The following is a 57,671-nucleotide window of genomic DNA, read 5'->3' on the forward strand; positions in this document are numbered from 1 at the left end:
ATCCGTATCTTCGAGTGCCCACACAGATTGTCTGATAAATTGTTAAAGAGCAGTTGCGACGCGCTTTAGCGCTCTGTCGCGAGGTGGCGCATATTACGCTTTCCTCTTTCAGAGTCAACCCTGAATTTCAGGATTTTTCTCTTCAACCGAACCGGCTAGTTGGTATGAAGTGATTCACATCTGCCGTGTCGATGGAGGCGCATTATAGGGAGTCGATTCAGGAAGACAAGCGGAAAAATGCATTTTTGTTTCAACCGCTCACCTTTTAATCATTACGCCGGTTTTTGCTGCTTTTTTATCGCTTGCGGCAGGTCTGCCAGGCTATTTAGTACCCAATCCGCTGCGTTTTCTGCTTCAGGCGTAATAGATTTACCCGTACGTACCAATACTTTTGTTCCCACGTTCGCCGCAGCAGCTGCCTGCATATCTTCTAATTTATCGCCCACCATATAAGAAGCAGCCATATCAATATGCAAATAATCGCGTGCTGACAAAAGCATCCCCGGATGTGGTTTACGGCAATCGCAAACCTGCCGAAACTCTTCAACACTGCCCTGCGGATGATGCGGACAATAATAGATGCCATCCAGATCGACATCGCGGTCCGCCAGCGACCAGTCCATCCACTCGGTCAGCGTTTCAAACTGTGCTTCAGTAAATTTACCGCGTGCAATGCCAGACTGGTTGGTCACCACCACCAGCGCAAAGCCCATTTTTTTTAGCTCTCGCATGGCGTCAATGACGCCGTCGATAAATTCAAAGTTATCGATCTCATGAACATAGCCGTGATCGACATTAATAGTGCCGTCACGATCAAGAAAAATTGCGGGTACGCTCTTCGCCACCTTTTATAGCTCCTTAATAAGGCATGTGACGTTAGTATCGCATGTTTCGACCTGCAAGAAAGTGCTCTTCGCATAAACCTGATTGATTTAGACGTCTGGATGCCTTAACATCCATTTCATTGACGGCTTTGACCGTATCAGGCAGTCGAAATGCCACGACTAACTTAATGACGATAATAAATAATCAATGATAAAACTTTCCAATATCACCAAAGTGTTCCACCAGGGCACCCGCACCATCCAGGCGTTGAACAACGTCAGCCTGCATGTGCCAGCTGGACAAATTTATGGCGTTATCGGTGCCTCAGGCGCGGGTAAGAGTACGCTTATACGTTGTGTAAACCTGCTGGAGCGCCCAACCGAGGGTAGCGTGCTGGTCGATGGCCAGGAACTGACCACGCTGTCAGAATCTGAGCTGACCAAAGCACGCCGCCAGATTGGCATGATTTTCCAGCATTTTAACTTACTCTCTTCGCGTACTGTTTTTGGCAACGTGGCGCTGCCGCTGGAACTGGACAACACACCGAAAGATGAGATCAAACGTCGCGTAACAGAATTGTTGTCATTGGTTGGCCTTGGCGATAAGCATGATAGCTATCCGTCGAACCTTTCCGGTGGACAGAAACAGCGTGTGGCGATTGCCCGTGCCTTAGCCAGCAATCCTAAAGTGTTGCTGTGCGATGAAGCCACCAGTGCACTGGACCCGGCAACTACGCGTTCTATTCTCGAACTGTTGAAAGATATTAACCGCCGTCTGGGTTTGACTATTCTGTTGATCACCCACGAGATGGACGTTGTGAAGCGTATTTGTGATTGCGTGGCGGTCATCAGTAATGGTGAACTGATCGAGCAGGACAAGGTAAGTGAAGTGTTCTCGCATCCGAAAACGCCGCTGGCGCAGAAATTTATTCAGTCGACTCTGCATCTGGATATCCCGGAAGATTATCAGGAACGTCTGCAAGAGGAGCCATTCGCAGACTGCGTGCCGATGCTGCGCCTGGAGTTTACCGGCCAGTCGGTCGATGCTCCGCTGCTTTCTGAAACCGCGCGTCGTTTCAACGTCAACAACAACATTATTAGCGCGCAGATGGATTACGCCGGTGGCGTTAAGTTCGGCATCATGCTGACCGAAATGCACGGTACACAACAAGATACGCAAGCCGCCATTACCTGGCTGCAAGAACACCATGTAAAAGTAGAGGTACTGGGTTATGTCTGAGCCGATGATGTGGCTGCTGGTTCGTGGCGTATGGGAAACGCTGGCAATGACCTTCGTATCCGGTTTTTTTGGGTTTGTGATTGGTCTGCCGGTTGGCGTCCTGCTTTATGTCACGCGTCCGGGGCAAATTATTGCTAACGCAAAGCTGTATCGTACCGTTTCTGCGATTGTGAACATTTTCCGTTCCATCCCGTTCATTATCTTGCTGGTATGGATGATTCCGTTTACTCGCGTTATTGTCGGTACATCAATTGGCTTGCAGGCAGCGATTGTTCCACTGACCGTTGGTGCAGCACCGTTTATTGCCCGTATGGTCGAGAACGCTCTGCTGGAGATCCCAACCGGGTTAATTGAAGCCTCCCGTGCAATGGGTGCCACGCCGATGCAAATCGTTCGTAAAGTGCTGTTGCCAGAAGCGCTGCCGGGTCTGGTGAATGCGGCAACAATCACCCTGATTACCCTGGTCGGTTATTCCGCGATGGGCGGCGCAGTCGGTGCCGGTGGGTTGGGTCAGATTGGCTATCAGTATGGCTACATCGGCTATAACGCGACGGTGATGAATACGGTACTGGTATTGCTGGTCATTCTGGTTTATTTAATTCAGTTCGCAGGCGACCGCATCGTCCGGGCTGTCACTCGCAAGTAACGTTCAACACAACATAAATAATTGAAGAAGGAATAAGCTATGGCGTTCAAATTCAAAACATTTGCGGCAGTGGGAGCCCTGATTGGATCACTGGCACTGGTAGGCTGCGGTCAGGATGAAAAAGATCCAAACCACATTAAAGTCGGCGTGATTGTTGGTGCCGAACAGCAGGTTGCAGAAGTCGCGCAGAAAGTTGCGAAAGACAAATATGGTCTGGACGTTGAGCTGGTTACCTTCAACGACTACGTTCTGCCGAACGAAGCATTAAGCAAAGGCGATATCGACGCCAACGCCTTCCAGCACAAACCGTATCTTGATCAGCAACTGAAAGATCGTGGCTACAAGCTGGTAGCGATAGGCAATACTTTTGTTTATCCGATTGCTGGTTACTCCAAGAAGATCAAATCTCTGGATGAACTGCAGGATGGTTCGCAGGTTGCCGTTCCAAACGATCCAACTAACCTTGGCCGTTCGCTGCTGCTGCTGCAAAAAGTGGGCTTGATCAAACTGAAAGATGGTGTTGGTCTGTTACCAACCGTACTTGATGTTGTTGAAAACCCGAAGAATCTGAAAATTGTTGAGCTGGAAGCACCGCAGCTGCCGCGTTCTCTGGACGACGCGCAAATCGCTCTGGCAGTTATCAACACCACCTATGCCAGCCAGATTGGCCTGACTCCGGCGAAAGATGGCATCTTTGTAGAAGATAAAGATTCCCCGTACGTTAACCTGATCGTAACTCGTGAAGACAACAAAGACGCAGAGAACGTGAAGAAATTCGTCCAGGCTTATCAGTCTGATGAAGTCTACGAAGCGGCAAACAAAGTGTTTAACGGTGGCGCTGTTAAAGGCTGGTAATATTTAGGCTGTTTCCACAATTTGTAATATCATTCAGGACGGGCGCTTGCCCGTCTTGTCATTTTTACAAGCGCCTGATTCAATATTGACGTTTTGATCATACATTGAGGAAATACTATGCGTGCTTTACCGATCTGTTTAGTAGCACTCATGCTAAGCGGCTGTTCCATGTTAAGCAGATCCCCTGTCGAACCCGTTCAAAGCACTGCACCCCAGCCGAAAGCGGAGCCTGCAAAACCGAAAGCGCCGCGCGCCACGCCGGTCCGTATTTATACCAATGCAGAAGAATTAGTTGGCAAACCATTCCGCGATCTCGGTGAAGTCAGTGGCGACTCTTGCCAGGCCTCTAATCAGGACTCTCCGCCAAGTATCCCAACCGCACGTAAGCGGATGCAGATCAATGCCTCTAAAATGAAAGCCAATGCGGTATTACTGCATAGCTGCGAAGTCACCAGCGGTACGCCGGGCTGCTACCGTCAGGCTGTATGCATCGGTTCTGCGCTTAACATTACGGCGAAATGAGCAGTTTCCAGTTCGAGCAAATAGGCGTTATTCGCTCGCCCTATAAAGAAAAATTCGCCGTTCCACGCCAGCCTGGTCTGGTAAAAAGTGCTAACGGCGAACTGCATCTCATTGCTCCGTACAACCAGGCCGACGCCGTTCGCGGCCTGGAAGCATTTAGCCATTTATGGATACTTTTCGTCTTTCATCAAACGATGGAAGGCGGCTGGCGCCCAACTGTGCGTCCACCTCGTCTTGGCGGTAATGCCAGAATGGGCGTTTTCGCCACACGCTCTACTTTCCGCCCTAACCCGATTGGTATGTCGCTGGTAGAGCTGAAAGAGGTTGTTTGCCATAAAGATAACGTGATTCTGAAACTTGGCAGTCTGGATCTGGTAGATGGTACGCCGGTGGTGGATATCAAACCGTATCTCCCCTTTGCCGAATCGCTCCCCGATGCCAGCGCCAGCTATGCGCAAAGTGCGCCAGCTGCAGAGATGGCGGTGAGCTTTACCGCAGACGTCGAAAAGCAACTTTTGGCGCTGGAGAAGCGTTATCCGCAGTTAACGCTGTTTATCCGCGAAGTACTGGCGCAGGACCCGCGTCCGGCCTATCGTAAAGGTGAGGAAACGGGCAAAACCTACGCCGTCTGGCTGCATGATTTTAACGTTCGCTGGCGAGTCACAGACGCTGGTTTTGAAGTCTTTGCGCTGGAACCGCGTTAAATTCACGCCCTTCTCTTTTGACATTTCTTTTGCACTGGTAAACTAAATCACTTTTTTTGTCCCAGGCTCGCCTTGAGCCTGTTCTACCTTCCAACTGGAACCGTAACAACATGCGTACTAGCCAATACCTGCTCTCCACTCTCAAGGAGACACCTGCCGACGCCGAGGTAATCAGCCATCAGCTGATGCTGCGCGCCGGGATGATCCGCAAGCTGGCCTCCGGGTTATACACCTGGCTGCCGACCGGCGTGCGCGTCCTGAAAAAAGTCGAAAACATCGTGCGTGAAGAGATGAACAACGCCGGTGCTATCGAGGTGTCGATGCCGGTGGTTCAGCCAGCCGATTTGTGGCAAGAGAGTGGTCGTTGGGAACAGTACGGTCCGGAACTGCTGCGTTTTGTTGACCGTGGCGAGCGTCCGTTCGTACTCGGCCCAACTCATGAAGAAGTGATTACCGACCTGATCCGTAACGAGCTGAGTTCTTACAAACAGCTACCGCTGAACTTCTATCAGATCCAGACCAAGTTCCGTGATGAAGTTCGTCCGCGTTTCGGCGTGATGCGTTCCCGCGAATTCCTGATGAAAGATGCTTACTCTTTCCACACTTCTCAGGAATCGCTGCAGGAAACCTACGATGCAATGTATGCGGCCTACAGCAAAATCTTCAGCCGTATGGGACTGGATTTCCGCGCCGTACAGGCCGACACCGGTTCTATCGGCGGCAGCGCCTCTCACGAATTCCAGGTGCTGGCACAGAGCGGTGAGGACGATGTGGTCTTCTCCGACACCTCAGACTACGCAGCAAACATTGAACTGGCAGAAGCTATCGCACCGAAAGAACCGCGCGCTGCTGCCACTCAGGAAATGACGCTGGTCGATACGCCGAACGCGAAAACTATCGCTGAACTGGTTGAACAGTTCAATCTGCCGATTGAGAAAACGGTTAAGACTCTGCTGGTTAAAGCCGTTGAAGGCAGCAGCTTCCCGCTGGTTGCGCTGCTGGTACGTGGCGACCACGAGCTGAACGAAGTTAAAGCAGAAAAACTGCCGCAGGTTGCCAGCCCGCTGACTTTCGCAACCGAAGAAGAAATTCGTGCCGTCGTTAAAGCAGGCCCTGGTTCACTGGGTCCGGTAAACATGCCGATTCCGGTGGTGATTGACCGTACCGTTGCGGCGATGAGTGATTTTGCTGCTGGCGCTAACATCGACGGTAAACACTACTTCGGTATCAACTGGGATCGCGATGTTGCTACCCCGGAAGTTGCTGATATTCGTAACGTGGTCGCGGGCGATCCAAGCCCGGATGGTCAGGGTACGTTGCTTATCAAACGTGGTATCGAAGTCGGTCACATCTTCCAGTTGGGTACTAAATACTCCGAAGCACTGAAAGCCTCTGTTCAGGGTGAAGATGGCCGTAACCAAATCCTGACTATGGGTTGCTACGGTATCGGGGTAACGCGCGTAGTGGCTGCAGCGATTGAGCAGAACTACGACGAACGCGGCATTGTATGGCCTGACGCTATCGCACCGTTCCAGGTAGCGATTCTGCCAATGAATATGCACAAATCCTTCCGCGTACAGGAGCTGGCCGAGAAACTGTACAGCGAACTGCGTGCGCAGGGTATCGAAGTGCTGCTGGATGACCGTAAAGAGCGTCCGGGCGTGATGTTTGCTGATATGGAACTGATCGGTATTCCGCACACTATCGTGTTGGGCGACCGTAACCTCGACAACGACGATATCGAATACAAATACCGTCGTAACGGAGAGAAGCAGTTAATCAAGGTGGGTGACATCGTCGATTATCTGGTGAAACAGATTAAAGGCTGATGCCAAAAAGGGTCCTGATTTCAGGGCCCTTTTTTACATGGATTGTATAAAATGAATAAACCAAAGGCTCACTGCCGTCTGCTTCTCCCCTGCGTTCTTTTGCTTTCGGCCTGTACCGTTGATATCAGCCAGCCGGATTCATCAGCCACAGTGGTAGATGCCGAGGCGAAAACATGGGCTGTCAAATTCCAGCATCAAAGCTCTTTTACCGAACAAGCAATAATTGAAATAACCGAGCCTGACCTCAAACCAGGCGATTTGCTGTTCTCCTCAAGCCTTGGGGTAACCTCATTTGGTATCCGCGTCTTCAGCACTTCCTCTGTGAGCCACGTTGCAATCTATTTGGGTGATAATAACGTTGCAGAAGCGACAGGAGATGGCGTCCAGATTGTTTCCCTTAAAAAAGCGATGAAGCATAGTGATAAGCTTTTCGCCTTACGAGTCCCGGACCTTACCCCTCAACAAGCCACAGATATCACCGCGTTCGCCAACAAAATCAAAGATAGCGGGTACAACTATCGCGGCATTGTCGAATTCATTCCATTTATGGTGACCCGCCAGATGTGCTCATTGAATCCGTTCTCCGCAGATTTTCGCCAACAGTGCGTCAGCGGCCTGGCGAAAGCGCAGTTAAGTAATGTTGGCGAAGGGGACAAAAAATCGTGGTTTTGTTCGGAATTTGTCACTGATGCATTTGCCAAAGCCGGGCATCCGCTTACGCTGGCGCAGTCAGGTTGGATTAGCCCTGCCGATCTGATGCATATGCGTACTGGTGATGTCTCTGCATTTAAGCCGGAAACACAGTTGCAGTATATTGGGCACCTGAAGCCAGGGATTTATATTAAAGCGAGCCGCTTAGTTGGGCTGACCCGGTGATAAAAGCCAGTCTCGAGCACAAAATGACAGATGCGGCGCGAACGCCTTATCCGACCTACAAAATCGTGCAAATTCAAAATGTTGCACTATATTCTGTAGGCCTGATAAGCGTAGCGCATCAGGAAATTTTTCGTTTATTTCTGTCTCATGACGGGTTACTGCCCCAGGCTACTGCAGTCCTGGTTCGGATAAAATTTACCCGCCGTATCGGGGACTAATACTTTGGTCGGCGCATCGGTATCCGGGTTAGCCTCCAGCGTAAAGTGACCTTCTACTGACAATAACATGGGTTTTTCACTGCTGCCGCGAGCAGCCAGATAACCACGTTCCAGCTCTGCGTTATTTGCTACCACGAACCGTTTTCCTGTCGCGCAATCAGTAAAAGTCGCCGCATCAGCCATATAGAAATACATGCCACGCAGGGTCATCGGCGTCATTGGCATACTCGATTTTGCCGCTTCCAGCGTGTAATTGAACTGCGATTCAATCGGACTGCCTTCGCGATCGAGCATCTCCAGCGCATCCCCTTTCGCCCGATAATATGACTTTTCGCCTTTACTGTCGGTTAATACCAGCTTGTCGGCGGTTCGCGCCCATGTACCGTAGGATGCAAAGGATGAAGGTTCTTCACGAGCACCAAGATAGCGTTCGTTCATCACCCAGGTTCCGTCTTTTTCAAGAAACAGAGACGTTTCGATCCCTTCGCAATCGGCACACGGCAGTACGCCGCGCCAGCTTTGCGGCATCGGCTTCAGTTCAGCGGCCTGCGCCGGAGAAAGCGTATCGACTTCGGCCCGATTGTTACATCCCATCAGAGTAAAGAGGCTGATTACAGCCATCGCTGTCACTATCGCTTTTCTCACCATCCATTCCTTCTTTTTACTCCCGACCGCTGCGCACTTTTCCGCGCATCGCCTTCACGGTTGATTTTTGTGCCTTCGATGCCAGCCTGCGCTCTTTTGATGCGCGGGTGGGCCGCGTGGGTCGTCGGGCTTTTTGTTCTGTTGTTAATTCTTTAATCACTGCCACCAACCGGGCCAGCGCCGCTTCGCGGTTGAGCTCCTGGCTGCGGTATTCCTGCGCCTTAATGACAATCACTCCATCGCTGCTAATTAAATGATGGCTGGCGGCGAGCAGGCGCTCTTTGTAATAATCTGGCAGGCTGGACGCCCGAATGTCAAAACGCAGATGGATGGCCGTTGAGGTCTTATTGACATGCTGCCCGCCCGCGCCCTGCGCACGAATGGCGGTGATCTCAAGCTCGCCATCGGGGATAGCAACATGTCGGGAAATCACAATCATGAAGGTTGTTGCCAGCCGGTTAAGTTCACTTCCAGATTATTCTTATCATCCGATAACCAGATAACGCCATCCTGAATCGTTGCCTGCAGCGTCATGGTACGATCGGCAAAGGCGCTCACTTTTGCCAGTTGCTCGTCGTCCAGATACCAGACGGAAAGATTGGCAAACTGCGCACATTTACTCTGATTTTGCTGCCACCAGATTTGCGCCGCCCGACTATTATAGGTAAACAGAGCCACTTCTGCGGCCTGAGTGCAGGCTTTCTTAATCCGTCGCTCATCCGGCAGCCCCAGTTCAATCCACAAATCAATGCCCAGGTGATCGTTACGCAGCCACGCTTCCGGCTCATCATCGGCACACAAACCACGGGTAAATTGCAGACGTTCATCGGCATATTTCATCCACGCCAGCAAGCGCAGCATCATACGCTCCTGAGTTTCTGAAGGATGGCGAGCCAGCGTCAGAGATGCATCGAGAAACTGGTTACGGTCGAGATCGGCCACATTAACCGTCGCTTTATAAATTGTCGCTTTAAGCGCCATAAGAAAACTCCTTTCGAATCAGGAGGCCATTGTAACGGAATACGTGCAGTTGCGACGCTGATATTGCAGAAATGAGTGTGGTATAGTCACCTTGCGAAACAGGGTTTATCTTCGTAGGCTTAGACTTGCATCCACGGTTAAGTCAGAGTACTGACAGGAGGGCATGTGGAAAAATATTGTGAGTTAATACGCAAGCGGTACGCGGAAATCGCCAGCGGAGACTTAGGATACGTTCCGGACGCGCTGGGCTGCGTTTTGAAAGTGCTGAATGAAATGGCTGCCGACGACGCCCTTTCAGAAGCTGTCAGGGAAAAAGCGGCATACGCTGCTGCAAACTTACTGGTGAGCGATTATGTCAATGAATGAGACGTATCAACCAATCAATTGTGATGATTACGATAATCTTGAGCTCGCCTGCCAGCATCATTTATTGCTGACTCTTGAGCTGAAAGATGGCGAAAAATTGCAGGCGAAAGCCAGTGATTTAGTCTCTCGAAAAAATGTGGAATATCTGGTCGTCGAGGCCGCTGGCGAAACCCGCGAGCTACGTCTGGATAAAATTACCAGCTTTAGCCACCCGGAAATTGGTACGGTGGTGGTGAGCGAGTCCTGATTTACTTTTGCCGGATGCGACGTTTGATGCGTCTTATCCGGCTTTCACTTAACTAAACGTTTCTCTGCCAGACAAAACTTACACCGTTCTCATCTTCAGCCACACCTTCTTGCGTCACAAAAACCCCTGCCGCCGCAATTAGCGTTTCGCCATAAAACAGCAACGGCGTGGTGTCGCGCAACCACGGCGGCACGCCCAGTTCCTGCCAGATTTTCTTTAACTTACGCCCACCATTGCGCCCGACAATATGCAGCAATCCCGACGCTTTAAAACGCACGCTGACCGCTTCGTCTGCACGTGGCGGGCGAATTTCCCCGCCCGCAGTAAGCTGCACGCTACCCAGCCCCGCAGGTAATTCCAATGGCTGTTGCCACGCCTGCCACGGCACGATGGTTTCGCTTTGCCCTGTGACAGATTTAATCCACCACAGTTGCGACTGATAGCGGCGGATTTCAAACGCGCCAAATCGCAAGCAAGGAGAAGCGTCTTCCCGCGCCAGCGCCACTTCCTGCCAGATCCGCACCAGCGCGTCGCGGGAAGGCATTGGTGCATTCAGCCCTGCCAGCCAGCGGCGGATAATAGCCGCACGACGGGAGTCACTCATTGCCACCATTGGCGCAATCTTTAACGTTCCCTGTTGCGTTTGACAGTGCGTTAAATCATCCGCCAGCAGTTCATCCAGCAGGCACTCTTGTTCGGCGCAAAGTGCGGCGCTACGGGCCGTCGCTTCGGCAAAATGTGGCCAACGCTGCTGCAATAGCGGCACTACGCGCAGGCGCAGGAAGTTGCGATCATAGCTATCATCCTGGTTACTTTCGTCTTCAATCCAGCGTAAATCATGCTCACGCGCCCATTGCACCAGTTCTACCCGCGTGCGGGCGAGCAACGGGCGGATAAGCCGCGTTCCGGAAAATTTCGAGTCTTCCCCCATAGCCGAAAGCCCGGCAGGGCCGCTACCGCGCTTTAGCGCCAGCAGAAAAGTTTCACATTGATCGTTGAGATGTTGCGCAGTGACCAGTACTTCACCGGGCAACAAGGTGCGGGCAAATGCCTGATAACGCGCCTGCCGCGCCTGGGCCTCAATGCCTAACCCCTCTTGCGCAAGCTGCACACGCTCAACCACCAGCGGCACCTGCCACTGCTGACAGATATTTTCACAATGTTTCACCCAGGCATCAGCATTGGCACTTAAACCGTGATGCACATGGATAGCGCGCAAAGTGGCGTCCGGATTTTCAGCCCGCCACTGCACCAGTTGATGCAGCAAAACGGTGGAGTCAAGCCCGCCGCTAAAGGCCACCAGAATCTGGCGTGAGGTGAGAAGTTGAGTATTCAGTGTGAGTGTCATGATAGCGCGATTTTACAGTAGAGATGCCCGGCACGTTACCGGGCAAATGCGGTAATGGTAAGCCTTACTGCTCATACAGTTCCAGCGGCAGCCCATCCGGATCGTTAAAGAACGTGAAGCGTTTTTGCGTGTATGGATCGACACGTATGGCTTCACATTTCACGTTGTTGCTTTTCAGGTGCGCCACTGCCGTATCGATATCATCAACGCTAAAAGCCAGATGGCGCAGGCCACAAGCTTCCGGTCGGCTGGGTCGTTCCGGCGGGAACGGAAATGAGAAAAGCTCAATCACGTACTGCCCGTTAAGTGCCAAATCCCCTTTCCACGAATCTCGCTCTTCGCGATAGACTTCGCTTTGCAGCGTGAAGCCGAGGATGTCGCAGTAAAACGCTTTGCTCACCGCATAATCCGTCGCAATAATCGCAATATGGTGAACCTGTTTTAAACCCAACATAGAATCTCCTGCATTGATATGATCCGCACGTGCATCGCTATATATTGATAATACGCACAAATTACAGGAAAGATGAATCAGACATTTATACTCGTCATACTTCAAGCTGCATGTGCTGCGTCTGCGGGTTACTCGGCCTGAGGCCTCGCCCTTTCAGGGCCAACGCAAGCGTTGTTCAAAACGCCCCTGCCGTTTTGTCCTGCAACTCGAATTATTTAGAGTATACTCTGATTTTAAAACAACATCTCAAACGCCTGTAATAGTGGTTGAGATGCGGTTTGGTGAGGCGCTTTGTGGGGGATTACTCTACGCTATTCTTGCTAACACTCTCGGCAATGCGGCGCAAATATTCGTTATTCTTAAACGCTATCATAATTAATTCGAAAGTCATACGACAGCTTATAAGACCAATGACGGTATAAGCTAACCCTAAGATAATGTTTCCGCTAAATATGGAGAAGACACCGCCTATCAGTGTCAGCACCATAGCCAGCCAGTAAAAAAACACCAGCACATGCGGCATAAGAAGACGATCAAATCCTAAAAGTGCTTTCATATTTTATCCTTAAAAATTCTATGAGCCTGATAAATTTATATTATTTTTAACCACTGTGTATATTGGTATATGCCTCCGAAATCGGAGTTATCAACATGAGTTCAAGAATTTTTGGGCTGGGGAAAATGAAAGTAAGATTATCTAAATGTATTTATAATATGACTAAATAAACTACATATAAAAAAAGGCCACCGAAGTGACCCTTTTCAGAACATTTGCTGATTACGCGTAACCGTAGCTCATCAGGCGCTGATAACGACGATTTTTTAAATCTTCAGGGCTTAACACGTCAAGATCGGCCAGATCCGCCAGCAGCTGTGCTTTCAGAGACGCAGCCATCGCTTCCGGATTACGGTGAGCGCCGCCCAGCGGTTCCGGGATAATGGAGTCAATCAGTTTCAGTTCTTTCAGACGCGGAGCGATGATACCCATCGCTTCAGCCGCCAGCGGCGCTTTATCGGCGCTCTTCCACAGAATGGACGCACAACCTTCCGGCGAGATAACGGAATAAGTGCTGTACTGCAGCATATTCACTTTATCGCCCACGCCAATCGCCAGTGCACCACCAGAACCACCTTCACCGATAACGGTACAAATAGTCGGTACGCTAAGGCGAGACATTTCACGCAGGTTGCGCGCGATGGCTTCAGACTGACCGCGTTCTTCTGCGCCCACGCCCGGATAAGCCCCAGGAGTATCGATAAAGGTGATGATAGGCATCTTAAAGCGTTCAGCCATTTGCATCAGACGCAGTGCTTTGCGGTAACCTTCTGGCGCTGGCATACCAAAGTTACGGCGAATTTTTTCTTTGGTTTCACGACCTTTTTGATGACCAATGATCATCACCGGACGACCATCGAGACGGGCGATACCACCGACGATAGCTTTATCGTCTGCATACGCGCGGTCGCCAGCCAGTTCGTCAAATTCATCAAATGCCAGGCGAACGTAATCCAGGGTATAAGGGCGCTGTGGATGGCGTGCCAGTTGCGCAATCTGCCATGCACCGAGATCGGCGAAGATTTTACGCGTCAGTTCTACGCTTTTTTCACGCAGACGATGCACTTCTTCATCGATGTTAATATCCAGTTTCTCATCCTGGCGGCTAACCGCAGTCAGAGAATCGATTTTCGCTTCCAGCTCTGCAATCGGCTGTTCAAAATCAAGGAAATTCAGACTCATAGTATTCCTGTATTAGTCAAACTCCAGTTCCACCTGCTCCGAACCAATGAGGCCACGGAGATCGTTTAGTAAACGATCGCTCGGAGAGACACGCCACGTCGCGCCAAAACGCAACCGCGCGCGTGCATCCGCCCTCTGATAGTAGAGATGTACTGGAATTGTCCCAGAGCGGTGGGGTTCCAGAGACTGACGGAGTCGGTTTAAAAGCTGGTCATCAATTTGCCTGTCCGTCAGCGAGATAGCAAGCCCGCGAGCATATTTTTCCCGAGCTTCGTCAATATCCATCACTTCGCGAGCGGTCATTTTAAGCCCACCGCTGAAGTCATCAAAGCTGACCTGTCCGCTGACGATAAGTATGCGGTCTTTTTCCAGCAATTGCTGGTATTTATCCAGGGCGTCAGTAAACAACATGACTTCCAGACGCCCGGAACGGTCATCCAGCGTGCAGATACCGATACGATTGCCGCGCTTGGTGACCATAACCCGCGCAGCAACAACGAGCCCCGCAGCCGTGGTGACTTTACCACGTTCTGTCGGGTGCATGTCTTTCAGCCTTACGCCTCCGACATAACGCTCAATCTCTTTTAAATACTGGTTGATAGGGTGTCCCGTCAGGTACAGACCTAACGTTTCGCGCTCCCCATCTAACACCACCTGCTCCGGCCACGGCTGGCAGCTGGCGTAGGATTGTTCAATTTGCTCAGGCTCTTCGGCCAGCACGCCGAACATATCGGCCTGACCGATGGCTTCTGCTTTCGCGTGTTGATCAGCCGCTTTTAACGCATCGCCCAGCGAGTTCATCAGCGCCGCGCGGTGTGGCCCAAGACGGTCAAACGCCCCGGACATGATCAGTTTTTCCAGCACTCGCCGGTTTAACTTTTTGGTGTCGGTACGGGCGCAGAGATCAAACAGTTCGCGGAAGTAGCCGCCTTTATTACGGGCTTCGATGATGGCCTCAATCGGACCTTCCCCTACCCCTTTGATAGCGCCAATACCATACACGATTTCGCCGTCATCGTTGACATGGAAATGATAAAGGCCGGAGTTTATATCTGGCGGCAGGATTTTCAGCCCCATCCGCCAGCACTCATCCACCAGGCCAACCACCTTCTCGGTATTATCCATATCGGCGGTCATTACGGCCGCCATAAACTCTGCCGGATAGTGTGCTTTCAGCCACAACGTTTGATATGACACCAAAGCATAGGCCGCGGAGTGCGATTTGTTAAATCCATAACCGGCGAACTTCTCCACCAGGTCGAAGATTTTCATCGCCAGTTCGGCGTTGATCCCGTTTTTTTCTGCACCTTCGGCAAACACCGAACGCTGCTTGGCCATCTCTTCCGGCTTTTTCTTACCCATCGCACGACGCAACATATCCGCACCGCCGAGGGTATAACCAGAAAGCACCTGGGCAATCTGCATGACCTGTTCCTGATACAGGATAATGCCGTAAGTCGGCTCCAGCACCGGTTTCAGGCTTTCATGCTGCCACTGCACGTCCGGGTAGGAGATCTCTTCACGGCCATGTTTGCGGTCGATAAAGTTATCCACCATCCCCGATTGCAGCGGCCCCGGGCGGAACAGCGCCACCAGGGCTATCATATCTTCGAAGCAGTCAGGTTGCAGACGCTTGATCAGGTCTTTCATGCCGCGCGATTCAAGCTGGAATACCGCCGTGGTTTCCGAGCGTTGCAGCATGTCGAAACTTTTCTTGTCATCCAGCGGGATCGCGGCGATATCCAGTGGCGGCTCGCCATTCTTTGCTCGCCGCTTGTTGATCATCTCCAGCGCCCAGTTGATGATGGTGAGCGTACGCAGGCCAAGGAAGTCGAACTTCACCAGCCCGGCGTATTCAACGTCGCTTTTATCAAACTGGGTGACCGGATGTTTGCCCTCTTCATCGCAATAAAGCGGCGCAAAATCGGTAATTTTAGTCGGCGCGATAACCACCCCACCGGCGTGTTTACCGGCGTTACGGGTGACCCCTTCCAGTTTGCGCGCCATGTCGATCAGCGCCTTAACTTCTTCGTCCGCTTCGTAGATCTCCGGCAGCTGCGGCTCTGCTTCAAACGCTTTCGCCAGCGTCATTCCCGGATCGGGCGGGATCAATTTCGAGATACGGTCGACAAAGCCGTACGGATGCCCCAGCACGCGGCCTACGTCGCGGATCACCGCTTTCGCTGCCATCGTACCGAAGGTGATGATCTGCGATACCGCATCGCGACCGTACATGTCCGCCACGTGTTCGATAACCTGGTCGCGTTTCTCCATGCAGAAGTCGACGTCGAAGTCAGGCATAGAGACACGTTCCGGGTTAAGGAAGCGTTCGAACAGCAGGTCAAACTCCAGCGGATCGAGGTCAGTGATTTTCAGCGCGTAGGCCACCAGTGACCCCGCACCGGAACCACGGCCTGGCCCTACCGGTACGCCGTTATCCTTCGACCACTGAATAAACTCCATAACGATAAGGAAGTAGCCGGGGAAGCCCATCTGGTTGATAACCTGAAGTTCAGTCTCCAGACGTTCATCATATTCCGGGCGGCGCTTGAGACGTTCTTCCTCGTCAGGGAATAAAAATGCCAGACGCTCTTCCAGCCCCTCTTTCGCCCGCTTGACCAGATAATCTTCGGTACTCATATCCCCGGTAGGGAACTGCGGCAGGAAGTATTCACCCAGACGCACAGTCACGTTACAACGTTTGGCGATCTCAACGGTGTTGGCAAGGGCTTCCGGGATGTCGGCAAACAGCTCGCACATCTCCTCTTCGCTACGCATATATTGCTGCGGCGAATAGTTACGCGGGCGTTTGGGATCGTCGAGAGTAAAGCCATCATGAATGGCGACGCGGATTTCATGCGCGTCAAAGTCGCTACTGTCGATAAAGCGCACGTCGTTGGTCGCCACGACGGGCAAACCGCGTGCTTCCGCCAGTTCCACCGCCGCGTGCAGATAGCTTTCTTCGTCCGGTCTACCGGTGCGGATCAGTTCGAGGAAATAGCGATCCGGGAAGTGCTCTTCATAAAACGCTACGCACTCGTCCACCAGTGCGCCGTTACCACGCAAAAGGCTGCGCCCAACGTCGCCCATGCGCCCGCCGGAAAGGAGGATCAGCCCTTCGTTTAATTCGATAAGCCAGTTGCGATCGATGATCGGCCCGGCAGCACCGTAACCGCGCTGATACGCTTTTGAGATCAGCAACGTCAGATTCTGATAGCCGGTATTGTTCGCCGCCAGTACCGTCAGGTGGGTTAATTCATCCCCCAGCAGTTCGCTCTGGACATTAAAATCCGCCCCGACGATGGGCTTAATCCCTGCGCCATGTCCCGCTCCGTAGAACTTCACCAGACCGCAAAGGTTGGTGAAATCGGTGATCGCCAGTGCAGGCATACCCAACGCCGCCGCCTTTTTTACCAGCGGCGCGGTTTTGGCCAGGCCATCGATCATCGAGTAGTCGCTGTGCACCCGCAGGTGTACGAAACGTGGTTCAGACATCTTCAGATTCCGGTTTACTTAATCTCGACACAAGAATCAGGACGCAAGTCCCAGTGCGCGTTTGACAGGGCCAAAGCTGCGCCGATGGTGTTCGGTCGCGCCGTGTTCGGCCAGTTTTTCCAGATGAAAAGCGGTTGGATACCCTTTGTGTTGGGCAAAACCATATTGTGGATAAACGATGTCCAGCGCCGCCAATTCAGCGTCGCGCGTCACTTTCGCCAGGATAGACGCAGCGCTGATCTCTGGCACACGGCTGTCGCCTTTCACCACTGCCATCGACGGCATCGGCAATTTCGGACAGCGGTTGCCATCAACCAACACATATTCCGGCGCAATATGCAGCCCCGCAACCGCACGCTGCATCGCCAGCATGGTCGCGTGTAGAATATTTAGTTTGTCGATTTCATGAGGTTCCGCGCGGCCCAGACTCCAGCTTAACGCCTTCTCTTTGATCTCTTCGTAGAGCGCCAGACGGCGTTTTTCACTCAGCTTTTTAGAATCATTTAGCCCGACTATCGGGCGCGCCGGGTCGAGGATCACGGCAGCGGTAACGACCGCGCCAACCAACGGCCCGCGCCCAACTTCATCCACACCCGCAACCAGGTTCGTGTGCGGATAGACAAATTCGATCATTGTGCTAACTCCAGAACGGCTTGTGCCGCCTGCTCATCGGCATTGCAGCGGATCTGCTGATGCAGTTCGCGGAAAGTGTCGTGCATCGCATGGCTGGTTTTTCCGTTCGCCAACAGCGGTAACAGCGCCGCAGCCAGTTTTTGCGGCTCACACTCTTCCTGCAATAACTCTTTGACTAACTCTCTGCCCGCCAGCAAATTTGGCAGAGAGACATAATCAGTTTTCACCAGCCGTTTCGCCAGCCAGAAAGTAAAAGGCTTCATGCGATATCCCACTACCATCGGGCATTTCGCCAGCATGCACTCCAGTGCTGCCGTACCCGACGCCAGTAACGCCGCATCGCTGGCGACCATCGCCTCACGGCCCATTCCATCCAGCAGATGAACCGAAAGGTCTGGCGCGACTTCAGCTTTGATGCGTTCAAACTGCTCGCGGCGTTTGGCATTCACCAACGGCACCACGATCTCGAGATCCGGATATGTCTGGCGCAAAAGCAGCGCCGTTTTCAGGAAATCGGCACTAAGCATCTCCACTTCCGCGCCACGACTGCCAGGCAACAACGCCAGACAGTGGGCATCGTGAGAGATCCCCAGCACATCACGGGCGGTGTTTTTATCTGGATCTAACGGCATGGCATCAGCCATGGTGTGGCCGATAAAACGGCACGGCACGTTATATTTGTCGTAAAACGCTTTTTCGAAAGGCAGAAATGCGAGCACCAGATCGGTGGCTCTGCCTATTTTGAAAACGCGTTTCTGTCGCCACGCCCAGACGGACGGACTGACATAATGAATGGTTTTGATACCCTGCTTTTTAAGGTTACCTTCGAGGGTAATATTGAAGTCAGGCGCATCAATGCCAACAAAAACATCTGGCTTCAGTTCGCCAAAACGCTTTGTCAGATCGGCACGAATATGCAGTAAGCGACGCAGACGACCGAGCACTTCCACAATGCCCATCACCGCCAGCTCTTCCATTTCGTACCAGGCTTCGCAGCCTTCGGCCTGCATCCGTGGCCCGGCAACACCAACAAAGCGGGCATTGGGCACACGTTCTTTCAGAGCGCGGATTAAACCGGCCCCCAGGATATCGCCGGAGGTTTCTCCGGCGACCAGGGCAATCGTTAATGGACGCTGTTCAGTCATTAACGAATCAGACCGCGCGTTGAGCGTGCAAAGAAATCGGTAAAAGCTTTCACTTCCGGATACGTTTCCGCAAGTTCAGCAATTTCCGGTTTCACTTCATCGAGCGTTTTACCGCTGCGATAAATCAGCTTATACGCATTGCGGATAGCGGTAATCGCCTCGCGGCTGAATCCGCGGCGCTTCAGCCCTTCGATGTTGACACCGAATGGCGTTGCGTGGTTACCCTGCGCAATGACATAAGGAGGGACGTCCTGCGCCACACCGGAGCAGCCGCCAACCATCACGTGCGCACCAATGATGCAGAACTGATGGACTGCGGTCATGCCGCCGATGATCGCGAAGTCGTCTACCGATACGTGCCCCGCCAGCGTTGCGTTGTTGGCGAGAATACAGCGGTTACCTACCGTACAATCGTGCGCAATGTGCGCGTTGATCATCAGTAAGTTGTCGCTGCCCACCTTCGTCAATCCACCGCCCTGGACTGTGCCACGATGAATGGTGACGCTTTCGCGAATGCGGTTACGATCGCCGATTTCCACGCGGGTCGGTTCGCCAGCATATTTCAGATCCTGGTTAACTTCACCGATGGAGGCGAACTGATAAATCTCATTGTCGCGGCCAATTTTAGTATGACCATTCACGACAACGTGAGATTTCAGTACGGTACCCTCACCAATTTCGACATGGGGTCCAACGATACAAAAAGGACCAATGTGGGCGTTGGCGCCAATCGACGCACCTTCTTCCACAATGGCGGTTGGATGCACAAAGGCGGATTTATCAATCACGTATCAGGCCTCCCGGCTACGAGCACACATCATCGTTGCTTCGCAAACTACTTTACCGTCGACCAGAGCAACCCCTTTAAAACGGGTCAGGCCGCGGCGCGTTTTTTCGAAAGTGACTTCCATGATCATTTGATCGCCAGGCACAACCGGGCGCTTGAAGCGCGCTTCGTCAATACCAGCGAAATAGTACAGCTCGCCCGGTTCCAGTTTTCCTACGCTTTTAAACGCCAGAATACCTGTTGCCTGTGCCATAGCTTCCAGAATCAGCACACCCGGGAAAATCGGTTTTCCAGGAAAATGCCCCTGGAAGAATGGCTCATTGACAGAGACATTTTTTACTGCGCGCAGAAAACGGCCTTCTTCAAAATCCAGCACGCGATCCACCAGTAAGAACGGGAAACGGTGCGGCAGAAGTTCTAAAATCTCTTCAATCTGCAGAGTATGAGTGTTAGTAGTCAAGATACTCTTCCTGTCAAAATATAAGAAACGACAATAATAACACGGCCTGCCGCAATCGTAAGAATGAGACAGGCCGTAAAGTTTGGCGAACAAAAGATGGAACGTTAGTCTTGTTGATTAACCTTGCGCTCAAGCGATTTCAGACGCTTGCTCATATCATCAATGTTCATCACCAGTGCAGCGGTTTTGCGCCAGACTTTGTTGGGTTGCAGCGGAATGCCTGAGGAATAGACGCCTGGTTCAGTGATGGGACGCATCACCATACCCATGCCCGTAACCGTCACTTTGTCGCATATTTCCATATGCCCGTTGATTACGCTGGCTCCGCCGATCATGCAGTAACGACCAATTTTCAGGCTGCCCGCCATAATGACGCCACCGGCAACCGCCGTATTGTCGCCAATCACGACGTTATGTGCAATCTGGCACTGGTTATCAATGATCACACCATTGCCGATCACAGTGTCATCCAGCGCGCCGCGATCGATGGTGGTACACGCGCCGATCTCCACGCGATCGCCAATAATTACGCGACCAATCTGCGGGATCTTCACCCAGTTACCACGATCGTTGGCATAGCCAAAGCCGTCTGCGCCTACCACGGTTCCGGATTGGATCAGGCAATTCTGACCAATCTGGATCTCATGGTAAATCGTCACGTTCGCCCAAAGACGCGAACCTGCACCGATTTTGCTGTTTTTACCAACGAAGCAACCGGCGCCGATAACCACGTTATCGCCCAATTCAACGCCGGACTCAATCACCGCGTTCGCGCCAATCGATACGTTGTTACCCAGCTTCGCCGTTGCGTCGATCACTGCACTCGGTGCAATGTTTTGCGCAGGCTGTGGCGTGGTATCTAAAATTTGCGCCATGCGCGCGTAAGTCAGGTAGGGATTCTTCACTACCAGCGCGGCACTTTTCGCGAAAGGGAGATCGTCCTGGGTCATTACAACCGCAGACGCCTGGCACAAGCCTAAATGTTCACGGTATTTAGGATTAACCATGAACGTGATGTGACCTGTTTGTGCAGATTGCATGGACGCAACGCCGGTGATGACGATATCGCCATCACCGTGTAGTTCTGCATCCAACTGCTGCGCTAAATCAGCCAGTCGAATTGAAGGCATTACTTATTTAACCTGTTTCAGTACGTCAGCAGTGATGTCTTTTACATCGCTGCTGTTGTAAGCAACGGCGTTTGCATCAACAACCAGATCGATGCTCTGGCTGCTGGCAACGGATTTCACAGCAGTCTGGATACGAGTAACCAGTTTACCGCGTTCTTCGTTGGAACGACGCGCGCGATCCTGCTCAAAAGCCTGCGCTTTCTGAGCAAAAGTCTGGCGTTGAGCCATCACGTCTTTTTCCAGCTTAGTGCGATCGCTGCCGGCTTTCATGGACTGCAGCTTTTTCATTTTAGCTTGCAGATCAGTTTCCATACGCTGCAGTTCGCTGGCACGGCCTTTGAACTCATTTTCCAGCGTGTTAGAAACACCGGTTTTCTGTGCTACCTGCTGAAACAGGCTGCCCATATTGACGATTGCAATTTTGTCAGCCGCCTGAGCAGAAGTTGCCAGTGCTAAACCCAGACCTGCCGCTAATAACCACTTTTTCACAATAAACTCCTTACCATCCCATTTGCACCGGAAGGTGCAGTTCTTTGCGTGGCCCGGCGATCTTATCGAGATCGCCTAAAGTCATCGCTACACTACCACTACATTCCTTTGTGGAGAACACTTACCAGGTTTTACCAATGTTAAACTGGAACTGTTCAGCCTTGTCTCCATCGTACTTTTTGAACGGCTGGGCGTAGGAGAACACCAACGGCCCCAATGGGGACATCCATTGTAATGCGATACCCGCAGACATACGGATATTGCCTGGATCACTATAGTCTGGATAATCAGGATATCTACTTGCTTGCCAGTTGGTATCCCAAACCGTACCCATATCCCAGAACAAGGAAGTACGAACTGAGTTAGCATATTTTTCACTAATAAACGGTGTCGGTGTGATCAGCTCAAAGCTGGCAACCGCCATTGCGTTACCACCCACGGCGTCATCAGACTGGCAACCATTACTCTCAGTACACTCTTCGTAATCATCGTACTCATCATTAGAAGAGTGAGCACCCTTTTTATAGACCGCTTTCGGACCAATAGTGTTGGACTGGAAGCCACGCACGGTACTGGAACCACCGGCATAGAAGTTCTCATAGAACGGCATTTCTTTGCCGCCAATACCATCACCATAACCCCAGCGAGTACGCCCCAAGACAACCCATTTATGATCGTCATCGATCGGTACATAAGTCGCAGTGTCTAACGATAATTTGTAGTATTCGTTATCTGAACCAGGAATAGTTACTTTACCAGTCAGGTTTACGCGTGAACCATCTGTCGGGAAATAACCTCGGTCAAGTTTGTTGTATGTCCAGCCGTAGTTAAAGGTGAAATCGTCAGCAGCAAAGCTGTCTTTACCATATTCACCCATTGATTCCAGATAACGATCCATTGCAACCTGTGGCTGCATATTGGACAGTTTGTTATGTACATAACCCAGACCTGCACGCAGCGAGTTGTATTCGTTAACCGGGAAGCCCAACGTTACGTCTGTACCATAACTCTTGTTGGTATAGTCGGACAGGTCGGCGTCATCTGCCTGGAAGTCATTATAGAAGACACGACCGCCAAGGCTTACACCATCTACAGTGAAGTACGGGTTGGTTACCGACAATTCAGCATAGGTCTGGTAATCGTTTTTGGTACCGTTGATACCAACAGCATAACCGGTACCTAACCAGTTATCCTGCTGTACGCCAGCCTGGAAGCTCACACCACTTTCAGTACCGTAACCAATACCAAAGTTGAAGCTACCGGTGTTACGTTCTTTCACCTTGTAGACCACGTCAACCTGGTCCGGGCTACCCGGAACACGTTGGGTATCGGTATCAACCGTTTCAAAGAAGCCCAAACGATTCAGACGTTCTTTACCCTGATCGACCAGATCGCTGCCCAGCCAGGCACCTTCCATCTGGCGCATTTCGCGGCGCAGGACGGCATCTTTCGAGGTGTCGTTACCTTCAAAACGGATCTTACGTACGTAGAAACGGTTACCCGCATCAACGTTCACACGTAATTTAACGGTTTTGTCGGCGTCGTTGATTTCAGGCATCGACTGCACGCGCGGATAGGCATAACCATAGCGACCAAGAAGCTTTTTAATGTCATCTTCCATTTTGGTCACTTTAGTGCCGTTATACAGCTCGCCCGGCTCGATCTTAGTCAACTGCTCAATTTCAGCAGAGTGTCCGGCAAGGTTACCGCTCACTTCAACGCCAGAGAGTTTGTACTGATCGCCTTCGGTAATGTTTACCGTGACGTAGATACCTTTTTTATCTGGAGTCAGACTGACCTGGGTAGAGTCGATGTTGAAACGGGCATAACCGCGATCCAGATAGTAACTGCGCAAGGTTTCAAGGTCGCCCGCCAGTTTCTGTTTCTGATATTTACGATCGCCTACCACGTTCCACCACGGCACTTCGTCACGCAGCTGGAAATGAGAGATCAGTTCGTCGGTGGTGAAAGCATGGTTACCAACAATGTTGATTTGCTGGATTTCAGCTGACACACCTTCCTGGAACACCAGTTTTAGGTCAACACGGTTACGCGGCAGTGGGGTCACGACAGCTTTTACGCTGGCGCTGTATTTACCGACGCTGTAGTAGAAGTCTTCCAGACCTTTCTCGATATCGGCAATGGTAGTGCGATCAAGGGATTCCCCCACTCGCACGCCAGAGGCCTCAAGGTTTTGCTTCAGCATGTCATCTTTCACCGATTTGTTACCGGAGAAAGTGATGCTGGCAATGGTCGGACGTTCTTTTACCTGAACCAGAAGGGTATCACCATCACGAAGGACGCGAACATCCTCAAAGTTGCCGGTAGCAAACAGAGCGCGAATGGTATTACTGATATCTTCATCATTAACCGTGTCGCCTGTGCGCACCGGCATACTGAGGAGGGCCGCACCAACGGCGACACGCTGAAGGCCTTCGAAATGAATGTCTTTCACTACGAACCCTTCAGCACCGTATACGGTGGCGCTGCTAAACAGCAGCGACGCTATGAGCAACTTTTTCATCGCCATCGTTATTATGCGTTCTTCCTAACTAACTCTCATAACCGAGAGAAATCATTGAAAAGTGCAAGCCCCATTAACAGCACCAGCAGAATCGAGCCAATGCGATAACAAAAGTCTTGAACTCGCTCGGATACCGGTCCGCCCTTGATCTTTTCGATCGCAAGGAACAGCAGATGCCCCCCGTCAAGTACGGGCAACGGAAACAGGTTAATTATCCCTAAGTTCACGCTAATAAGCGCAAGGAACGGCAGGTAATAAACAACCCCGAGTTCCGCTGTCATCCCAGCCCCCTTGGCGATAGAGATCGGCCCACTGAGGTTGTTCAGTTTCACATCACCGGTGATCAATTTTCCCAGCATACTGACCGTCAGCTTCATCAATTGCCACGTTTTGTCCGTGGCTTCAACGATGGCGTTGAACGGTCCATACTGGCGTACAACTTTATACTCGTCTGGCAAAGGAATGACTTTCGGCTCAATGCCGGCAAAACCAATCGCTTTACCCTTACCCGGTTTGCTCTCCGGGATTAATGTCAAAGACAAGGGACTCCCCTGCCTTTCGATATCTAACGCTAACGGTTTATCCGGGTTATCCCGGACAAGCATCACAAACGTCAGCCATTGCGTTAATGGCTGACCATCGACTTTAACGATCCTGTCGCCTGCTTGCAAACCTGCCTTACTTGCCGCTGAGTTTGGTGACACATTTTCCAGTACAGGTTCAATTTGCGGCCCTCGAGGGCGAATCCCCAAAGAAGATACCGGATCTTCCTTGTCAGGCTCAAACGCCCAGTTTCGCAAATCAAGCTTTACATCTCGTCGTTGATCGCTGCCAAAAGGTGCCACCGTAAGGATGGTGCTTTCGTCGCCGATTTTGTCAACCAGTTGTAAGCGCACGGCATCCCAATCAGGCGTTTCGATACCATCTACAGCTTTTAGTTCCGTGCCAGGTACAATTTGTGCTTCTGCGGCAATCGAGTTGGCTGATATTTCACCAACAACGGGGCGAACGCCGGGAACACCAATGATAAAAACCAGCCAGTAAGCAAAGATAGCAAAAATGAAGTTTGCAACCGGACCTGCGGCGATTATCGCTGCACGCTGGCCAACAGTTTTATTATTGAAGGCATGGTGGCGAAGTTCCGGAACAACCGGTTCTGCGCGTTCATCCAGCATTTTGACATAACCGCCCAGGGGGATCAGGGCGATGACATATTCGGTGCCGAGTTTGTCAGTGCGGCGCCAGAGCGCCTTACCAAAGCCTATCGAGAAGCGCTCAACGCGAACACCACAGCGCCGGGCAACCCAGAAATGACCAAATTCATGCACGGTGATAAGCACCCCCAGTGCAACGATGAACGAAGCCAAATCCCAGAGAAAACTCAGCATAATACCTTCCGTTAAAGCGTCCTGAATACCAGCAACAACAGGCAAGCAAAGACCGGCACCGCAGCCGTCAGGCTATCAATACGATCTAAAATACCACCGTGTCCTGGAATTAAATGACCGCTGTCCTTAATTCCTGCTTCGCGCTTAAACATGCTCTCAGTTAAGTCGCCGAGCACAGAGGCTAACGCTGCGACAATGGAGCAAATGAGTAAGGTGACGGGTGCGACGTCGAGATTTGCCCACATACTGTAACCCCATGAGATTACCGCTGCGGTCGCGAGTCCGCCAATAAAACCTTGCCAGGTTTTACCCGGAGAAACCTTCGGCGCAAGCTTATGTTTGCCAAATAATTTGCCAAACATATATGCCCCTGAGTCAGCTCCCCAGACCAGGATCATGACATAGAGCAGCCATATCGCGCCACTGTAATGATTCTCGTCATAGTGCCACGCACGTAACGTCAGCATGCCCCAAAAGAAAGGCACAATGGTTAATACACCGAAAATAATGCGTAACGTTTTAGAGTTGCGCCAGATTGCCGCCGAACCGGGGTAAAATAACACCAATAATAACGCAGCCCCCCACCAACCAAGCGAAGCCCAAAGTGAGACTTCAACCAGTGGTTGATGAATATTCCGATGATATTCCGGCAATAGAAAAAGCATCAGCGCCAGCAATAACCCGCACAGCACCGCCAGCCATACCCGCTGCGAGCGAGTGGTAAAACCGCTAAGCTGTCCCCATTCCCACGCCGCCAGCATACAAACTACCAGCGTAACAATGGCGAACCCCACCGGCGGCAGCAAAAACAGTGCCGCGATGACGACGGGTATTAAAACAAAAGCAGATATCAGGCGATACTTCAGCAAAAGCGACCCCCATCAGGCTGTTTCATCACCGGGCTCGGTGCCGCCGAAACGACGCTCTCGATTAGCAAAGGCATTTAGCGCCCCTTCAAAGTCTTGTTCATCGAAATCGGGCCAAAGAACATCTGTAAAGTAAAGTTCGGCATAGGCAATTTGCCAAAGCAAAAAGTTACTAATGCGATGCTCCCCCCCAGTCCTAATTACTAAATCTACAGGGGCCAGTTCATGCATACAGACATGCTGGTTAAGCATCTCTTCATCTATCTGATCCGGTTGCAGGTTTCCTTGCTGCACCTTTTCAGCCAGTTGCCTGACTCCCTGGACAATATCCCAACGTCCACCGTAGTTCGCCGCAATATTCAGCGTCAGACCGGTATTCCCGGCAGTTAACGCTTCAGATTTACGAATACGTTCTTGCAAACGCGAGTTAAAGCGACTGGTATCGCCAATAATACGCAGACGCACGTTATGTCGGTGCAGGCTTTTTACTTCGCTATCAAGCGCCCACACAAACAGTTCCATTAACGCACTGACTTCCTGCGCTGGTCGGTTCCAGTTTTCACTACTAAAGGCATACAGCGTTAACGCCTCAATACCGTTGTTGGCCGCAAAAGAGACAGCCCGGCGGACGGATTTTGCCCCGGCTTTATGCCCAAAGGCACGAATCTTCCCTTGCTTTTTTGCCCAGCGACCATTGCCGTCCATAATGATCGCAACATGGCGACAGCCATGCGCTGGCAATTTTTCGCTAAGTGGTTGAGTAGCAGACAACATCACGCGTTTTTTATTCCCTGACAGGGTTTACGGTACTCAGGAATACTGAAGCCTATACAAAAAAAAGCCGTGTGAAACCACGGCATATCTGACCTTATAAAGCCAACTACTTACGATCAGATGGCGCAGACTATATCACTGAAGCCCTACGCTAACAAATAGCACGACTCTCTGTAGCTGGATTATCCTCAGCTTGCGAGACGCATCACCTCTTTTCTGGCGACCTCACGCGCATTGGCATCGACAGACAACACATCGTCCACACATTGTGGTTCGCGCATATCCATTTTTTCCAGCACGGATAAATTCAACGCGGCGATATCCGTAAAGCGGATTTGTTGCGCAAGAAAGGCTGCAACGGTGATTTCGTTTGCAGCGTTCAATGCGGTCGTCGCTGCCTGGCCTTGTTCGAACGCCTCCATCGCCAGTTTAAGGCATGGATAGCGATCATAATCCGGTGCAGCAAATGTCAACGCGCTCAGTTTGCAAAAATCGAGCGGCTTCACGCCAGAGTTCACGCGATTCGGCCATGCCATGGTGTGGGCAATTGGCGTACGCATGTCGGGTTCCCCCAGTTGTGCCAGAACGCTGCCATCCTGATAACGCACCATCGAGTGAATCACTGACTGCGGGTGAATCAGCACTTCCATCTGGCTGGCGCTGGCGTTAAACAACCAGCGCGCTTCAATGTATTCCAGACCTTTGTTCATCATGGTAGCCGAATCGACGGAAATTTTACGTCCCATCGACCAGTTCGGATGACGGCATGCTTGATCGGGCGTCATTGCTGCCAAATCACGCAAGGGCGTCTCACGGAACGGACCACCAGACCCGGTAAGTAAAATGGACACCACGCCATTTTGCTCAAGGTCAGCGTATCCCAGATTATGCTGGATAGGTTGCGGTAAACTCTGAAAAATGGCGTTGTGTTCGCTATCGACCGGTAATAACTGTGCTTTGCTCTGCTTTACAGCGTCCATAAACAGACGTCCGCAGGTGACCAGTGATTCTTTGTTTGCCAGCAGGATGGTTTTACCGGCTCGGATCGCGGCAAGGGTCGGTAACAGGCCAGCAGCGCCGACAATCGCCGCCATCACCTGATCAACTTCTTCAAGCGCAGCCATATCGCTGGCAGCTTGTTGCCCGCTTAAGACTTCGGTGCGGCTACCCTGTTGCTGTAGCATCGTTTTAAGAAGTTTCGCACTCGCTTCATCGTCCATAACGGCATAACGGGGAGAGAACTCCAGGCACTGTTCTACCATGCGAGTGACATTTTTGCCTGCCACCAGCGCAACTACGCGGAAGTGTTCGGGATTATGGCGCACCACGTCCAGCGTGCTGCAACCAATCGAGCCGGTCGAGCCCAGAATGGTGAGTTGCTTCATGAAACATCCAGAGTTGAGACAAAATAAAAAGCAAAACGCCGCCAGCCGATCCGCAAGGATCTACTGAGCGGCGTTTTTTGTCGTTCAAGAAATCAGAACTGCATCAGTTCTGCTTCTTTATCTGCCAGCGCCGCTTCAATTTTCTTGATTGCAGCATCAGTCAGTTTCTGTACATCGTCCTGAGAACGGCGATCGTCGTCTTCGCTGATCTCTTTTTCTTTCAACAGTGCTTTCACTTTGTCGTTCGCGTCACGACGCACGTTACGTACTGCAACACGCGCCTGTTCAGCTTCACCACGAACGATTTTGGTCAGATCTTTACGACGTTCTTCCGTCAACGGCGGCAGCGGAACACGGATGTCGCTACCTGCTGAGTTCGGGTTCAGGCCGAGATCGGACGCCATAATCGCTTTTTCAACGGCCGGAGACATTGAACGGTCAAACACGTTGATTTTCAGAGTACGGGAATCTTCTACCGTTACGCTTGCCAGCTGACGCAGCGGCGTTGGCGTGCCGTAATATTCCACGACAATGCCATCCAGCAGGCTGGGAGAAGCACGACCCGTGCGTATTTTGCTGATTTGGGTTTTGAACGCTTCAACGCATTTGTCCATGCGTACTTCAGCATCTTTTCTGATATCGCTAATCACGTTACGAATCCTTGAAAACTTGTCTCAGTCAGACCAGACAGTTACACACAGTGGAAGTGTGCTAAGTATAGCCCTGATTAAACATATTACGGGTAATCGTCTGGATTATTAGGCTATTTTATTTGCCATTTTGGCCCCGGGCAGTGCTCGCCATCCTCACGTACTTATGTACGCTCCGGTTGCTGCGCGCTGGCCGTGACCAAACTGCCTGCAACAATAACGCCTTATAACCAGACTTACGCCCCCGCGATACTTATGCGGAATCTTACCCTTATTTATCCATCACGGGAATTATTCCGTGATTAATGTTCCTTCTTTTTCACCCATTACCACACGGCGCAGCGCACCCGGTTTGTTCATGTTGAAAACACGAATCGGTAATTTGTGATCACGAGCCAGCGTAAAGGCCGCCAGGTCCATGACTTTCAGCTCTTTTTCCAGCACTTCGCTGTAAGTAAGCTGCTCATACATCGTTGCTGTTGGATCTTTCGCCGGGTCAGCGGTAAACACGCCGTCAACTTTGGTCGCTTTCAGCACCACATCGGCTTCAATTTCGATACCACGCAGGCACGCTGCGGAGTCAGTGGTAAAGAATGGATTACCAGTACCGGCGGAGAGGATCACCACACGGTTGTTGCGCAACAGACTGATAGCTTCTGCCCAGCTGTAGCTGTCGCATACGCCATTCAATGGAATAGCGGACATCAGACGAGCGTTCACATAGGCGCGGTGCAGTGCATCACGCATTGCCAGACCGTTCATTACGGTAGCCAGCATCCCCATGTGGTCGCCCACAACGCGGTTCATACCCGCTTTCGCCAGACCAGCGCCACGGAACAGGTTACCCCCACCAATCACCACACCAACCTGAATACCCAGTTCAACCAGTTCTTTGATTTCCTGAGCCATGCGATCCAGTATGCTTGCATCAATACCGAAGCCTTCAGTGCCCTGCAGAGCTTCGCCACTCAACTTAAGCAGAATGCGTTTATAGACGGGTTTTGCATTGGTAGCCATGTTTCTTTCCTGAGACTGTCAACGATTGAAATGAATTAATACCAGCGATATTGTACTTCGCTTTTCAGCGCAGCCCCATAAGGGTTAGCTGAATTTACAAGATGGGCGTAAAAAGAAGCCGCCCTCAGGCGGCTCCTTTTCGATAATTAAGACTGCTTGGACATCGCAGCAACTTCTGCTGCAAAGTCAGTCTCAACTTTCTCGATGCCTTCACCAACTTCGAAGCGGATGAAGCCAGTCACTTCAGCGTTATGCTCTTTCAGCAGCTGACCAACAGTTTTTGCCGGTTCCATAACGAACGGCTGACCGGTCAGAGAAACTTCGCCGGTGAATTTCTTCATGCGGCCTTCAACCATTTTCTCTGCGATTTCTTTCGGCTTACCAGACTGCATCGCGATGTCCAGCTGTACCTGGTATTCTTTCTCTACCACTTCAGCGGATACGTCTTCTGGTTTGATGAATTCTGGTTTGCTTGCAGCAACGTGCATAGCGATGTGTTTAACCAGCTCTTCGTCAGCGCCTTTAGCAGCAACCAGAACGCCGATACGCGCACCGTGCTGATAAGAACCCAGAACGTCGCCTTCCAGCGCAGCAACGCGGCGAATGTTGATGTTTTCACCAATTTTCGCTACCAGCGCAACACGTTCTTCTTCGAACTGTGCTTTCAGAACTTCAACGTCAGTGATTTTGCCAGCTACAGCTGCGTCCAGAACTTTGTCTGCAAACGCCTGGAAACCAGCGTCTTTCGCTACGAAGTCAGTCTGGCAGTTAACTTCCAGAATGATACCGTAGTTGCCGTCGATTTTGGTTTTGATCACGCCGTCAGCAGCAACGTTGCCTGCTTTTTTCGCTGCTTTAATAGCACCGGACTTACGCATGTTTTCGATTGCCAGCTCGATGTCGCCGTTAGCTTCAGTCAGTGCTTTTTTGCAATCCATCATGCCTGCGCCAGTACGCTCACGCAGCTCTTTTACCAGGGATGCGGTAATTTCAGCCATTCTAAAATCCTCGGAGATGTGATCTGCCCGGCATTAAACCGCACAGATATAAAAGTGAAAAAGGGGGCCATATGCAGGCCCCCTAACCAAACGTGTACTACCTGGTCTATAAGGGCTCTCCCCCCTTCATATTTCGCGCCGCAGATGCGTTATCTTCGCTCGCTCATCCCGGCCACTTACTGATGTAAGCTCCCGGGAATTCTCGAGCTTGCCGCCTTTCTGCAACTCGAACTATTTTGGGGGAGTTATCAAGCCTTATTACTCAGCTTCTACGAAGCTTTCTTCCGCCTGGGAAGCCAGATCCTGAGAACGGCCTTCACGTACGGTTGCAGCAACAGCGCCCAGGTACAGGGTCACAGCACGGATTGCGTCGTCGTTACCCGGGATAACGAAGTCAACACCGTCCGGATCAGAGTTGGTATCAACGATAGCAAATACCGGAATACCCAGGTTGTTTGCTTCTTTGATAGCAATGTGTTCGTGGTCAGCATCGATTACAAACAGAGCGTCCGGCAGACCGCCCATGTCTTTGATACCGCCCAGGCTGTTTTCCAGTTTCTCCAGCTCACGAGTGCGCATCAGCGCTTCTTTCTTGGTCAGCTTTTCGAAAGTACCGTCCTGAGACTGAGTTTCCAGGTCTTTCAGACGTTTGATGGACTGACGAACGGTTTTCCAGTTAGTCAGCATACCGCCCAGCCAGCGATGGTTCACGAAGAACTGGTCGCAGCTCAGAGCAGCGTCTTTCACCGCTTCGCTTGCAGCGCGTTTAGTACCAACGAAAAGGATTTTACCTTTGCGAGAAGCAATCTTGTTCAGTTCAGCCAGAGCTTCGTTGAACATCGGTACAGTTTTCTCAAGGTTGATGATGTGAACTTTGTTACGCGCACCGAAGATGAACGGCTTCATTTTCGGGTTCCAGTAACGGGTCTGGTGACCAAAGTGAACACCAGCCTTGAGCATGTCGCGCATGGAAACAGTTGCCATGATTAAAACCTCTATATAAAAGTTGGGGTTATGCCTCCACGTATCCCATATTACCGACCCCAAAGGGCACCCCGGAATATGTGCCGATACGTGTGTGTTGTTACACAAAGTGAGATTGTCGCTTCCGTCCAGTCTGTGTATACGAAATGGATCGGAAGTCCGGCGCGCTTTATACCACAAATACGCCGTGGACTCCAATAATTGTTGGCGCTGTGTACAGCATCAGACGATGAATTTTCTATTATAGAAAACGTTCAGTGGCACGTTTGGCGAAATTCAGAATGATTCTCAATTTGCCCGGGTGTGATACCATTGACAGCACTTACATATATATTGTCGGTATCACCGACGCTGATGGACAGAATTAATGGCTATCTCAATCAAGACCCCTGAAGATATCGAAAAAATGCGCGTCGCTGGCCGCCTGGCTGCCGAAGTGCTGGAGATGATCGAACCGTATGTTAAACCGGGCGTCAGCACCGGCGAGCTGGATCGCATCTGTAATGATTACATTGTTAATCAACAACACGCGGTTTCTGCCTGCCTCGGCTATCACGGTTACCCGAAATCCGTTTGCATCTCTATTAATGAAGTGGTGTGCCACGGTATTCCGGACGATGCCAAGCTGCTGAAAGACGGCGATATCGTTAACATTGACGTCACCGTAATTAAAGACGGTTTCCACGGCGACACCTCGAAAATGTTTATCGTCGGTAAGCCAACCATCATGGGCGAACGCCTGTGCCGCATTACGCAAGAGAGCCTGTACCTGGCGCTGCGTATGGTGAAACCAGGCATCAATCTGCGCGAAATCGGTGCAGCGATTCAGAAATTTGTCGAGGCAGAAGGCTTCTCTGTCGTTCGCGAATATTGCGGACATGGTATTGGTCGCGGCTTCCATGAAGAACCGCAAGTACTGCACTATGACTCCCCTGAAACCAACGTCGTGCTGAAACCAGGGATGACCTTCACTATCGAGCCAATGGTCAACGCGGGTAAAAAAGAGATCCGCACCATGAAAGATGGCTGGACGGTAAAAACCAAAGATCGCAGCTTGTCTGCGCAATACGAGCATACTATTGTGGTGACTGATAACGGCTGCGAAATTCTGACGTTACGCAAGGATGACACCATCCCGGCGATAATCTCGCACGACGAATAAGATTAAGACAAACGCAAAAATGCCTGATGCGCTACGCTTTTCAGACCAACCTCTCCATTTGCAAGGAGTTGTAGGCCGGATAAGGTGTTCACGCCGCATCCGGCATGAACAAAGCGCACTTAGTCAACAATCTGGAGCCGGCGAATGCCGGCTTTTTTTATGTGATAATTTAATCTTATGGGTGGCGCACGATGAATACCCTTCCAGAACAGTACGCAAACACCGCTCTCCCCACCCTTCCCGGTCAACCGCAAAACCCGGGCGTCTGGCCCCGTGACGAATTAACCGTGTGCGGGATAAAAGCCCATATCGATACCTTCCAGCGTTGGCTGGGCGATGCCTTTGATAGCGGGATCTCCGCAGAGCAATTAATTGAAGCGCGCACTGAGTTTATCGACCAACTCCTGCAACGGTTATGGATTGAAGCGGGATTCAGCCAGATTGCCGATCTGGCACTGGTCGCCGTCGGTGGCTATGGTCGTGGCGAGCTGCATCCGCTTTCAGACGTCGATTTACTGATCTTAAGCCGCAAGAAACTTCCGGACGAGCAGGCGCAAAAAGTGGGCGAGTTGTTAACGTTACTCTGGGATGTGAAGCTGGAAGTCGGCCATAGCGTGCGCACGCTTGAAGAGTGCATGCTGGAAGGATTATCAGATTTAACCGTCGCCACTAACCTGATCGAGTCCCGCTTGTTAATTGGCGATGTTGCGCTATTTCTCGAACTGCAAAAGCATATTTTCAGCGAAGGATTCTGGCCGTCAGATAAATTTTACGCGGCGAAAGTTGAAGAACAAAACCAGCGCCACCAGCGTTATCACGGCACCAGCTACAATCTTGAACCAGACATCAAAAGTAGCCCCGGCGGCTTGCGTGATATCCACACCTTGCAGTGGGTTGCCCGCCGCCATTTTGGCGCAACATCGCTGGATGAAATGGTCGGATTTGGCTTCTTAACGTCTGCGGAACGTGCAGAATTAAATGAGTGTTTGCATATTCTCTGGCGAATTCGCTTTGCCCTGCATTTGGTGGTCAACCGTTACGATAATCGCCTGTTATTTGATCGCCAGCTTAGTGTTGCCCAACGCCTGAATTACGGTGGCGAAGGTAACGAGCCAGTTGAACAGATGATGAAGGATTATTTTCGCGTTACGCGCCGCGTTAGCGAACTTAACCATATGCTATTGCAACTGTTCGACGAGGCTATCCTCGCCCTCCCGGCCGACGAAAAACCGCGACCAATCGACGATGAATTTCAGCTACGCGGCACGCTTATCGATCTGCGCGATGAAACGCTGTTTATGCGCCAGCCAGAAGCGATATTACGCATGTTCTATACGATGGTGCGCAATAGCACGATCACCGGTATATACTCCACCACGCTGCGCCAGTTACGTCATGCCCGTCGCCATCTGCAACAACCACTGTGCAATATTCCGCAAGCGCGAAAGCTATTTTTGAGCATTCTGCGCCACCCAGGTTCGGTGCGTCGTGGACTGTTACCGATGCATCGCCATAGCGTGCTCGGTGCCTATATGCCGCAATGGTCGCATATCGTCGGGCAGATGCAGTTTGACCTGTTCCACGCCTACACGGTGGATGAACATACTATTCGCGTGATGTTGAAACTGGAGAGTTTTGCCAGTGAAGAAACGCGCCAGCGCCATCCGTTGTGCGTGGATGTCTGGCCGCGATTGCCGTCACCTGAGCTTATCTTTATCGCCGCACTGTTTCACGATATCGCCAAAGGGCGCGGCGGCGACCACTCTATACTCGGCGCTCAAGACGTGGTGCATTTTGCTGAACTCCACGGGCTGAACTCGCGCGAAACGCAACTCGTAGCCTGGCTGGTTCGCCAGCACTTGTTGATGTCGGTCACCGCCCAGCGCCGCGATATTCAGGACCCGGAAGTCATCAAACAATTTGCCGAAGAAGTGCAAACGGAAACCCGGCTGCGTTATCTGGTATGCCTGACAGTGGCCGATATTTGCGCCACCAACGAAACGCTGTGGAATAGCTGGAAGCAAAGTCTGTTGCGCGAACTCTATTTCGCCACCGAAAAACAGCTACGACGCGGGATGCAAAACACACCGGATATGCGCGAACGGGTTCGCCATCACCAGCTTCAGGCACTGGCGCTACTGCGTATGGACAATATCGACGAAGAGGCGCTGCATCAGATTTGGTCACGCTGCCGCGCTAACTATTTTGTCCGCCATAGCCCAAATCAACTGGCCTGGCATGCGCGCCATTTATTACAGCATGATTTAAGCAAGCCGCTGGTATTGCTTAGTCCGCAAGCTACACGCGGCGGAACGGAGATATTTATCTGGAGCCCGGACCGCCCCTATCTGTTTGCTGCCGTGTGTGCCGAATTAGACCGCCGCAATTTAAGCGTTCATGACGCGCAAATTTTCACGACCCGCGACGGTATGGCGATGGATACCTTCATTGTGCTGGAGCCGGATGGCAGCCCGCTATCCGCAGATCGTCATGAAGTCATTCGTTTTGGGCTGGAGCAGGTGCTGACACAAAGCAGCTGGCAGCCACCGCAGCCGCGTCGTCAACCGGCCAAACTACGTCACTTTACTGTTGAAACCGAAGTGACATTTTTGCCGACCCATACCGACCGAAAATCATTCCTCGAATTGATTGCGCTTGATCAGCCAGGCTTACTGGCGAGAGTGGGGAAAATTTTTGCCGATCTGGGAATTTCGCTTCATGGCGCCCGAATTACAACCATTGGCGAGCGAGTAGAAGATTTATTCATAATCGCCACCGCCGACCGACGTGCACTTAATAACGAGTTGCAGCAGGAAGTGCATCAGCGGTTGACAGAGGCCCTCAATCCAAACGATAAAGGGTGATGTGTTTACTGATATGAAAAGAGTTTAACAATGCAGCAGTTACAGAACATTATTGAAACCGCTTTTGAACGCCGTGCCGAGATCACGCCAGCTAATGCAGACACCGTTACCCGCGAAGCGGTAAATCAGGTGATCGCCCTGCTTGATTCCGGCGCACTGCGTGTTGCGGAAAAAATCAACGGTCAATGGGTGACGCATCAGTGGTTGAAAAAAGCGGTGCTGCTCTCTTTCCGTATTAATGATAATCAGGTGATCGAAGGGGCAGAAAGCCGCTACTTCGATAAAGTGCCGATGAAATTCGCTAACTACGATGAAGCGCGTTTCCAGAAAGAAGGTTTCCGCGTTGTACCACCAGCAGCAGTGCGTCAGGGTGCATTTATCGCCCGTAACACCGTGCTGATGCCGTCTTACGTCAACATTGGCGCATACGTTGATGAAGGTACAATGGTTGATACCTGGGCGACGGTTGGTTCCTGTGCGCAGATTGGTAAAAACGTCCACCTGTCTGGTGGTGTAGGCATTGGTGGCGTGCTGGAACCGCTGCAGGCTAACCCGACCATTATTGAAGATAACTGCTTCATCGGCGCACGTTCTGAAGTCGTTGAGGGCGTGATTGTCGAAGAAGGCTCCGTCATTTCCATGGGCGTATACATTGGTCAGAGCACCCGTATTTACGACCGTGAAACCGGCGAAATCCACTACGGTCGCGTACCGGCAGGTTCTGTGGTTGTTTCCGGCAACCTGCCGTCGAAAGATGGCAAATACAGCCTTTATTGTGCAGTTATCGTTAAGAAAGTTGACGCGAAAACTCGCGGCAAAGTCGGTATTAACGAACTGCTGCGTACCATCGACTAAAAGTATGCAAACGGGCAGCACGATGCTGCCCAGTTTTTTTGCAGGGATGGATGATGATCACACGCAGGCGTTTTTTACAGGCTGCCGCCGCAACGTTAGCCGTCGGATCATGCTTTAGCTATATACATTATTGGGAACCCGGCTGGCTTGAATTAACCCGGCAACGCATCTCCTTTTTTAAGGATAAAGACCGCCCCTTCAAAATTCTTTTTCTTGCCGATCTCCATTACTCTCGTTTCGTGCCACTCACCTTAATTTCTGAAGCCATTACTCTTGGCATAGCGCAAAAGCCTGATTTGATTTTGCTGGGTGGCGATTACGTCTTATTTGATATGCCGCTGAATTTTTCGGCGTTCAGTGACGTACTCTCCCCCCTCGCCGAATGTGCGCCGACGTTTGCCTGTTTCGGCAACCACGATCGGCCCGTCGGCACGCAGAAGAATCGCTTCATTGGCGAGGCGCTGAAATCGGCGGGGATCACGGTGTTGTTTAACGAAGCCACGGTAATTACCACTCGAAAGCGGCGATTTGAACTGGTAGGCACCGGTGATTTATGGGCCGGACAATGTAAACCACCGCGCGCAAATGAAGCCAACATGCCCAGGCTGGTGCTGGCGCATAATCCCGACAGTAAAGAAGTCATGCGTGATGAAACGTGGGATTTGATGCTGTGTGGTCACACTCACGGCGGTCAGTTGCGTATTCCGTTGGTTGGCGAACCTTTTGCACCGGTTGAAGATAAACGCTACGTCGCCGGGTTAAACGCGTTTGGCGAGCGACAAATCTACACAACCCGCGGCGTGGGAAGTTTGTATGGCTTGCGGCTCAACTGCCGCCCGGAAGTGACGCTACTGGAGCTTGTGTAAAATTCTATCGCCAGAATAAAGCAGGTAATTTTTTAAATTTTACGCCATGATAGAAGTCTGGAAAAAAGGCTTTCTGCGATCGCCGTCGAGCCGGGCAGGCCAGAGAAAATGCTAAAATAAGCACAATTTACTGACTCATTTTGAGGTAACGCTATGTACGACAATCTGAAAAGTCTGGGTATTACCAATCCTGAAGAAATTGATCGTTACAGCCTCCGGCAGGAAGCCAACAACGATATTCTGAAAATCTATTTTCAGAAAGACAAAGGCGAGTTTTTCGCTAAGAGCGTGAAGTTTAAATATCCGCGTCAGCGTAAAACAGTGGTCGCCGATGGTGTGGGTCAGGGTTATAAAGAAGTGCAGGAGATCAGCCCGAATCTGCGTTATATCATTGATGAGCTTGATCAAATCTGCCAGCGTGACCGCAGCGAAGTTGATCTTAAACGCAAGATCCTCGACGATTTGCGTCATCTGGAGTCGGTAGTGACCAATAAGATCAGCGAGATTGAAGCGGATCTGGAAAAACTGACGCGTAAATAATCCCGAATTGACGGTTAGCTCGGGCTGTCCCCTCTCCCCTTCGGGGAAAGGGTGAGGGGACCAAGCCAGCGCCGCTTCGACCTTAACGCATAACCTACCGCTCTTCATCCAGTTGCAACGCAACATACAGCAGCAACCTGTCATCAAAATTGCCCAAATCCAGCCCGGTCAGTTCCGATATACGATTAAGCCTATACTCCAACGTATTACGATGGATAAACAGCGCCTTTGACGTTGCCAGCGGCTGCACATTATGGCGAAACCACGCTGCCAGCGTCCGTCGTAGCAAGCCATTATTATCCATCGCTTTTAGCCGTGCCAGAGGACGAGCCAGTTCGTTGGCTTGCCAGTCGCCACGTAAACTGTCGAGTAATACTGGCAGCATCAGATCCTGATAAAAATAGCAGCGATTTTCTGGCATCCGCTGCTTGCCTACCATCATCGTTGTTTTCGCCGTACGATAAGAACGCGCAATACTGCCAGCACCAGTAAAATAATTGCCCAGTGACACGCGAAAACGCAGCTGGCCATACTCCTTCATACGAGTAATAAGTTGCTCTACTCGCTTACGATGGTCTTCCGCATCCCAGCGCCCAAACGTATTCAACGCCGGTTTCAGCACCACCATTTCAGTTAGCGAGACTATCGCCACCAGATTATTGCGTTCCGGCGTGGTGAGTGCATTTTGCAGTTGCTGTAGTTCTGCCATCGCGCTGTCCACGCCAAGCTGGCCGCTGTCAACCTCAACAATGGCCACCACGCGGGGCTGATTGAGATCGATGCCCAGTCGTTGCGCCCATTCGGTTAACGCTGGCGTATTTTCTTCAGCCTGAATCAGATGCATGACTAACTCTTCACGCAGTCGGCTATCCTGCGCCAGCAGGTGCATCAACCGCGACTGTTCCAGCATCATCTCCGCCGTCATACAGACCAGTTCGCCATATTTGCGCAAATGCTCCGGTTCACCGGTCAGGCCAATAACGCCGACAATCTCGCCTTCCAGCCGTAACGGCAGGTTAATCCCCTGACGTACACCATGCAGATGGCGCGCCACCGCATCATCGATATCGACCACCCGCCCCTGCGATAGTACCAGTAGTGCACCTTCGTGCAATTCACCAATACGCTCACGATCGCCGCTGCCGATAATTCGCCCGCGAGCATCCATTACGTTGATATTGGTATCGATGATGCGCATGGTGCGCGCCACGATATCCTGCGCCATTTTGGTATCAAGATGCCAGCCAGCCATAAGCCCTCCGTTATGCACGGTTTAGCATAAGGAAGTAAGCAACGCACGGCATTGTGCAAATGCACAAAGGACGACGGAGAAATATGGAGTTGTGGAGGGGGTCACAAATTGAAAAGAGAACCCCTTCCCGTTTGCAGGAAGGGGTTGAGGGAGATTACTGCATTAACAGGTAGATGGTGCTATCACCGCGCTGAATGTTCAGCGCCAGCACTGACGGCTTGCTGTCGAGAACTTTACGCAGTTCAGCGATGTTTTTCACTGCCTGCTGGTTCGCGCCAATAATCACATCACCTTTTTTCAGGCCAATCTGCGCAGCCGGAGTGCCGGTTTTCACGTTGTTCACGACCACGCCCTGATCTTTGCCTTTATTGCTCATTTCAGCGCCTTCAATGCCGTTGAAGATAGAGCTGGAATCAACTTGATTCTGGCTGCTCTGCTGCAGTTCCAGATTCACGTTGACCTGCTTACCATCGCGCAGCAAGCCCAGGGTCAGTTTGCTGCCCACTGGCATAGTACCCACCTGAGCACGCAACGCGGCAAAGCTGCTGATCGGCTTACCGTTCAGTGAGGTGATCACATCACCCGCTTTAATGCCCGCTTTTGCAGCGGAGGAATTCGGCAGAACCTGGCTTACGAAAGCGCCACGCTGGGCGTCAACTTTCATCGCTTTCGCCAGTTCAGAGTTCAGCTCGGTCCCCATAATGCCCAGCTCACCGCGTTTCACCTGGCCGTATTCCACCATCTGCGAGGTCAGGTTTTTCACCATGTTGCTCGGGATAGCAAAACCGATACCGATGTTACCGCCGTCTGGTGCAAGGATCGCGGTGTTAATACCGATCAGTTCACCGTTCAGGTTAACCAGCGCACCACCAGAGTTACCCCGGTTGATTGCTGCATCCGTCTGGATGAAGTTTTCGTAGTTTTCGGCGTTCAGACCGCTACGGCCCAGTGCAGAGACGATACCGGAAGTTACCGTCTCGCCCAGACCAAACGGGTTACCGATAGCGACGGTGTAATCACCCACGCGCAGCGCATCGGAATCCGCCATCTTAATCGCAGTCAGGTTTTTCGGATTCTGGATCTGGATCAGCGCGATATCAGAGCGCGGATCTTTGCCGACCATCTTCGCGTCGAACTTACGGCCATCGCTCAGTTGAACTTTAATGACCGTCGCGTTATCGACAACGTGGTTGTTAGTCACGACATAGCCTTTATCGGCATCAATGATGACGCCAGAACCCAGCGCCATGAATTTTTGTTGCTGGCCACCGCCGTTACCACCTTGTCCACCGCCCTGACAGAACGGAGAGCTCAGGAACGGAGAACCTTCCTGGCAGAACGGGGAATCATCACCAAAGAACTGCTGGAAATTACGCGGCATACGCGGCGTATTAACGGTTGTGCTACCTTCTACGTTAATGCTGACCACTGAAGGCATCACCTTTTCGAGCATCGGTGCAAGGCTTGGCATCTGCTGGGCTGTCGTTGCCGAAGAAGTCTCAGCCGCCGTTGCAGAGAGCGGAGATAACGCCAAACCTAAACTCAGAGCCAGTGCACTCAGTGCTAATGTGGTTTTTTTCATGTATTTCAGTCTCGATTAACAGATAACGCAAAATTGCTGTGTTCTTCAGATTCGTTTTATAGCGCGAAGTTCCGAACTAAAGTTTCTGCAAAAAGTAAAAATTTATTGTCCGTCTTTACAAAAGCCTGGTTATTGTTCTACGGCCATCAGACGTCGGTATTCGTCCCACGCATAAAGGTCTGTCATACCGCTGATATAATCCTGTAACAGCCGGCAGCGGTAATAATATTCCCATAGCGGAAACTCAGGAGAATCTGACGGTAATTTACTGACAGCCTCAACATAGGCCAACCGATGGCGCGTTGAGAGCTTATGGAATAAACGCGTTTCAATGGGGAAACGTTTCACACGTTCTTTTTCAACAAGTTCGATGAAGTCTGATAACGACATGTTTAACAACGGTCGATAAATCTCTAATAAACCGCTAATCACTCGGTAGCCCTGCAATTCAAGCTGCTCGACATCTGGATGGCTAAACACATGTTTTACAGCGACATTTTTATATAATTTCAGCAACTGGCTACATTCACTGGCATCTTCTAACAGTGCATGATTAAAGGTTCCGGCAAAAATTTCAGGTAAGTTATCAATAAATCGTTGTGCCGCATACGGCACCAGTTTATTTAAGGTATTTACGCGTAAATACATAAAAAACTGATCTTCCGTACTACGACTTAAGCTATTTGAGCGCGATTTTTCCCAGGCATTTTCTACCACCTGCGCAAACAGCGAACCGTTCTCGTGCTGGCCCCACGCTTCATGCAGATGATGATAAAGTTGTTCAACGGTAAATATTCTTTTTTCCACCGCATCTTCAAGGTCGGCCACACAATAAGATATATCGTCGGCAGCTTCCATAATCCACGTTAATGGAAAGCGACTGTAAAGCGCTAAATTAAGTTCTTTACGTAAACGCGCAATATAGAATTCTTCAGAAAGGTAGTAGCCCGGCTTTTTCATTAAATAGTCGTGAGTCTCAGGCGTTTCACCACGCCACCACGCCGGACGGGTATATTTTAAAATACCGCCAACCTGAGCCCAGGTAAGATTCATCCGCATCAATGTATGCACCAGACGAATACCTTGTGCATTACCCTCAAAATGACACAAGTCCTGACGAATTTTTCGCCGCAGATCGTTGAGCGACTCCTCCCCCTCCCTCAATCGCAACGCTGCCACGCTACAGCGATCGTCGGTCAGAGGCTGGCTTTCGGCATCTGCCGGGTATAAACGCTGGCGAAACCAGTCATTAATGGCTGCCTCGCCAAAATGACCAAACGGCGGATTTCCTATGTCATGCATCAGACACGACATTTCGACAATGCTTTCAAACGGCCCGGTCAACTCGTCCAGACCGTAAGCCACCAGCAATTTAAGCTCTTTCAGGCGGCTTAAAATCTCTTTAGCGATATAACGCCCCACCTGCTGAACTTCCATAGAATGGGTAAGACGCGTGCGCACGGCGGCATTGCGCTCAAGTGGGAAGACCTGGGTCTTTTGTTGCAGACGGCGAATCGCCGGGGAGTTGATAATACGCCCGCGGTCGCTCTCGAAGATCCGCAGGATCTCATGTTCAGTTTTAACGCCCTGCGGTGAACGATAACGACGATGCCAGTTTATTTTATTTCGGAAATCAATCTGTGCCATGTCCTCTCCCGCGTGAGAAATACGCTTCCCCTCAAGCGCATGATAAACTATGCCTTCAAATCGAGCTTATCGCGAGTAAATCTATGAAAATCGGCATCATTGGTGCAATGGAAGAAGAAGTTACGCTGCTGCGTGACAAAATCGAAAACCGTCAAACTATCAGCCTGGGCGGTTGCGAAATCTATACCGGCCAACTGAATGGAACCGAGGTTGCGCTTCTGAAATCAGGCATTGGTAAAGTCGCAGCGGCGCTGGGCGCAACTCTGCTGCTGGAACACTGCAAGCCAGATGTGATCATTAACACCGGTTCCGCGGGTGGCCTGGCGCCAACGCTGAAAGTGGGCGATATCGTTGTCTCGGACGAAGCACGTTATCACGATGCGGATGTCACAGCGTTTGGCTATGAATACGGTCAGTTACCTGGCTGCCCGGCAGGCTTCAAAGCAGACGATAAACTGATCGCTGCCGCCGAGTCCTGCATTGCCGAACTGAATCTTAACGCTGTACGTGGCCTGATTGTTAGCGGCGACGCTTTCATCAACGGCTCTGTTGGTCTGGCGAAAATCCGCCACAATTTCCCGCAGGCCATTGCAGTAGAAATGGAAGCGACGGCTATCGCTCACGTTTGCCACAATTTTAACGTCCCGTTTGTGGTGGTGCGCGCTATCTCTGATGTCGCCGATCAACAGTCTCACCTTAGCTTTGACGAGTTCCTGGCCGTTGCAGCCAAACAGTCCAGCCTGATGGTTGAGTCACTGGTGCAGAAACTGGCTCATGGCTAAGTCACTATTCAGGGCGCTGGTCGCCCTGTTTTTTCTTGCGCCACTGTGGCTCAACGCCGCGCTGCGTGTAATCACACTCTCCCCCGCTAACACCGAACTCGCGTTTGCCGCAGGGATCACGCCGGTAGGAGTCAGCAGTTATTCCGACTATCCGCCAGAAGCACAGAAGATAGAGCAGGTTTCCACCTGGCAAGGGATGAATCTGGAACGCATTGTGGCTCTAAAGCCCGATCTTGTCGTAGCCTGGCGAGGGGGTAACGCCGAACGGCAGGTTGACCAGCTTGCTTCGCTGGGAATAAAAGTCATGTGGGTCGATGCGACAAGCATTGAACAAATTGCCGATGCGTTACGTCAACTGGCCCCGTGGAGCCCGCAACCTGACAAGGCCGAGAAAGCCGCGCAAACCTTGCTGGAACAGTATGCGCAACTCAAAGCTAAATTCGCCGATAAACCTAAAAAACGTGTTTTCTTACAATTCGGCATTAATCCGCCGTTCACCAGCGGAAAAGAGTCGATTCAGAACCAGGTACTGGAAGTTTGCGGTGGAGAAAACATCTTTAAAGACAGTCAAGTTCCCTGGCCGCAGGTTAGCCGTGAACAGGTATTAGCACGCGCGCCACAGGCCATTGTCATCACTGGCGGAGCGGATAAAATTCCTAAAATAAAGCAATACTGGGGCGAACAACTCAAAATTCCCGTTATTCCCCTCACGAGTGACTGGTTTGAACGCGCAAGCCCACGTATTATCCTCGCTGCACAACAACTCTGTAATGCGCTTTCACAAGTGGATTAGCGCCTGACCTTTTCAGGTGCTCAGTGGGGATTGAACAATGCTCGTCTATTGGCTGGATATAGTCGGCACAGCGGTATTTGCCATCTCCGGCGTTTTACTTGCCGGGAAATTGCGTATGGACCCTTTTGGCGTCCTGGTATTAGGCGTGGTTACCGCGGTAGGCGGCGGAACCATTCGCGACATGGCGCTGGATCACGGTCCGGTATTTTGGGTGAAAGATCCCACCGATCTGGTCGTTGCAATGGTAACCAGCATGCTAACGATCGTTCTGGTACGCCAGCCAAGACGCTTACCCAAATGGATGCTGCCGGTGCTGGATGCTGTTGGGTTGGCAGTGTTTGTTGGCATTGGCGTCAACAAAGCCTTTAACGCGGATGCGGGTCCATTGATTGCGGTATGTATGGGCGTTATTACGGGCGTTGGCGGCGGGATCATTCGCGATGTGCTGGCGCGCGAAATCCCGATGATTTTACGTACAGAAATCTATGCAACAGCCTGTATTATCGGCGGTATTGTCCACGCTACGGCTTATTATACGTTTTCCGTCCCGTTAGAAACGGCCAGTATGATGGGGATGGTGGTAACGCTATTGATTCGTCTGGCGGCTATCCGTTGGCATCTTAAACTGCCGACGTTTGCGCTGGATGAGAATGGGCGTTAAAGAGAGAAGATGTGCCGGATAGTTTATCCGGCACATTAACAGCAGATTAGATGCTGAAGGAAGAACCGCAACCGCAGGTGCTTTTCGCGTTCGGGTTGGTCACGATGAAACGCGAACCTTCCAGTCCTTCAGTATAATCAACGGAGCCACCAACCAGATATTGCAGGCTCATCGGGTCAACCACCAGGCCAACGCCCTGTTTTTCAATGGTCATATCGCCTTCGTTCACCTGATCATCAAAGGTGAAACCATACTGGAAGCCGCTGCAACCGCCACCGGTGATATACACGCGTAATTTCAGATTCGGGTTATCTTCGTCAGCGATCAGGCTCTTAACTTTGTTGGCTGCTGCGTCGGTAAACTCCAGCGGCAGTGCTACGTCATCACTCATATTTTGCTCCAAACGACATCGGCAATTGGGCAAATTCTAACCCAATAATAACTGCCATTATCTAATACCCTGGTATTTCGTTCAAGTATTCTCGCTGGCAGCCACGGCCTTGCTTCGCGCCAGCTGCTCCGCTTCCTGTTTTGCCAGCGTGCGGGCAAGAATCGCCGAGTATAACGGTTTTCCACCAGTAAATTGTGCTAATAGTGTTGCGCCAAGACCGGTAATAATCATTGGCAAAATGAGCTGATAGTTATCTGTCATCTCCAGTACCAGGACGATCCCGGTCAGCGGCGCACGAACAGAGGCTGCCAGTAACGCCCCCATTCCAGCAATAGCAAATGTCCCTGCTTCAAGGTGGTATTGCGGAAATATCTCCGTAGCGACCATGCCAAACGCCGTTCCCAAAACCGTACCGAGCGCCAGCATCGGGGCGAAAATACCGCCCGGCGCACCGGAAGAGAAGCAGAGCAGCGTAGTGATCACTCGAGCGACAAAAATAAAAATCAGCATTCCCATGCTGAAATTCCCCGCAGTGGCGATAGGAATCAGGTTAAAACCGCCGCCCGACGTTTCTGGCGCAACGAAACCCAGCAAGCCGCACAGGCCGCCAATTGCACCGCCCATCAGCACCCATTTAGTGATATTGCCACCGTGCACACGGTGCAGTAAATCCTGCATCCCCAGCACCCATTTATTAAAAATGGGGCCGAAGATACCAAAAATAATGCCGAGGATCAGATAAAGCCAAAGCGTATTTAGAGGCGCGTCAGAAAGCTTACCCACGTCAATCAACGCGACTTCGTGATTAAATATTCGGTACATAATGGTCGACATAATGACGCCAATAAATACCGCTTTAATCGAAATTAGCGTATAGCGAAATTGCGGACGCATCTCTTCGATAATAAAAAGAATGCCCGCGAGCGGTGCGTTAAAGGCCGCCGCCAGACCTGCCGCTGCACCAGTTGCCAGCAACGTATGGCGAGCTTCATCACCTTTCATGCGGAAAATATCAAGCACCATACGGCCAATGTTACCGCCGATCTGCACGGTTGGCCCTTCGCGCCCCAGCACCATGCCTCCGCCCAGCGTCCCCAGACCACCAAAGAATTTCACCGGCAATACACGCCACCAGCGGACAGGACGCTGATCTTCCAGCGCCCCTTCAATTTCCGGGATCCCCGAACCACCTGCTTCTGGCGCGTATTTACGCACCAGAAAGTAGCCGAACATTGCCAGCACCGCCGAACAGAGAAAAGCGACGGTTAACAGAAGTGGGTAATTATCAGCGGTATGTACCAGCGCGCCCATTCGTTGGTTGTGTAACCAGGCGACGCCTTTGTCAAAAGCAACTGCAGCCAGCCCGACAAGGGTGCCAACGACAGCAGCCATAAACAAAATGGCTAATGGCGTTTTGTCGCGCTCAAGAAGTTGGCGAATCAGTTGTCTGCGTCGCAGACGCGCGGCCTGCGGTATTTCATAAGAAGGAGTTTCAGTTTTCATCCAATGATCACATATTGGTCATACAAATAAGATGACGGCATTTTACTCGCACACTCCATGAAAATCCTTTGCAAAGCGTAATGTTTCGAATACACAAAACTTTTATACTCTACGAAGTCAACGTTGCAGCAGTAAAAGCAACTTGATGTTGACGAGTATTTAACTTGTTATAAATAACCTAGAATAGCAGCCATTCACTTTTTCTACGAATCAGGAACCCTCCATGAGTAAGTCTGAAAACCTTTACAGCGCCGCGCGCGAGCTGATCCCTGGCGGTGTGAACTCCCCTGTTCGCGCCTTTACCGGTGTGGGCGGCACTCCACTGTTTATCGAAAAAGCGGACGGCGCTTATCTGTATGATGTTGATGGAAAAGCGTATATCGATTATGTCGGTTCCTGGGGGCCGATGGTGCTGGGCCATAACCATCCAGCAATCCGCAATGCCGTCATTGAAGCCGCCGAGCGCGGTTTAAGCTTTGGTGCGCCGACCGAAATGGAAGTGAAAATGGCGGAGCTGGTGACCGAACTCGTGCCAACGATGGATATGGTGCGCATGGTGAGCTCCGGCACCGAGGCGACAATGAGCGCCATCCGCCTGGCTCGTGGTTTTACTGGCCGTGACAAGATCATTAAATTCGAAGGTTGCTACCACGGTCACGCCGACTGCCTGCTGGTGAAAGCCGGTTCTGGCGCGCTCACTTTAGGTCAGCCAAACTCACCGGGTGTTCCGGCAGATTTCGCCAAACATACATTAACCTGTACTTATAACGATCTGGCGTCTGTACGCGCCGCGTTCGAACAGTACCCGCAAGAGATTGCCTGTATTATCGTCGAACCGGTAGCGGGCAATATGAACTGTGTTCCGCCGCTGCCAGAGTTCCTGCCGGGGCTGCGCGCGCTGTGTGACGAATTTGGCGCGTTGCTAATCATTGATGAAGTGATGACGGGCTTCCGCGTTGCTCTGGCGGGGGCGCAGGATTATTACGGCGTAGTGCCAGATCTCACCTGCCTTGGCAAAATCATCGGCGGTGGAATGCCGGTAGGCGCCTTCGGCGGTCGTCGTGATGTGATGAATGCGCTGGCCCCGACCGGTCCGGTGTACCAGGCGGGTACGCTTTCCGGTAACCCAATTGCGATGGCCGCCGGTTACGCCTGTTTGAATGAAGTCGCGCAGCCGGGCGTTCACGAGACACTGGATGAGCTGACGACGCGTCTGGCAGAAGGCTTGCTGGAAGCTGCAGAAGAAGCGGGAATTCCGCTGGTCGTTAACCACGTTGGCGGCATGTTCGGTATTTTCTTTACCGACGCCGAGTCCGTGACGTGCTATCAGGATGTGATGGCCTGTGACGTGGAACGCTTTAAGCGTTTCTTCCATATGATGCTGGATGAGGGTGTTTACCTGGCACCATCGGCGTTTGAAGCAGGCTTTATGTCTGTGGCGCACAGCATGGAAGATATCAATAACACCATCGATGCGGCGCGTCGGGTATTTGCGAAGTTGTGATCCAACCTTGTTTGTCGGATGCGGCGTAAACGCCGTATCCGACCTACGGTTAAGGGCCGTTTGTAGGCCCGATAAGACGCGCCAGCGTCGCATCGGGCATTGTTTGTCGGATGCGGCGTAAACACCTTATCCGACCTACGGTTAAGGGCCGTTTGTAGGCCCGATAAGGCGCGCCAGCGTCGCATCGGGCGTTGTTTGTCGGATGCGGCGTAAACGCCGTATCCGACCTACGGTTAAGAGCCGTTTGTAGGCCCGATAAGACGCGCCAGCGTCGCATCGGGCATTGTTTGTCGGATGCGGCGTGAACGCCGTATCCGACCTACGGTTCAGGGCCGTTTGTAGGCCCGATAAGGCGCGCCAGCGTCGCATCGGGCGTTGTTTGTCGGATGCGGCGTAAACACCTTATCCGACCTACGGTTAAGGGCTGTTATATGGGCAAATTAACGGCTCTGCTTTCTCAGCAAATAAATAAAATACGGCGCGCCGATAAACGTCGACAGTAGCCCCGCCGGGATCTGGAATGGAAACAACACCATCCGCCCACACCAGTCAGCGAACACCAGCAACAATCCCCCCACCAGCGCCGAAATCACAATATGCGGCATCGTCCGTCGAAAACCCATCAACCGCGCAATATGCGGTGCCATTAAACCAACAAAACTCAACGGTCCAATGGTCATCGTCGCAGTCGCTGTCAGACAGGCTGCTAACAGCAGCAGTGCAATTCGCGTCGGCGTTAACGCCATCCCTACCGCGCGCGCAGTATCACCACCCAACGGTAAAATGGTCAGCCAGCGGCGGCACAGCGGGGTAATCGCCAGCAAAATCACCATCACAATCCCCGTGCGCCAGACCTGCGCGTCGGTTGCGTTATAGGTCGAACCGGAAATCCAGGTCAGCACCGTCGCCATTCGCGGATCGCCGCTTGCCTGCAACATCATCAGCAGCATGGTGAAAGCAGTGCTTAACGCCATCCCTGCCAGCAGCATCCGGTGCGGAGAAAATCCACCGCGTCCGGCGGCGATCATAATGATTAACAAGGTCACCGCCGCACCGAGGCTTCCCGCAGGCAGCAGCCAACCAAAGGCATTACCCGGCACCAGAAACAGCATCAACACCACGCCAAACGCCGCGCCGGAACTAATCCCCAACACTTCCGGGCTTGCCATCGGGTTTCCGGTCAGCCGCTGAATAATACAGCCCGCTACCGCCAGCATTACGCCCGCAAACAGCGCCGCCATAATTCGCGGCCAGCGCCAGGGCATTAAATCCTCGAGCAACGCCCCACTCGCCCACGTCCAGCCATGTGCATCGCGACCAAACGACAACGCCACCACCACAGCAATCAACAGCAGCACGCCGCCCGCGAGGGCGAATGCCAGCACATGTTGCCGTTCAATCGCCACCCGATCATTGACTTTCATATCCGGCGCGCTAATGCTGCGTAAACGCGGCAGCAGCCACAGCAGCAGCGGCGCACCAATCAACGCTGTGACCGAACCGGTGGAAACTTCCATCCACACACGGGTTAGCCAGAGGATAATCTGATCGGAAAGCCAGAGGATCAGCGCGCCAATCAGCGACGCCAGCAGCAGTCGTGGCAGCAGACGCCGTGCGCCCAGCATTTTCGCCAGCAGTGGCGCGAACAACCCGATAAAGCCGATAATCCCTACCGCATTCACCAGCAGCGCACTGATGACAATCGCCAGCGACAGCGCCGCCAGACGTGCCAGCGACAAGGCCAGCCCCAGATTGCGCGCCACGCCATCATCAAGCCCCAACAAGGTTAATGGGCGAAGTAGCAGCAACGTCAGCATCACGCCACCCAGCAGTTGCGGCCATAAACGCTCAACGCCGCCCCAGTCGGTTTGCGTCAGCGTTCCGGTGCTCCACAGGAACATGCTTTGCAACTGGTCATGATGGAAGATAACCAGTAACTGATTGATTGCCCCGCAATAAAGGCTCACCACCAGACCCGCGAGGATCAGCGTCACCGGCGAAAGCCGCTTGCCCCACGCGACGCCAAAGACGATTAAGCCAACGACACAAGCCCCCGCCAGTGCAGCAAACTGGCTCGCCATCGCGCCGGGGATCGCCCAAAGCGTAGTGACGGTAATCCCCAGTTGCGCACCTGTTGCGACGCCCAGCGTGGTCGGCTCCGCCAGCGGGTTACGCAGCACTTGCTGAAACAGCACGCCCACCAGCCCCAGACCCGCGCCCACCAGCAGCGAAATCGCCAGACGCGGCAGCAAGCTGTAGTGAAAAATCATCTGCTCGATGACATCGATATCCGGCGACCAGAAGGCCTGCGCCCACTGGCTACGCGGCAGCGCCTGCGAGAAGTTCATCCAGGTGAGCGCCGCAGCAGCAATCACCAGCAGCGCCAGCAATAACGCTGGAAAAAGCGCAATTCGTTTACTCACGCTTTACCTCCGATGGCGTTATCCAGAATACGCACAAAGTGCATTGCCGAAAGCGTCGCGCCATAAAACCAGACCGCCGGAACACGCTGAAAACGTCCTGCACGGACAAACGGCATGGCCTGCCACAGCGGCGTTGCCATTAGCGCGTTCATCTCCTTGCTGTTGTCGTGATCAAAACAGAGCACATCAACGTCTTTATACGCTGCCAGACGATCGATACTAACGGCGGTACTGCCCCAGAAATTGGTTTCTCCCTGCCAGGCATTTGGAATGCCGTATTCATCGAGAATTTCCTGGAACAGGCTGTTTGGACCGAAGACCAGCATATGGCGCGGATCGATAAGGGTCGTCAGTAATAACGGACGCGCCCCACGCTTCACAAAGCGGGGTTTCATGCTGCGGATAAAGTCTTCATAGTGCGCTAAATGCGTTTCTGCCGCGTTTTGCAGGTTAAGTAAATCTGCCATTTCCGTCAGCGACTTACGCGCTATCGCCAGCGGCTGTTTGCCGTCGCTGAAATTAAACCCGCGCCCCGGCGCAATGCGTGCCAGCATTTCTGGCGAAGGGCCATATCCCGCCGACCAGACCATAAACGACGGTTTCATTTCGGTCAGCAGTTCAAGGTTAGGTTCTGTGCGCAAACCAACGTCAATCACCGAATCCGGCAATGGTGGTTCGCTGACCCACAGGCGATAGTTAATGGTGTCTGCCACACCGTAAGGTACGATGCCGAGCGCCAGTAGTAGTTCCACCGGCAACCACTCCAGCGCCACAATACGATTTGGATCAATAGCCGCCGCGCGGACGGTATTCATCTGCCATAACAACGGAGAAAGCGCCATCGCCGTTAACAGTCGGCGGCGCGAAATAAGAGGTAAGCCGCTCATCAATAAACAAAACTCACAGGTGCAGCACCCGCCGGATGCGGCAAAATACCCATCGGGATGCCATAAATCATTTCGAGGGTTTCGCCGCGCATAATTTCCGCTGGCGTTCCCTGAGCAATCATTTCACCGCCGCGCAGGGCGACCAGATAATCACAGTAGCGCGCCGCCATATTGATATCGTGCAGAACGGCAATGACCGTCAGACCACGTTCCTGGCTTAAACGATGCACCAGCGCCAGCACGTCAACCTGGTGCGCGATATCCAGCGCCGAGGTCGGTTCGTCCAGCAGCAGGCAACGGCTATCCTGCGCCACCAGCATGGCGATCCACGCCCGCTGACGTTCGCCGCCAGAGAGACTATCAACCAGACGATGTGCCAGCGGTTTTAAGCCTACCAGCGAAATCGCCTCTTCAACCTTTTCGCGATCTGCCGAGCCAAAGCGCCCCAGCGCGCCGTGCCACGGGTAACGACCAATCGCCACCAGTTCACGCACGGTCATCCCTTCTGCCGGAGGAAGCTGCTGCGGCAAATAAGCCACTTTGCGGGCAAACGCTTTGCTGCTCCAGCTTTCCAGCGGCTGGGCATCAAGAAGAATTTCGCCTTCCGACGGTGGCTGATGACGGCCAAGCATTTTGAGCAGAGTGGATTTACCAGAACCGTTGTGACCAATCAGACCGGTCACTTTCCCGGCAGGAAAGGTTAACGACAGTGGATGCAAAAGCGTGCGCCCTGGCACACGAAAGGAGATATTACGCAGTGCAAAAGTGGTATCGGAATGATTCGTGTATTCCTGCATAACAGCCAACTTGTGAAGCGGGCACGGAAATCCGTGCCCCAAAGAGAAAATTAGAAACGGAAGGTTGCGGTTGCAACGACCTGACGTTCTGCGCCCCAGAAGCAGCCATAGGTGTTAAAGCAGCTGGCGACGTATTCACGATCGAACAGGTTGTTAACATGCAGCGCCACGTTGGAGCCAGCCATACCGACTCGCGCCAGATCATAACGCACTAACGCATCCACGACCGTATAACTTCCCACTTTAAAGGAGTTCGCCGGATCGCCGTAGCTGGAGCCCGTATAACGACCGCCAGTACCCAACGTCAGACCAGAAAGTGGACCGTCAAAGAAGGTGTAGTCAGCCCACAGAGAAGCCATGTGTTTTGGCACCTGCGCAGGCGTATTGCCTTTGTAGGTAGTATCGGTAGTGTATTCCGCGTCGGTATAGGTATAAGAACCGACCACGTTTACACTCGCCGACAGCGCCGCTTTTGCTTCGATTTCTACGCCACGCGCGCGGATCTCACCACCTTCAACCGAGAAATTTGGATTATTCGGATCCGCCATCAGATTGTTGGTTTTGGTAAGCTGATACAATGCGCCAGTTACTACAATTGGGCGATCTTCCGGTACGTATTTCACGCCGACTTCATACTGTTTGCCTTTTGAAGGCGCAAACAGATTACCATCTGCATCGGCCAGGGACGCAGGTTCGAACGATTCACTGTAGCTGAAATAAGGCGTTACGCCATTGTCGAACAGGTAGTTTACGCCACCACGCCAAGTGAACTGTTTGTCATCACGTTCAGACTTATTACCATAATCACGATTGAAAGATGACTGATCGGCCCAGTCGTAGCGACCGCCCAAAGTAACCAGCACTTTATCCCACTGCGCCTGATCCTGCACATACAGACCGGTTTGTTTCTGTTTAATCAGAACGCGGTATGGGCCAGACGGGGTCGGGTGAGCAGCAAAATCAAAGTCACTGCGGTCTAAATTATAGATATCAGACAGTGCAACGGAGCCAGCATAGCCAAACCAGGAGTCGATGTCGTTACGCATACGCATAAAGTCAACGCCAGTCAGCAGAGTGTGATCAACTGAACCTGTTGTGAATTTGCTTTGCAACTGGGTATCAACAGAGAAGTTTTCTAATTTCTCGTTATCGATAACGTACTGACGAGTCAGCGTATGGTTCCATTCTGACTGTGGGACACTTAAACATGGACTCGCCTTGAGTGCATCGTCGTCTTTGGTATATAGCGGATCGGAGCACATGCCGTAGCCATATACGCTCTTTTGCGAGACTTTATTTTGTGCAAAACGCAGGTTCTGACGCACGGTAAAGGTATCGTTAAATTCGTGGTCGAAGCTGTAGCCCACCATCTTCTCATTACGAGAATAGGTGTTGTTTTTCGCGCCTTCGTTAAAGTCAGTCGGCAGACGCTTACCGTTCGGCAACTTATCTACCGTACCCTCTTTCGGCAACCAGCCGTAATAACCGGTTTCCGGCTCGTTCTGGAAGTAAGAAAGGAAGGTGAAATTGGTTTTATCATCCGGACGCCAGGTGAACGCTGGAGCAATGGCATAACGCTGTTCTTCTGCGCCCTTCTGCTGGGCATTGGCGGAACGCGCAATACCGGTCAGACGATAAGAGTAAACACCGTCATCATCCAGCGCATCGCTGAAATCAAAACCGGTCTGGAACAGGCTGTCAGTCCCAGCTTTAAACTGAATTTCTTTCAGCGGCTCGGTAGTCGGGCGCTTGCTGACCATGTTCAACAGGCCGCCAGGGCTGCTTTTCCCGTAAAGCACGGATACCGGGCCACGCATAATTTCAGCACGCTCCAGCATATACGGGTCGATGACCGCATCGTTATAGAAGTTGCCCTGCATCTTCAGGCCATTCAGATAGTTGTTCTGGCTTTGGCCGTCAGCAGCGAATCCGCGGATGATCAAGTAATCGTAAGTGTTGGACGCACCACGGGTACCCACAGCAACACCCGGCGTGTAACTGAGCGCTTCTTTTACTGACTTCGGCTGATGCAGCGCCATCTCTTCGGCGGTCACAACAGAAATAGACTGTGGTACTTTTTGAATCGGCGTATCTGTTTTGGTGCCGGTGGCGGACTGTCGCGCCGCGATAGTGGCAGCCGGACCCCATGCGCTTTCTTGTGGCGCAGGTGCAGCGGTAACGGTGATAGTGTCTTCTTTCGGTTCAACCGCTGCCTGTGCATAAACAGACATGCCGCTAACCGCTGTGGCTACTACGACTGCGATTTTACGCAGCGAGTGTTTTGGCTGAGCAGTTTTGGAACGCGCCATTGGTATATCTCTGATGTAAAGTGAATGATAACGTAAACGAGAATGATTATTATAAAGATAAGATAATATTCGAAACGCTGGCGGGTTCGCAAGCGGTACGCAATCTGAGCGATCCTGAAGGGTCAATAAACAACCAGATGAAAAGAAAGGGTTAATACTTTGGGTGGGATGTTATTTTACCGGATGGCAACTCGCCATCCGGTATGTCACGCTTAGATGTTAATTACTACCAAACATATCCTTGATCCAGCCTGCTACGCCGTCGCTGTCTTTCTGCTCCTGTTGAGCAGGTTGCTGTTGCGGCTGTGAAGACTGATCAAATGGATTGCCTGACGGTTGCTGCGGCATCTCACTCTGCTGGCACAACGATTGCGGATCGCTGGTCCAGACCGGCAAGGTACGCATGCCACCGCTGCAAACAAAGTTACCGTCGTAATCCACGCCCATATCCACGATATCTTCTGGCGGTACAAGATTAAGCGGCGTTGGTGTCTGATTAGCCAGATAACGCTGGTAAATCGACATCGCCCCGCTGGCTCCGTACAACTTAGTCGGCTGGTTGTTATCGCGGCCTACCCAGGTGATGGTCACCGTGCTGCCGTCAATGCCCGCAAACCAGGTATCAACGTTGTTGTTGGTAGTACCCGTTTTCCCTGCCAGATGCAGATTTGGATATTTCGCCCCAAGCTGACGCCCTGTACCACGTTGTACCACTTGCTGCATGGTCCACAGCGTCAGATACGCCGCCTGCGCCGGAACTGCGCGTTCCGCCTGCGGGAAACTCTGATACAGCACTTTACCATCTTCAGCAATTACAGAACGCAACGCGGAGAGCTGTGCGCGGTTACCACCACTGGCGATAGTCTGGAAAGCCTGCGCCACTTCGATTGGTGTTAAGTTCAGCGCCCCCAGCAACATTGCCGGAACTGGATTCAGCTGGTCTTTCGGCACGCCCAGTTTGATCCAGGTATCCGTAACCGCAGGCAGCCCCAGCGCCATCCCCAGATTCACCGTCGGCACGTTCATCGAACGGGTCAACGCATCCACCAGCATTACTCTGCCGCTTTCGCTATAGCGACGATCATCGTTCTGCGGTGACCAGACCTGGCCGTTCGGCTGGCGCAGCGCGATTGGCGCATCGGCAATCCACGTGTTCAGACGATAGATTTTCGGCTGGCTTAACGCCGTAAGGTAAGTCGCTGGTTTCGCCAGTGAACCAATCGAACGACGCGCCTGCATCGCACGGTTGTAGCCCGCGAACTGCGGTTCGGCCCCACCGACCATCGCACGAACTTCACCACTAAAGCGGTCGACGACCACAATCGCGGTTTCCAGATCGCTCAACTTACGCTGTTTCTTCAGTGCCGGAATACCTTCCACGGCGGCTTTTTCTGCCGCGTCCTGGGCCACCGAGTCAAAGGTAGTGAAGATCTTCACGCCAGAGAGATCTTTTACCTTATCGCCCAATTTCGCCTGCAGCTCCTGACGCACCAGTTGCATAAAGGCTGGCTGCGGAGAGATAACTCCGCCGCGTGGCTGTACGCCCAGCGGACGTGCACTCAGCATGTCATAGAGTTCTTGATCAATAATCTGCTGTTGTTGCAGCAGACGCAGCACCAGGTTACGTCGCTCCAGCGCCAGCTTCGGGTTACGCCACGGGTTGTAGATCGACGCCCCTTTCACCATACCAACCAACAGCGCCTGTTGGTCAAGGCTCAACTCTTCTACCGGGCGACCAAAGTAGTACAGGCTCGCCAGCGGGAAGCCGCGGATTTCGTTATCGCCGCTCTGACCGAGATACACCTCGTTCATATACAGCTCAAGAATGCGGTCTTTGCTGTAACGCGCGTCCATGATCAGCGCCATGTAGGCTTCGTTCGCTTTACGCCAGTAAGAACGTTCGCTGGAGAGGAACAGGTTTTTCACCAACTGTTGCGTCAGCGTGCTCGCCCCCTGCACCGTGCGACCGGCGGTCAGGTTCGCCAGCACCGCACGTCCGATAGAGTAGAGGCTGATGCCATCATGCTCGTAGAAATGACGGTCTTCTGTCGCCAGTAAAGTATCTACCAGCAGGTCCGGGAAACCACTGCGCGGCACAAACAGACGCTGCTCGCCGTTTGGCGAGGAGATCATGGTTATCAGGCGCGGATCAAGACGGAAGAAACCGAACTGACGGTTGTTCTCCATATTGACGATCGTCGCCAGATGATCGCCATCAAAAGTCAGACGCGCACGCACCTGCCCTTCTTTACTGTCCGGGAAATCAAACGGACGGCGGATCATTTCAATGCTGTTGGCCTGCACGGTAAATTCGCCAGGACGGGTCATCTTCGACACCTGACGATACTGGGTCGCCTCCAGCAGTTTCACCATCTCGTTTTTGCTGATGGTCATATCTGGCTCAAGGTTAACCATTCGGCCATAGACCGCCGCGGGCAACTGCCAGACTTTGCCATCAATACGGCTACGGATTTTTTGATCCAGATAGACGCCGTAAATGGCGATCAGCACGGCAAAAACAATAGCCAGTTTTAGCAGCAGCCATAACCAGCCGCGTTTGCCACGAGGCTTACGCCCTTTTCCTTTGCCCTTTCCTTTGCGCGGCATCGGTTCTTCGTCCTCATAGTCATCATAA

54 protein-coding genes (1 of these 54 running past the window's edge) are annotated in these 57,671 nt (G+C 52.0%); 18 read left to right on the forward strand and 36 right to left on the reverse strand.

Translation table 11 applies throughout. The features are described 5' to 3' along the window. Positions 1-272 precede the first annotated feature (272 nt). On the reverse strand, positions 273-845 hold the full coding sequence (gmhB, locus tag A9180_RS00245) for a D-glycero-beta-D-manno-heptose 1,7-bisphosphate 7-phosphatase (protein ID WP_064524942.1): 573 nt from the start codon (positions 843-845) through the stop codon (positions 273-275). Positions 846-1,032: 187 nt separating this feature from the next. Here gmhB and metN point away from each other — a divergent pair, with 187 nt between their 5' ends. The 7 genes from metN to A9180_RS00280 all read left to right on the forward strand — a co-directional run bounded on the left by metN (position 1,033) and on the right by A9180_RS00280 (position 7,496). After that, positions 1,033-2,064, forward strand: a complete 1,032-nt coding sequence (metN, locus tag A9180_RS00250) for a methionine ABC transporter ATP-binding protein MetN (RefSeq protein ID WP_064524945.1) — start codon at positions 1,033-1,035, stop codon at positions 2,062-2,064. After that, a complete protein-coding gene (locus A9180_RS00255; protein ID WP_001294600.1) occupies positions 2,057-2,710 on the forward strand; it encodes a methionine ABC transporter permease MetI in 654 nt (217 codons plus the stop codon). Before metN ends, A9180_RS00255 begins: the two co-directional genes overlap by 8 nt. A gap of 39 nt (positions 2,711-2,749) precedes the next feature. Further along, positions 2,750-3,565, forward strand: a complete 816-nt coding sequence (gene metQ / locus A9180_RS00260) for a methionine ABC transporter substrate-binding lipoprotein MetQ (protein WP_064524949.1) — start codon at positions 2,750-2,752, stop codon at positions 3,563-3,565. A 117-nt stretch (positions 3,566-3,682) separates the two neighbouring features. Further along, positions 3,683-4,087, forward strand: a complete 405-nt coding sequence (rcsF, locus tag A9180_RS00265; protein ID WP_001202329.1) for an Rcs stress response system protein RcsF — start codon at positions 3,683-3,685, stop codon at positions 4,085-4,087. Continuing rightward, on the forward strand, positions 4,084-4,791 hold the full coding sequence (tsaA, locus tag A9180_RS00270; protein ID WP_064524952.1) for a tRNA (N6-threonylcarbamoyladenosine(37)-N6)-methyltransferase TrmO: 708 nt from the start codon (positions 4,084-4,086) through the stop codon (positions 4,789-4,791). Before rcsF ends, tsaA begins: the two co-directional genes overlap by 4 nt. A 110-nt stretch (positions 4,792-4,901) precedes the next feature. Further along, positions 4,902-6,620 (forward strand): proline--tRNA ligase, encoded by a 1,719-nt coding sequence (proS, locus tag A9180_RS00275; protein ID WP_064524955.1) that lies wholly within the window; start codon positions 4,902-4,904, stop codon positions 6,618-6,620. Positions 6,621-6,671: 51 nt separating this feature from the next. Further along, a complete protein-coding gene (locus A9180_RS00280; protein WP_064524958.1) occupies positions 6,672-7,496 on the forward strand; it encodes a YaeF family permuted papain-like enzyme in 825 nt (274 codons plus the stop codon). A 155-nt stretch (positions 7,497-7,651) separates the two neighbouring features. Here A9180_RS00280 and nlpE read toward each other — a convergent pair whose 3' ends face one another. From nlpE to A9180_RS00295, 3 genes are read right to left on the reverse strand one after another with little or no spacing between them, the layout of a single operon-like run. Then, positions 7,652-8,362, reverse strand: coding sequence for an envelope stress response activation lipoprotein NlpE (gene nlpE / locus A9180_RS00285; RefSeq protein WP_064524961.1), 711 nt, complete (start codon positions 8,360-8,362; stop codon positions 7,652-7,654). Positions 8,363-8,375: 13 nt separating this feature from the next. Continuing rightward, entirely contained in the window at positions 8,376-8,798 is a 423-nt protein-coding gene (arfB, locus tag A9180_RS00290; protein ID WP_064524963.1) for an alternative ribosome rescue aminoacyl-tRNA hydrolase ArfB, read from the reverse strand. Further along, positions 8,795-9,340, reverse strand: a complete 546-nt coding sequence (locus A9180_RS00295) for a YaeQ family protein (RefSeq protein ID WP_064524966.1) — start codon at positions 9,338-9,340, stop codon at positions 8,795-8,797. Before A9180_RS00295 ends, arfB begins: the two co-directional genes overlap by 4 nt. A 165-nt stretch (positions 9,341-9,505) precedes the next feature. On the opposite strand from A9180_RS00295, the gene A9180_RS00300 reads away from it, so the two are divergent. Both A9180_RS00300 and rof read left to right on the forward strand, forming a co-directional pair. After that, positions 9,506-9,706: a YaeP family protein gene (locus tag A9180_RS00300; RefSeq protein WP_000417058.1), complete on the forward strand. Its 201-nt coding sequence runs from the start codon at positions 9,506-9,508 to the stop codon at positions 9,704-9,706. Continuing rightward, positions 9,693-9,953: a Rho-binding antiterminator gene (gene rof / locus A9180_RS00305; RefSeq protein WP_064524969.1), complete on the forward strand. Its 261-nt coding sequence runs from the start codon at positions 9,693-9,695 to the stop codon at positions 9,951-9,953. Before A9180_RS00300 ends, rof begins: the two co-directional genes overlap by 14 nt. 52 nt (positions 9,954-10,005) lie before the next feature. On the opposite strand, the gene tilS is transcribed toward rof, so the two are convergent. The 20 genes from tilS to rpsB all read right to left on the reverse strand — a co-directional run bounded on the left by tilS (position 10,006) and on the right by rpsB (position 32,218). Beyond that, positions 10,006-11,301 carry a tRNA lysidine(34) synthetase TilS gene (tilS, locus tag A9180_RS00310; protein ID WP_064524971.1) on the reverse strand — a complete coding sequence of 432 codons (1,296 nt, stop codon included), beginning with the start codon at positions 11,299-11,301 and terminating at the stop codon, positions 10,006-10,008. Between the two features lie 64 nt (positions 11,302-11,365). Continuing rightward, on the reverse strand, positions 11,366-11,755 hold the full coding sequence (locus tag A9180_RS00315; RefSeq protein ID WP_064524975.1) for a VOC family protein: 390 nt from the start codon (positions 11,753-11,755) through the stop codon (positions 11,366-11,368). A gap of 301 nt (positions 11,756-12,056) precedes the next feature. Beyond that, on the reverse strand, positions 12,057-12,311 hold the full coding sequence (locus tag A9180_RS00320) for a DUF4282 domain-containing protein (protein WP_064524978.1): 255 nt from the start codon (positions 12,309-12,311) through the stop codon (positions 12,057-12,059). A 222-nt stretch (positions 12,312-12,533) separates the two neighbouring features. Beyond that, on the reverse strand, positions 12,534-13,493 hold the full coding sequence (accA, locus tag A9180_RS00325; protein WP_064524979.1) for an acetyl-CoA carboxylase carboxyl transferase subunit alpha: 960 nt from the start codon (positions 13,491-13,493) through the stop codon (positions 12,534-12,536). A 12-nt stretch (positions 13,494-13,505) separates the two neighbouring features. Beyond that, complete coding sequence (gene dnaE, locus A9180_RS00330; RefSeq protein WP_064524982.1) at positions 13,506-16,988, reverse strand: DNA polymerase III subunit alpha; 3,483 nt, start codon at positions 16,986-16,988, stop codon at positions 13,506-13,508. Between the two features lie 36 nt (positions 16,989-17,024). Next, entirely contained in the window at positions 17,025-17,621 is a 597-nt protein-coding gene (rnhB, locus tag A9180_RS00335) for a ribonuclease HII (protein ID WP_064524984.1), read from the reverse strand. Further along, entirely contained in the window at positions 17,618-18,766 is a 1,149-nt protein-coding gene (lpxB, locus tag A9180_RS00340) for a lipid-A-disaccharide synthase (RefSeq protein WP_064524987.1), read from the reverse strand. The genes rnhB and lpxB overlap by 4 nt, the downstream gene beginning before the upstream one ends. Beyond that, complete coding sequence (lpxA, locus tag A9180_RS00345) at positions 18,766-19,554, reverse strand: acyl-ACP--UDP-N-acetylglucosamine O-acyltransferase (protein ID WP_000565966.1); 789 nt, start codon at positions 19,552-19,554, stop codon at positions 18,766-18,768. The genes lpxB and lpxA overlap by 1 nt, the downstream gene beginning before the upstream one ends. Positions 19,555-19,557: 3 nt before the next feature. After that, the gene (fabZ, locus tag A9180_RS00350) at positions 19,558-20,013 is read right to left on the reverse strand and encodes a 3-hydroxyacyl-ACP dehydratase FabZ (protein ID WP_000210739.1); all 456 of its coding nucleotides are present in this window, start codon (positions 20,011-20,013) and stop codon (positions 19,558-19,560) included. A gap of 104 nt (positions 20,014-20,117) precedes the next feature. Continuing rightward, on the reverse strand, positions 20,118-21,143 hold the full coding sequence (gene lpxD, locus A9180_RS00355) for a UDP-3-O-(3-hydroxymyristoyl)glucosamine N-acyltransferase (protein WP_064524990.1): 1,026 nt from the start codon (positions 21,141-21,143) through the stop codon (positions 20,118-20,120). A 3-nt stretch (positions 21,144-21,146) separates the two neighbouring features. Continuing rightward, positions 21,147-21,632 carry a molecular chaperone Skp gene (gene skp / locus A9180_RS00360; protein WP_000758958.1) on the reverse strand — a complete coding sequence of 162 codons (486 nt, stop codon included), beginning with the start codon at positions 21,630-21,632 and terminating at the stop codon, positions 21,147-21,149. Positions 21,633-21,753: 121 nt separating this feature from the next. Then, complete coding sequence (gene bamA / locus A9180_RS00365) at positions 21,754-24,162, reverse strand: outer membrane protein assembly factor BamA (protein ID WP_064524992.1); 2,409 nt, start codon at positions 24,160-24,162, stop codon at positions 21,754-21,756. A 29-nt stretch (positions 24,163-24,191) separates the two neighbouring features. After that, on the reverse strand, positions 24,192-25,544 hold the full coding sequence (gene rseP, locus A9180_RS00370; RefSeq protein WP_064524996.1) for a sigma E protease regulator RseP: 1,353 nt from the start codon (positions 25,542-25,544) through the stop codon (positions 24,192-24,194). Between the two features lie 11 nt (positions 25,545-25,555). Further along, positions 25,556-26,413 carry a phosphatidate cytidylyltransferase gene (gene cdsA, locus A9180_RS00375; protein WP_064524999.1) on the reverse strand — a complete coding sequence of 286 codons (858 nt, stop codon included), beginning with the start codon at positions 26,411-26,413 and terminating at the stop codon, positions 25,556-25,558. A gap of 12 nt (positions 26,414-26,425) precedes the next feature. Further along, positions 26,426-27,184, reverse strand: a complete 759-nt coding sequence (ispU, locus tag A9180_RS00380; protein WP_001295562.1) for a (2E,6E)-farnesyl-diphosphate-specific ditrans,polycis-undecaprenyl-diphosphate synthase — start codon at positions 27,182-27,184, stop codon at positions 26,426-26,428. 188 nt (positions 27,185-27,372) lie between these two features. Continuing rightward, positions 27,373-28,569, reverse strand: a complete 1,197-nt coding sequence (ispC, locus tag A9180_RS00385) for a 1-deoxy-D-xylulose-5-phosphate reductoisomerase (RefSeq protein ID WP_064525002.1) — start codon at positions 28,567-28,569, stop codon at positions 27,373-27,375. A 92-nt stretch (positions 28,570-28,661) separates the two neighbouring features. Beyond that, on the reverse strand, positions 28,662-29,219 hold the full coding sequence (frr, locus tag A9180_RS00390; RefSeq protein ID WP_000622419.1) for a ribosome recycling factor: 558 nt from the start codon (positions 29,217-29,219) through the stop codon (positions 28,662-28,664). Between the two features lie 291 nt (positions 29,220-29,510). Next, complete coding sequence (gene pyrH / locus A9180_RS00395; RefSeq protein WP_000224573.1) at positions 29,511-30,236, reverse strand: UMP kinase; 726 nt, start codon at positions 30,234-30,236, stop codon at positions 29,511-29,513. Between the two features lie 146 nt (positions 30,237-30,382). Next, positions 30,383-31,234 carry a translation elongation factor Ts gene (gene tsf / locus A9180_RS00400; protein ID WP_000818112.1) on the reverse strand — a complete coding sequence of 284 codons (852 nt, stop codon included), beginning with the start codon at positions 31,232-31,234 and terminating at the stop codon, positions 30,383-30,385. A gap of 258 nt (positions 31,235-31,492) precedes the next feature. Further along, positions 31,493-32,218, reverse strand: coding sequence for a 30S ribosomal protein S2 (rpsB, locus tag A9180_RS00405; protein ID WP_000246884.1), 726 nt, complete (start codon positions 32,216-32,218; stop codon positions 31,493-31,495). 367 nt (positions 32,219-32,585) lie between these two features. On the opposite strand from rpsB, the gene map reads away from it, so the two are divergent. The 5 genes from map (at position 32,586) to A9180_RS00430 (ending at position 38,505) form a co-directional block, all read left to right on the forward strand. Further along, positions 32,586-33,380 carry a type I methionyl aminopeptidase gene (gene map / locus A9180_RS00410; protein WP_001018205.1) on the forward strand — a complete coding sequence of 265 codons (795 nt, stop codon included), beginning with the start codon at positions 32,586-32,588 and terminating at the stop codon, positions 33,378-33,380. A 191-nt stretch (positions 33,381-33,571) separates the two neighbouring features. Continuing rightward, the gene (glnD, locus tag A9180_RS00415) at positions 33,572-36,244 is read left to right on the forward strand and encodes a bifunctional uridylyltransferase/uridylyl-removing protein GlnD (protein WP_064525008.1); all 2,673 of its coding nucleotides are present in this window, start codon (positions 33,572-33,574) and stop codon (positions 36,242-36,244) included. 30 nt (positions 36,245-36,274) lie between these two features. Then, a complete protein-coding gene (dapD, locus tag A9180_RS00420) occupies positions 36,275-37,099 on the forward strand; it encodes a 2,3,4,5-tetrahydropyridine-2,6-dicarboxylate N-succinyltransferase (protein ID WP_064525011.1) in 825 nt (274 codons plus the stop codon). Between the two features lie 53 nt (positions 37,100-37,152). After that, positions 37,153-37,965, forward strand: a complete 813-nt coding sequence (gene yaeI / locus A9180_RS00425; protein WP_064525014.1) for a phosphodiesterase YaeI — start codon at positions 37,153-37,155, stop codon at positions 37,963-37,965. Between the two features lie 153 nt (positions 37,966-38,118). Further along, on the forward strand, positions 38,119-38,505 hold the full coding sequence (locus A9180_RS00430) for a DUF3461 family protein (protein WP_000272188.1): 387 nt from the start codon (positions 38,119-38,121) through the stop codon (positions 38,503-38,505). Between the two features lie 94 nt (positions 38,506-38,599). Here the strand turns inward: A9180_RS00430 and cdaR are convergent, their stop codons facing one another. The 3 genes from cdaR to dgt form a co-directional block, all read right to left on the reverse strand. After that, the gene (gene cdaR, locus A9180_RS00435; RefSeq protein ID WP_064525018.1) at positions 38,600-39,757 is read right to left on the reverse strand and encodes a DNA-binding transcriptional regulator CdaR; all 1,158 of its coding nucleotides are present in this window, start codon (positions 39,755-39,757) and stop codon (positions 38,600-38,602) included. A gap of 154 nt (positions 39,758-39,911) precedes the next feature. Beyond that, entirely contained in the window at positions 39,912-41,339 is a 1,428-nt protein-coding gene (gene degP / locus A9180_RS00440; RefSeq protein ID WP_064525021.1) for a serine endoprotease DegP, read from the reverse strand. 129 nt (positions 41,340-41,468) lie between these two features. Then, entirely contained in the window at positions 41,469-42,986 is a 1,518-nt protein-coding gene (gene dgt / locus A9180_RS00445; protein WP_064525025.1) for a dGTPase, read from the reverse strand. 83 nt (positions 42,987-43,069) lie between these two features. On the opposite strand from dgt, the gene mtnN reads away from it, so the two are divergent. The 3 genes from mtnN to A9180_RS00460 are packed head-to-tail and all read left to right on the forward strand — an operon-like array spanning position 43,070 to position 45,222. After that, on the forward strand, positions 43,070-43,768 hold the full coding sequence (mtnN, locus tag A9180_RS00450) for a 5'-methylthioadenosine/S-adenosylhomocysteine nucleosidase (protein ID WP_064525028.1): 699 nt from the start codon (positions 43,070-43,072) through the stop codon (positions 43,766-43,768). After that, complete coding sequence (btuF, locus tag A9180_RS00455) at positions 43,761-44,561, forward strand: vitamin B12 ABC transporter substrate-binding protein BtuF (protein WP_064525031.1); 801 nt, start codon at positions 43,761-43,763, stop codon at positions 44,559-44,561. The genes mtnN and btuF overlap by 8 nt, the downstream gene beginning before the upstream one ends. A 37-nt stretch (positions 44,562-44,598) precedes the next feature. Beyond that, complete coding sequence (locus A9180_RS00460; RefSeq protein ID WP_064525034.1) at positions 44,599-45,222, forward strand: TRIC cation channel family protein; 624 nt, start codon at positions 44,599-44,601, stop codon at positions 45,220-45,222. A gap of 46 nt (positions 45,223-45,268) precedes the next feature. Here the strand turns inward: A9180_RS00460 and erpA are convergent, their stop codons facing one another. Genes erpA through A9180_RS24585 form a run of 4 tightly spaced genes read right to left on the reverse strand, consistent with a single transcriptional unit; the run spans position 45,269 to position 47,175 of the window. Further along, positions 45,269-45,613, reverse strand: coding sequence for an iron-sulfur cluster insertion protein ErpA (gene erpA / locus A9180_RS00465; RefSeq protein WP_001295564.1), 345 nt, complete (start codon positions 45,611-45,613; stop codon positions 45,269-45,271). Beyond that, positions 45,606-45,671, reverse strand: coding sequence for a small protein YadW (gene yadW / locus A9180_RS24105; RefSeq protein ID WP_122998795.1), 66 nt, complete (start codon positions 45,669-45,671; stop codon positions 45,606-45,608). The genes erpA and yadW overlap by 8 nt, the downstream gene beginning before the upstream one ends. A gap of 23 nt (positions 45,672-45,694) precedes the next feature. Beyond that, a complete protein-coding gene (gene clcA, locus A9180_RS00470; protein WP_064525036.1) occupies positions 45,695-47,116 on the reverse strand; it encodes a H(+)/Cl(-) exchange transporter ClcA in 1,422 nt (473 codons plus the stop codon). After that, complete coding sequence (locus A9180_RS24585) at positions 47,113-47,175, reverse strand: hypothetical protein (protein WP_214251109.1); 63 nt, start codon at positions 47,173-47,175, stop codon at positions 47,113-47,115. Before A9180_RS24585 ends, clcA begins: the two co-directional genes overlap by 4 nt. Positions 47,176-47,339: 164 nt before the next feature. Between A9180_RS24585 and hemL the strand changes: the two genes are divergently transcribed. Beyond that, on the forward strand, positions 47,340-48,620 hold the full coding sequence (gene hemL, locus A9180_RS00475; protein WP_064525039.1) for a glutamate-1-semialdehyde 2,1-aminomutase: 1,281 nt from the start codon (positions 47,340-47,342) through the stop codon (positions 48,618-48,620). Positions 48,621-49,060: 440 nt separating this feature from the next. On the opposite strand, the gene fhuB is transcribed toward hemL, so the two are convergent. The 5 genes from fhuB to mrcB all read right to left on the reverse strand — a co-directional run. Further along, positions 49,061-51,043: a Fe(3+)-hydroxamate ABC transporter permease FhuB gene (fhuB, locus tag A9180_RS00480; RefSeq protein WP_064525041.1), complete on the reverse strand. Its 1,983-nt coding sequence runs from the start codon at positions 51,041-51,043 to the stop codon at positions 49,061-49,063. Then, the gene (gene fhuD, locus A9180_RS00485) at positions 51,040-51,930 is read right to left on the reverse strand and encodes a Fe(3+)-hydroxamate ABC transporter substrate-binding protein FhuD (protein ID WP_064525044.1); all 891 of its coding nucleotides are present in this window, start codon (positions 51,928-51,930) and stop codon (positions 51,040-51,042) included. The genes fhuB and fhuD overlap by 4 nt, the downstream gene beginning before the upstream one ends. After that, positions 51,930-52,727: a Fe3+-hydroxamate ABC transporter ATP-binding protein FhuC gene (fhuC, locus tag A9180_RS00490; RefSeq protein WP_064525047.1), complete on the reverse strand. Its 798-nt coding sequence runs from the start codon at positions 52,725-52,727 to the stop codon at positions 51,930-51,932. The genes fhuD and fhuC overlap by 1 nt, the downstream gene beginning before the upstream one ends. 50 nt (positions 52,728-52,777) lie before the next feature. Beyond that, positions 52,778-55,036, reverse strand: coding sequence for a ferrichrome porin FhuA (gene fhuA, locus A9180_RS00495; RefSeq protein ID WP_064525050.1), 2,259 nt, complete (start codon positions 55,034-55,036; stop codon positions 52,778-52,780). Positions 55,037-55,255: 219 nt separating this feature from the next. Next, positions 55,256-57,671, reverse strand: the 3' portion of a protein-coding gene (gene mrcB, locus A9180_RS00500; protein WP_064525054.1) for a bifunctional glycosyl transferase/transpeptidase. It continues 107 nt past the right edge of the window; 2,416 of the gene's 2,523 nt are visible here — the last part of the coding sequence; its start codon lies beyond the right edge, outside the window; its stop codon occupies positions 55,256-55,258.

The sequence above is a fragment of the Escherichia sp. B1147 genome (genome assembly GCF_001660175.1).
In the GTDB taxonomy this organism is placed as follows: domain Bacteria; phylum Pseudomonadota; class Gammaproteobacteria; order Enterobacterales; family Enterobacteriaceae; genus Escherichia; species Escherichia whittamii.

Bases quoted from the DNA above. Each gene is read 5' to 3' on its own strand.
- metN (WP_064524945.1), top strand. From the start codon at position 1,033: ATGATAAAACTTTCCAATATCACCAAAGTGTTCCACCAGGGCACCCGC.
- A9180_RS00255 (WP_001294600.1), top strand. From the start codon at position 2,057: ATGTCTGAGCCGATGATGTGGCTGCTGGTTCGTGGCGTATGGGAAACG.
- metQ (WP_064524949.1), top strand. From the start codon at position 2,750: ATGGCGTTCAAATTCAAAACATTTGCGGCAGTGGGAGCCCTGATTGGA.
- rcsF (WP_001202329.1), top strand. From the start codon at position 3,683: ATGCGTGCTTTACCGATCTGTTTAGTAGCACTCATGCTAAGCGGCTGT.
- tsaA (WP_064524952.1), top strand. From the start codon at position 4,084: ATGAGCAGTTTCCAGTTCGAGCAAATAGGCGTTATTCGCTCGCCCTAT.
- proS (WP_064524955.1), top strand. From the start codon at position 4,902: ATGCGTACTAGCCAATACCTGCTCTCCACTCTCAAGGAGACACCTGCC.
- A9180_RS00280 (WP_064524958.1), top strand. From the start codon at position 6,672: ATGAATAAACCAAAGGCTCACTGCCGTCTGCTTCTCCCCTGCGTTCTT.
- nlpE (WP_064524961.1), bottom strand. From the start codon at position 8,362: ATGGTGAGAAAAGCGATAGTGACAGCGATGGCTGTAATCAGCCTCTTT.
- arfB (WP_064524963.1), bottom strand. From the start codon at position 8,798: ATGATTGTGATTTCCCGACATGTTGCTATCCCCGATGGCGAGCTTGAG.
- A9180_RS00295 (WP_064524966.1), bottom strand. From the start codon at position 9,340: ATGGCGCTTAAAGCGACAATTTATAAAGCGACGGTTAATGTGGCCGAT.
- rof (WP_064524969.1), top strand. From the start codon at position 9,693: ATGTCAATGAATGAGACGTATCAACCAATCAATTGTGATGATTACGAT.
- tilS (WP_064524971.1), bottom strand. From the start codon at position 11,301: ATGACACTCACACTGAATACTCAACTTCTCACCTCACGCCAGATTCTG.
- A9180_RS00315 (WP_064524975.1), bottom strand. From the start codon at position 11,755: ATGTTGGGTTTAAAACAGGTTCACCATATTGCGATTATTGCGACGGAT.
- A9180_RS00320 (WP_064524978.1), bottom strand. From the start codon at position 12,311: ATGAAAGCACTTTTAGGATTTGATCGTCTTCTTATGCCGCATGTGCTG.
- accA (WP_064524979.1), bottom strand. From the start codon at position 13,493: ATGAGTCTGAATTTCCTTGATTTTGAACAGCCGATTGCAGAGCTGGAA.
- dnaE (WP_064524982.1), bottom strand. From the start codon at position 16,988: ATGTCTGAACCACGTTTCGTACACCTGCGGGTGCACAGCGACTACTCG.
- rnhB (WP_064524984.1), bottom strand. From the start codon at position 17,621: ATGATCGAATTTGTCTATCCGCACACGAACCTGGTTGCGGGTGTGGAT.
- lpxB (WP_064524987.1), bottom strand. From the start codon at position 18,766: ATGACTGAACAGCGTCCATTAACGATTGCCCTGGTCGCCGGAGAAACC.
- lpxD (WP_064524990.1), bottom strand. From the start codon at position 21,143: ATGCCTTCAATTCGACTGGCTGATTTAGCGCAGCAGTTGGATGCAGAA.
- bamA (WP_064524992.1), bottom strand. From the start codon at position 24,162: ATGGCGATGAAAAAGTTGCTCATAGCGTCGCTGCTGTTTAGCAGCGCC.
- rseP (WP_064524996.1), bottom strand. From the start codon at position 25,544: ATGCTGAGTTTTCTCTGGGATTTGGCTTCGTTCATCGTTGCACTGGGG.
- ispU (WP_001295562.1), bottom strand. From the start codon at position 27,184: ATGTTGTCTGCTACTCAACCACTTAGCGAAAAATTGCCAGCGCATGGC.
- ispC (WP_064525002.1), bottom strand. From the start codon at position 28,569: ATGAAGCAACTCACCATTCTGGGCTCGACCGGCTCGATTGGTTGCAGC.
- pyrH (WP_000224573.1), bottom strand. From the start codon at position 30,236: ATGGCTACCAATGCAAAACCCGTCTATAAACGCATTCTGCTTAAGTTG.
- tsf (WP_000818112.1), bottom strand. From the start codon at position 31,234: ATGGCTGAAATTACCGCATCCCTGGTAAAAGAGCTGCGTGAGCGTACT.
- rpsB (WP_000246884.1), bottom strand. From the start codon at position 32,218: ATGGCAACTGTTTCCATGCGCGACATGCTCAAGGCTGGTGTTCACTTT.
- map (WP_001018205.1), top strand. From the start codon at position 32,586: ATGGCTATCTCAATCAAGACCCCTGAAGATATCGAAAAAATGCGCGTC.
- glnD (WP_064525008.1), top strand. From the start codon at position 33,572: ATGAATACCCTTCCAGAACAGTACGCAAACACCGCTCTCCCCACCCTT.
- dapD (WP_064525011.1), top strand. From the start codon at position 36,275: ATGCAGCAGTTACAGAACATTATTGAAACCGCTTTTGAACGCCGTGCC.
- yaeI (WP_064525014.1), top strand. From the start codon at position 37,153: ATGATCACACGCAGGCGTTTTTTACAGGCTGCCGCCGCAACGTTAGCC.
- A9180_RS00430 (WP_000272188.1), top strand. From the start codon at position 38,119: ATGTACGACAATCTGAAAAGTCTGGGTATTACCAATCCTGAAGAAATT.
- cdaR (WP_064525018.1), bottom strand. From the start codon at position 39,757: ATGGCTGGCTGGCATCTTGATACCAAAATGGCGCAGGATATCGTGGCG.
- degP (WP_064525021.1), bottom strand. From the start codon at position 41,339: ATGAAAAAAACCACATTAGCACTGAGTGCACTGGCTCTGAGTTTAGGT.
- dgt (WP_064525025.1), bottom strand. From the start codon at position 42,986: ATGGCACAGATTGATTTCCGAAATAAAATAAACTGGCATCGTCGTTAT.
- mtnN (WP_064525028.1), top strand. From the start codon at position 43,070: ATGAAAATCGGCATCATTGGTGCAATGGAAGAAGAAGTTACGCTGCTG.
- btuF (WP_064525031.1), top strand. From the start codon at position 43,761: ATGGCTAAGTCACTATTCAGGGCGCTGGTCGCCCTGTTTTTTCTTGCG.
- A9180_RS00460 (WP_064525034.1), top strand. From the start codon at position 44,599: ATGCTCGTCTATTGGCTGGATATAGTCGGCACAGCGGTATTTGCCATC.
- erpA (WP_001295564.1), bottom strand. From the start codon at position 45,613: ATGAGTGATGACGTAGCACTGCCGCTGGAGTTTACCGACGCAGCAGCC.
- clcA (WP_064525036.1), bottom strand. From the start codon at position 47,116: ATGAAAACTGAAACTCCTTCTTATGAAATACCGCAGGCCGCGCGTCTG.
- hemL (WP_064525039.1), top strand. From the start codon at position 47,340: ATGAGTAAGTCTGAAAACCTTTACAGCGCCGCGCGCGAGCTGATCCCT.
- fhuD (WP_064525044.1), bottom strand. From the start codon at position 51,930: ATGAGCGGCTTACCTCTTATTTCGCGCCGCCGACTGTTAACGGCGATG.
- fhuC (WP_064525047.1), bottom strand. From the start codon at position 52,727: ATGCAGGAATACACGAATCATTCCGATACCACTTTTGCACTGCGTAAT.
- fhuA (WP_064525050.1), bottom strand. From the start codon at position 55,036: ATGGCGCGTTCCAAAACTGCTCAGCCAAAACACTCGCTGCGTAAAATC.